Annotated in this window: 61 protein-coding genes, 1 pseudogene and 1 other annotated feature (2 of these 63 only partly in view); of the genes and pseudogenes, 54 read left to right on the top strand and 8 right to left on the bottom strand. The window is 43.7% G+C overall.

Annotation, left to right across the window (positions count from 1 at the left end; genetic code table 11):
- From coaD to trpA, 13 genes are all read left to right on the top strand, one after another.
- Window positions 1-223: the 3' portion of a pantetheine-phosphate adenylyltransferase gene (gene coaD, locus FOC72_RS07135; protein WP_002896217.1), read on the top strand. It extends 272 nt beyond the left edge of the window; 223 of the gene's 495 nt are visible here — the last part of the coding sequence; its start codon lies beyond the left edge, outside the window; the stop codon is at window positions 221-223.
- Complete coding sequence (locus tag FOC72_RS07130) at window positions 210-1253, top strand: SepM family pheromone-processing serine protease (protein WP_002896216.1); 1044 nt, start codon at window positions 210-212, stop codon at window positions 1251-1253. Before coaD ends, FOC72_RS07130 begins: the two co-directional genes overlap by 14 nt.
- Window positions 1254-1434: 181 nt before the next feature.
- The gene (locus FOC72_RS07125) at window positions 1435-2016 is read left to right on the top strand and encodes a YutD family protein (protein WP_002896213.1); all 582 of its coding nucleotides are present in this window, start codon (window positions 1435-1437) and stop codon (window positions 2014-2016) included.
- Window positions 2013-3101: a dual-specificity RNA methyltransferase RlmN gene (rlmN, locus tag FOC72_RS07120; RefSeq protein WP_002896212.1), complete on the top strand. Its 1089-nt coding sequence runs from the start codon at window positions 2013-2015 to the stop codon at window positions 3099-3101. Before FOC72_RS07125 ends, rlmN begins: the two co-directional genes overlap by 4 nt.
- Window positions 3088-3603 carry a VanZ family protein gene (locus tag FOC72_RS07115; RefSeq protein WP_002896211.1) on the top strand — a complete coding sequence of 172 codons (516 nt, stop codon included), beginning with the start codon at window positions 3088-3090 and terminating at the stop codon, window positions 3601-3603. The genes rlmN and FOC72_RS07115 overlap by 14 nt, the downstream gene beginning before the upstream one ends.
- 99 nt (window positions 3604-3702) lie before the next feature.
- Window positions 3703-3931: a binding site (T-box leader), on the top strand.
- A 62-nt stretch (window positions 3932-3993) separates the two neighbouring features.
- Entirely contained in the window at window positions 3994-5175 is a 1182-nt protein-coding gene (gene trpB, locus FOC72_RS07110; protein WP_002896210.1) for a tryptophan synthase subunit beta, read from the top strand.
- A gap of 402 nt (window positions 5176-5577) precedes the next feature.
- Entirely contained in the window at window positions 5578-6936 is a 1359-nt protein-coding gene (gene trpE, locus FOC72_RS07105) for an anthranilate synthase component I (RefSeq protein WP_002896208.1), read from the top strand.
- A complete protein-coding gene (locus FOC72_RS07100) occupies window positions 6933-7496 on the top strand; it encodes an aminodeoxychorismate/anthranilate synthase component II (protein WP_002896207.1) in 564 nt (187 codons plus the stop codon). Before trpE ends, FOC72_RS07100 begins: the two co-directional genes overlap by 4 nt.
- A gap of 10 nt (window positions 7497-7506) precedes the next feature.
- On the top strand, window positions 7507-8511 hold the full coding sequence (trpD, locus tag FOC72_RS07095) for an anthranilate phosphoribosyltransferase (protein ID WP_002896206.1): 1005 nt from the start codon (window positions 7507-7509) through the stop codon (window positions 8509-8511).
- Window positions 8508-9275: an indole-3-glycerol phosphate synthase TrpC gene (trpC, locus tag FOC72_RS07090; RefSeq protein WP_002896205.1), complete on the top strand. Its 768-nt coding sequence runs from the start codon at window positions 8508-8510 to the stop codon at window positions 9273-9275. The genes trpD and trpC overlap by 4 nt, the downstream gene beginning before the upstream one ends.
- Window positions 9262-9849: a phosphoribosylanthranilate isomerase gene (locus tag FOC72_RS07085; protein ID WP_002896203.1), complete on the top strand. Its 588-nt coding sequence runs from the start codon at window positions 9262-9264 to the stop codon at window positions 9847-9849. The genes trpC and FOC72_RS07085 overlap by 14 nt, the downstream gene beginning before the upstream one ends.
- Complete coding sequence (gene trpB / locus FOC72_RS07080) at window positions 9839-11062, top strand: tryptophan synthase subunit beta (RefSeq protein ID WP_002896202.1); 1224 nt, start codon at window positions 9839-9841, stop codon at window positions 11060-11062. The genes FOC72_RS07085 and trpB (FOC72_RS07080) overlap by 11 nt, the downstream gene beginning before the upstream one ends.
- Window positions 11055-11834, top strand: coding sequence for a tryptophan synthase subunit alpha (gene trpA, locus FOC72_RS07075; protein WP_002896199.1), 780 nt, complete (start codon window positions 11055-11057; stop codon window positions 11832-11834). Before trpB (FOC72_RS07080) ends, trpA begins: the two co-directional genes overlap by 8 nt.
- On the opposite strand, the pseudogene FOC72_RS11565 reads toward trpA, so the two are convergent.
- Both FOC72_RS11565 and FOC72_RS07070 read right to left on the bottom strand, forming a co-directional pair.
- Window positions 11803-11943 (bottom strand): annotated as a pseudogene (locus FOC72_RS11565) (prepilin peptidase); the annotation flags it as partial. The gene trpA and the pseudogene FOC72_RS11565 sit on opposite strands and share 32 nt — an antisense overlap.
- A 96-nt stretch (window positions 11944-12039) precedes the next feature.
- Window positions 12040-12939, bottom strand: coding sequence for a helix-turn-helix transcriptional regulator (locus tag FOC72_RS07070; protein WP_002896196.1), 900 nt, complete (start codon window positions 12937-12939; stop codon window positions 12040-12042).
- Window positions 12940-13017: 78 nt separating this feature from the next.
- Here FOC72_RS07070 and FOC72_RS07065 point away from each other — a divergent pair, with 78 nt between their 5' ends.
- The gene (locus tag FOC72_RS07065; protein ID WP_011836639.1) at window positions 13018-13467 is read left to right on the top strand and encodes an effector binding domain-containing protein; all 450 of its coding nucleotides are present in this window, start codon (window positions 13018-13020) and stop codon (window positions 13465-13467) included.
- Here the strand turns inward: FOC72_RS07065 and FOC72_RS07060 are convergent.
- Window positions 13461-14123: a prepilin peptidase gene (locus FOC72_RS07060; protein WP_002896192.1), complete on the bottom strand. Its 663-nt coding sequence runs from the start codon at window positions 14121-14123 to the stop codon at window positions 13461-13463. The genes FOC72_RS07065 and FOC72_RS07060 overlap by 7 nt on opposite strands.
- Before the next feature lie 166 nt (window positions 14124-14289).
- On the opposite strand from FOC72_RS07060, the gene FOC72_RS07055 reads away from it, so the two are divergent.
- The 4 genes from FOC72_RS07055 to FOC72_RS07040 all read left to right on the top strand — a co-directional run bounded on the left by FOC72_RS07055 (window position 14290) and on the right by FOC72_RS07040 (window position 15825).
- Window positions 14290-14805, top strand: a complete 516-nt coding sequence (locus FOC72_RS07055) for a Dps family protein (protein ID WP_002896187.1) — start codon at window positions 14290-14292, stop codon at window positions 14803-14805.
- Window positions 14806-14895: 90 nt separating this feature from the next.
- A complete protein-coding gene (locus FOC72_RS07050; RefSeq protein ID WP_002896185.1) occupies window positions 14896-15114 on the top strand; it encodes a YqgQ family protein in 219 nt (72 codons plus the stop codon).
- A 1-nt stretch (window position 15115) separates the two neighbouring features.
- Window positions 15116-15496 (top strand): rhodanese-like domain-containing protein, encoded by a 381-nt coding sequence (locus tag FOC72_RS07045; protein ID WP_002896183.1) that lies wholly within the window; start codon window positions 15116-15118, stop codon window positions 15494-15496.
- Window positions 15497-15585: 89 nt separating this feature from the next.
- Window positions 15586-15825 carry a DUF4190 domain-containing protein gene (locus tag FOC72_RS07040; RefSeq protein WP_002896181.1) on the top strand — a complete coding sequence of 80 codons (240 nt, stop codon included), beginning with the start codon at window positions 15586-15588 and terminating at the stop codon, window positions 15823-15825.
- A gap of 33 nt (window positions 15826-15858) precedes the next feature.
- Here the strand turns inward: FOC72_RS07040 and FOC72_RS07035 are convergent, their stop codons facing one another.
- Entirely contained in the window at window positions 15859-16584 is a 726-nt protein-coding gene (locus FOC72_RS07035) for a pseudouridine synthase (RefSeq protein WP_002896180.1), read from the bottom strand.
- Window positions 16585-16764: 180 nt separating this feature from the next.
- Between FOC72_RS07035 and typA the strand changes: the two genes are divergently transcribed.
- From typA to ileS, 13 genes are all read left to right on the top strand, one after another.
- Window positions 16765-18612, top strand: coding sequence for a translational GTPase TypA (gene typA / locus FOC72_RS07030; protein WP_002932699.1), 1848 nt, complete (start codon window positions 16765-16767; stop codon window positions 18610-18612).
- A 23-nt stretch (window positions 18613-18635) separates the two neighbouring features.
- Window positions 18636-18905 carry a DUF3165 family protein gene (locus tag FOC72_RS07025; protein ID WP_002898040.1) on the top strand — a complete coding sequence of 90 codons (270 nt, stop codon included), beginning with the start codon at window positions 18636-18638 and terminating at the stop codon, window positions 18903-18905.
- Between the two features lie 231 nt (window positions 18906-19136).
- Entirely contained in the window at window positions 19137-20489 is a 1353-nt protein-coding gene (murD, locus tag FOC72_RS07020) for a UDP-N-acetylmuramoyl-L-alanine--D-glutamate ligase (protein ID WP_032914230.1), read from the top strand.
- Between the two features lies 1 nt (window position 20490).
- Window positions 20491-21561 carry a UDP-N-acetylglucosamine--N-acetylmuramyl-(pentapeptide) pyrophosphoryl-undecaprenol N-acetylglucosamine transferase gene (locus FOC72_RS07015; RefSeq protein ID WP_002896173.1) on the top strand — a complete coding sequence of 357 codons (1071 nt, stop codon included), beginning with the start codon at window positions 20491-20493 and terminating at the stop codon, window positions 21559-21561.
- The gene (locus tag FOC72_RS07010) at window positions 21558-22763 is read left to right on the top strand and encodes a cell division protein FtsQ/DivIB (protein ID WP_002896171.1); all 1206 of its coding nucleotides are present in this window, start codon (window positions 21558-21560) and stop codon (window positions 22761-22763) included. The genes FOC72_RS07015 and FOC72_RS07010 overlap by 4 nt, the downstream gene beginning before the upstream one ends.
- Window positions 22764-22884: 121 nt before the next feature.
- The gene (gene ftsA / locus FOC72_RS07005; protein WP_002896169.1) at window positions 22885-24243 is read left to right on the top strand and encodes a cell division protein FtsA; all 1359 of its coding nucleotides are present in this window, start codon (window positions 22885-22887) and stop codon (window positions 24241-24243) included.
- A gap of 16 nt (window positions 24244-24259) precedes the next feature.
- Window positions 24260-25537 carry a cell division protein FtsZ gene (gene ftsZ, locus FOC72_RS07000; RefSeq protein WP_032908876.1) on the top strand — a complete coding sequence of 426 codons (1278 nt, stop codon included), beginning with the start codon at window positions 24260-24262 and terminating at the stop codon, window positions 25535-25537.
- 8 nt (window positions 25538-25545) lie between these two features.
- Window positions 25546-26217: a YggS family pyridoxal phosphate-dependent enzyme gene (locus tag FOC72_RS06995; protein ID WP_002896166.1), complete on the top strand. Its 672-nt coding sequence runs from the start codon at window positions 25546-25548 to the stop codon at window positions 26215-26217.
- Between the two features lie 9 nt (window positions 26218-26226).
- Window positions 26227-26814 (top strand): cell division protein SepF, encoded by a 588-nt coding sequence (locus tag FOC72_RS06990; protein ID WP_002896164.1) that lies wholly within the window; start codon window positions 26227-26229, stop codon window positions 26812-26814.
- Between the two features lie 5 nt (window positions 26815-26819).
- Window positions 26820-27095 (top strand): YggT family protein, encoded by a 276-nt coding sequence (locus FOC72_RS06985; protein ID WP_002896162.1) that lies wholly within the window; start codon window positions 26820-26822, stop codon window positions 27093-27095.
- Window positions 27092-27877: a YlmH family RNA-binding protein gene (locus tag FOC72_RS06980; protein ID WP_032914325.1), complete on the top strand. Its 786-nt coding sequence runs from the start codon at window positions 27092-27094 to the stop codon at window positions 27875-27877. The genes FOC72_RS06985 and FOC72_RS06980 overlap by 4 nt, the downstream gene beginning before the upstream one ends.
- Window positions 27878-27886: 9 nt before the next feature.
- Entirely contained in the window at window positions 27887-28681 is a 795-nt protein-coding gene (locus tag FOC72_RS06975) for a DivIVA domain-containing protein (RefSeq protein ID WP_002896159.1), read from the top strand.
- 281 nt (window positions 28682-28962) lie between these two features.
- Window positions 28963-31755, top strand: coding sequence for an isoleucine--tRNA ligase (gene ileS, locus FOC72_RS06970; RefSeq protein WP_002896156.1), 2793 nt, complete (start codon window positions 28963-28965; stop codon window positions 31753-31755).
- Window positions 31756-31892: 137 nt separating this feature from the next.
- Here the strand turns inward: ileS and FOC72_RS06965 are convergent, their stop codons facing one another.
- Entirely contained in the window at window positions 31893-32348 is a 456-nt protein-coding gene (locus FOC72_RS06965) for a MarR family winged helix-turn-helix transcriptional regulator (RefSeq protein WP_002896154.1), read from the bottom strand.
- 22 nt (window positions 32349-32370) lie between these two features.
- Between FOC72_RS06965 and FOC72_RS06960 the strand changes: the two genes are divergently transcribed.
- Window positions 32371-32805 (top strand): GNAT family N-acetyltransferase, encoded by a 435-nt coding sequence (locus FOC72_RS06960; protein WP_002896153.1) that lies wholly within the window; start codon window positions 32371-32373, stop codon window positions 32803-32805.
- A 25-nt stretch (window positions 32806-32830) separates the two neighbouring features.
- Here the strand turns inward: FOC72_RS06960 and FOC72_RS06955 are convergent, their stop codons facing one another.
- Both FOC72_RS06955 and FOC72_RS06950 read right to left on the bottom strand, forming a co-directional pair.
- A complete protein-coding gene (locus tag FOC72_RS06955) occupies window positions 32831-33133 on the bottom strand; it encodes a DUF1827 family protein (protein WP_002896152.1) in 303 nt (100 codons plus the stop codon).
- Window positions 33134-33200: 67 nt separating this feature from the next.
- Window positions 33201-33650 (bottom strand): NUDIX hydrolase, encoded by a 450-nt coding sequence (locus tag FOC72_RS06950; protein ID WP_002896150.1) that lies wholly within the window; start codon window positions 33648-33650, stop codon window positions 33201-33203.
- Between the two features lie 224 nt (window positions 33651-33874).
- Here FOC72_RS06950 and FOC72_RS06945 point away from each other — a divergent pair, with 224 nt between their 5' ends.
- Both FOC72_RS06945 and FOC72_RS06940 read left to right on the top strand, forming a co-directional pair.
- Complete coding sequence (locus tag FOC72_RS06945; protein ID WP_002896149.1) at window positions 33875-34774, top strand: helix-turn-helix transcriptional regulator; 900 nt, start codon at window positions 33875-33877, stop codon at window positions 34772-34774.
- A gap of 59 nt (window positions 34775-34833) precedes the next feature.
- On the top strand, window positions 34834-35448 hold the full coding sequence (locus FOC72_RS06940) for a GyrI-like domain-containing protein (protein WP_002896148.1): 615 nt from the start codon (window positions 34834-34836) through the stop codon (window positions 35446-35448).
- A 48-nt stretch (window positions 35449-35496) separates the two neighbouring features.
- Here the strand turns inward: FOC72_RS06940 and FOC72_RS06935 are convergent, their stop codons facing one another.
- The gene (locus FOC72_RS06935) at window positions 35497-37767 is read right to left on the bottom strand and encodes an ATP-dependent Clp protease ATP-binding subunit (protein ID WP_002896147.1); all 2271 of its coding nucleotides are present in this window, start codon (window positions 37765-37767) and stop codon (window positions 35497-35499) included.
- A 249-nt stretch (window positions 37768-38016) separates the two neighbouring features.
- Here FOC72_RS06935 and FOC72_RS06930 point away from each other — a divergent pair, with 249 nt between their 5' ends.
- The 20 genes from FOC72_RS06930 to pbp2b form a co-directional block, all read left to right on the top strand.
- A complete protein-coding gene (locus tag FOC72_RS06930; RefSeq protein ID WP_002896146.1) occupies window positions 38017-38247 on the top strand; it encodes a DUF1797 family protein in 231 nt (76 codons plus the stop codon).
- Between the two features lie 198 nt (window positions 38248-38445).
- Window positions 38446-39300 carry a bifunctional methylenetetrahydrofolate dehydrogenase/methenyltetrahydrofolate cyclohydrolase gene (locus FOC72_RS06925; protein WP_002896145.1) on the top strand — a complete coding sequence of 285 codons (855 nt, stop codon included), beginning with the start codon at window positions 38446-38448 and terminating at the stop codon, window positions 39298-39300.
- Window positions 39297-40070, top strand: coding sequence for an HAD hydrolase family protein (locus tag FOC72_RS06920; protein ID WP_002896144.1), 774 nt, complete (start codon window positions 39297-39299; stop codon window positions 40068-40070). Before FOC72_RS06925 ends, FOC72_RS06920 begins: the two co-directional genes overlap by 4 nt.
- A gap of 94 nt (window positions 40071-40164) precedes the next feature.
- Complete coding sequence (locus tag FOC72_RS06915; RefSeq protein ID WP_002896142.1) at window positions 40165-41007, top strand: NAD(P)H-hydrate dehydratase; 843 nt, start codon at window positions 40165-40167, stop codon at window positions 41005-41007.
- Window positions 40983-41219 carry a hypothetical protein gene (locus FOC72_RS11670; protein ID WP_002896141.1) on the top strand — a complete coding sequence of 79 codons (237 nt, stop codon included), beginning with the start codon at window positions 40983-40985 and terminating at the stop codon, window positions 41217-41219. The genes FOC72_RS06915 and FOC72_RS11670 overlap by 25 nt, the downstream gene beginning before the upstream one ends.
- Entirely contained in the window at window positions 41164-42504 is a 1341-nt protein-coding gene (xseA, locus tag FOC72_RS06910; RefSeq protein WP_002896139.1) for an exodeoxyribonuclease VII large subunit, read from the top strand. Before FOC72_RS11670 ends, xseA begins: the two co-directional genes overlap by 56 nt.
- On the top strand, window positions 42482-42694 hold the full coding sequence (locus FOC72_RS06905; protein WP_002896137.1) for an exodeoxyribonuclease VII small subunit: 213 nt from the start codon (window positions 42482-42484) through the stop codon (window positions 42692-42694). The genes xseA and FOC72_RS06905 overlap by 23 nt, the downstream gene beginning before the upstream one ends.
- Entirely contained in the window at window positions 42691-43566 is an 876-nt protein-coding gene (locus FOC72_RS06900; RefSeq protein WP_002896134.1) for a polyprenyl synthetase family protein, read from the top strand. Before FOC72_RS06905 ends, FOC72_RS06900 begins: the two co-directional genes overlap by 4 nt.
- On the top strand, window positions 43559-44374 hold the full coding sequence (locus FOC72_RS06895) for a TlyA family RNA methyltransferase (RefSeq protein WP_002896133.1): 816 nt from the start codon (window positions 43559-43561) through the stop codon (window positions 44372-44374). The genes FOC72_RS06900 and FOC72_RS06895 overlap by 8 nt, the downstream gene beginning before the upstream one ends.
- Complete coding sequence (locus tag FOC72_RS06890) at window positions 44367-44798, top strand: arginine repressor (protein WP_002896131.1); 432 nt, start codon at window positions 44367-44369, stop codon at window positions 44796-44798. The genes FOC72_RS06895 and FOC72_RS06890 overlap by 8 nt, the downstream gene beginning before the upstream one ends.
- Before the next feature lie 8 nt (window positions 44799-44806).
- Window positions 44807-46465, top strand: a complete 1659-nt coding sequence (gene recN / locus FOC72_RS06885; RefSeq protein ID WP_002896130.1) for a DNA repair protein RecN — start codon at window positions 44807-44809, stop codon at window positions 46463-46465.
- Between the two features lie 52 nt (window positions 46466-46517).
- Window positions 46518-47246 (top strand): metallophosphoesterase, encoded by a 729-nt coding sequence (locus FOC72_RS06880; protein WP_002896128.1) that lies wholly within the window; start codon window positions 46518-46520, stop codon window positions 47244-47246.
- A 282-nt stretch (window positions 47247-47528) separates the two neighbouring features.
- Window positions 47529-48362, top strand: a complete 834-nt coding sequence (locus FOC72_RS06875; protein WP_002896127.1) for a DegV family protein — start codon at window positions 47529-47531, stop codon at window positions 48360-48362.
- Window positions 48363-48474: 112 nt separating this feature from the next.
- Complete coding sequence (locus tag FOC72_RS06870; RefSeq protein WP_002896125.1) at window positions 48475-48750, top strand: HU family DNA-binding protein; 276 nt, start codon at window positions 48475-48477, stop codon at window positions 48748-48750.
- A 332-nt stretch (window positions 48751-49082) separates the two neighbouring features.
- On the top strand, window positions 49083-51884 hold the full coding sequence (locus tag FOC72_RS06865) for an LPXTG-anchored SHIRT domain periscope protein (RefSeq protein ID WP_002896123.1): 2802 nt from the start codon (window positions 49083-49085) through the stop codon (window positions 51882-51884).
- Window positions 51885-52102: 218 nt separating this feature from the next.
- On the top strand, window positions 52103-52423 hold the full coding sequence (locus tag FOC72_RS06860; RefSeq protein WP_002896121.1) for a hypothetical protein: 321 nt from the start codon (window positions 52103-52105) through the stop codon (window positions 52421-52423).
- A gap of 205 nt (window positions 52424-52628) precedes the next feature.
- Window positions 52629-53072 carry a Fur family transcriptional regulator gene (locus tag FOC72_RS06855; RefSeq protein ID WP_002896119.1) on the top strand — a complete coding sequence of 148 codons (444 nt, stop codon included), beginning with the start codon at window positions 52629-52631 and terminating at the stop codon, window positions 53070-53072.
- A gap of 467 nt (window positions 53073-53539) precedes the next feature.
- Window positions 53540-54280 (top strand): hypothetical protein, encoded by a 741-nt coding sequence (locus tag FOC72_RS06850; protein WP_002896116.1) that lies wholly within the window; start codon window positions 53540-53542, stop codon window positions 54278-54280.
- 149 nt (window positions 54281-54429) lie between these two features.
- A complete protein-coding gene (locus FOC72_RS06845) occupies window positions 54430-55122 on the top strand; it encodes a phosphoglycerate mutase (protein ID WP_002896114.1) in 693 nt (230 codons plus the stop codon).
- A 209-nt stretch (window positions 55123-55331) separates the two neighbouring features.
- A protein-coding gene (pbp2b, locus tag FOC72_RS06840) for a penicillin-binding protein PBP2B (RefSeq protein ID WP_002896113.1) crosses the window boundary here: on the top strand, window positions 55332-56218 show its start. Its footprint extends 1180 nt past the window's final position; 887 of the gene's 2067 nt are visible here — the first part of the coding sequence; it begins with the start codon at window positions 55332-55334; the stop codon falls past the right edge of the window.

Here is a 56218-nt window from a genome sequence, read left to right as displayed (position 1 = left end):
TCTCCGTAACAGTCAAGATCTAGACTATGAAGCCAATATGAACTTTTTCAATCAGGAATTGGCAGGAGAAATGGAGACGATTTTCTTGCTCAGCAAACCAGTCTATCAGCATATCAGTTCATCACGTATTCGTGAGCTGATTGCTTTTCAGCAGGATATCGCGGCCTATGTGCCCCAAAGTGTAATCAAAGAATTAGAAAGAATCAACAATGAAAAGAATTAAGAAGTTTATATTGCCGACGGTCATTGGCGTCACTATTGCCTTTTTTATAGCAGCTCTTTACGTTCGTCTGCCTTATTATATAGAAGTTCCTGGTGGTGCCGAGGATGTTCGTCAGGTCTTGCTGGTTGATAATAAGGCCGACAAGGAAGCGGGTTCCTACAACTTTGTGACGGTCGGAGTAGAGCAGGCAACCTTTGCTCATCTGGTCTATGCTTGGCTGACCCCTTTTACAGATATTTATTCTGCCAAGGATATGACGGGTGGCTCCACGGATGAAGAGTTCAATCGGATCAACCAATTTTACATGGAAACATCACAAAATATGGCTAAATATCAAGGGTTGACAACGGCTGGTAAAGAGATCAAAATGGACTATCTGGGAGTTTATGTCTTGCAGGTGGCTGATAACTCAACCTTCAAGGGAGTTCTCAATATTGCTGATACGGTAACTGGTGTCAATGATAAGACATTTGAAAGCTCTGAGGAGCTGGTTAAGTATGTCAACTCGCAGAAGCTTGGGGATAAAATCAAGGTGACTTTCCAAGAAGATGGTCAGGAGAAATCAGAAACTGGTAAGGTTATCAAGTTGGAGAACGGTAAGAACGGGATTGGGATTAGTCTGATAGACCGGACGGAAGTCAGCAGTAATATTCCGATTACATTTTCAACTGAGGGTATCGGCGGTCCTAGTGCTGGTCTCATGTTCAGTCTCGCTATTTATACCCAGTTGGCTGATCCGACCCTTCGTGACGGCCGCGATATTGCAGGGACCGGCAGCATCAGCCGAGAAGGCGAAGTTGGTGAAATCGGCGGAATCAATAAGAAAGTCGTTTCAGCGGCCCAAAGCGGAGCAGACATCTTCTTTGCACCGAACAATGAACTTACAGAGGAAGAGAAAAAGCTTTCTCCTAATGGGAAAAACAACTACCAAACGGCTCTGGAGACAGCCAAGAAGATTAAAACGGATATGAAAATTGTTCCAGTTAAAACGCTGCAGGACGCCATTGACTATCTGAAAAAGAACAAGTAAGATCTTAGCTTTTGCTAAGATTTTTCTTGTGAAACAGACAAAATCAGCTGGCCTTTTCTACTTTAAATCGTCTGACTTTTTTCAGAAAGATATTTTTGATGAAAAGTCCGCGAAATACTGGCTGATTTATGATAAAATAAAGTGTTGTAGATAAACTATCCAAGATTGTTAAAGGAAGAGTATGCGTAAAGATATTTCACCTGAATTGTATAATTATAATAAATTCCCAGGACCGGAGTTTAAACAGATTGATAGCAAAATTGTTGCAGAAAAATTCGAGTTTGAATTGATTGAGAACTATAAGGAAGGCTTTGACTTAACGGCCTTTCATCAGCGCTTTTCAGAAATTCTCACCAAGTTTGACTATATTGTCGGTGACTGGGGCAACGAGCAGCTGCGCCTGCGCGGTTTTTACAAGGACGAGCGGGCTAATGAAAGCGATGAGAAGATTAGCCGCTTAGAAGACTACTTGCTGGAGTACTGCAGCTACGGCTGTGCTTATTTTGTTTTGGAAAATCCAAATCCCCAGCGCGCTTCTTTTGATAAAAAATCGCATGGCAAGAAAGAGTCAGAAGGTCGGTCAAAACGTTCTCGCAGCAGCCGTTCGGGGAGTAACCGCAATCGCAGAAGCGAGCGAGACCGAGACAGCCGCTCTAAAAGAGACAATAAGCGCTCTCGCAACAATTCCCAGCAAGATAGGCAGAAAAATCCCAAAGACAGCAATCGCCATTTTGTGATTCGTCAGAATAAAGGAGAAAAATGAAACCATCTATTTATAGCTTAACGCGTCAGGAAATGATTGAATGGGCGGAAGCTCAGGGAGAAAAGAAATTTCGTGCCTCCCAGATTTGGGAGTGGCTCTACCGCAAACGGGTTCAGTCTTTTGAAGAGATGACCAATCTATCCAAGGACTTGATTGCCAGGCTAAATGATCAGTTTGTCGTCAATCCGCTTAAACAGCGCATTGTTCAGGAGTCGGCTGACGGTACGGTCAAGTACCTCTTTGAGCTGCCGGATGGTATGCTGATTGAGACGGTGCTCATGCGCCAGCACTATGGACTTTCAGTCTGTGTGACTACCCAAGTTGGCTGCAATATCGGCTGCACCTTCTGTGCCTCCGGCTTGATTAAAAAGCAACGCGACCTCAATAACGGTGAGATTGTAGCTCAGATTATGCTGGTTCAGAAGTATTTTGACGAGCGTGGTCAGGATGAGCGGGTCAGCCACATCGTAGTTATGGGAATTGGTGAGCCATTTGACAACTATGACAATGTGCTCAAGTTTGTCCGGACGGTCAATGATGACAAAGGTTTAGCTATCGGTGCCCGCCATATCACGGTTTCGACATCAGGTCTGGCTCATAAGATTCGTGACTTTGCCAATGAAGGTGTGCAGGTTAATCTCGCTGTATCCCTCCATGCCCCGAATAATGATTTACGGACCAGCATCATGCGGATTAACCGGTCCTTCCCTATCGAAAAGCTTTTTGCGGCTATCGAATACTATATTGAGACGACCAACCGTCGTGTGACCTTTGAGTACATCATGCTCAATGAAGTCAATGATGGGGTAGAGCAGGCCAAGGAACTGGCTGAGCTGCTCAAGAACATTAAGAAACTGTCTTATGTCAATCTCATTCCTTACAACCCCGTTAGCGAGCATGACCAATACAGCCGCAGTCCCAAAGAGCGCGTGATGGCCTTCTACGATACCCTCAAGAAAACCGGAGTCAACTGTGTGGTCCGTCAGGAACATGGTACGGATATTGATGCAGCCTGCGGCCAGCTGCGTTCTAATACCATGAAGCGTGATCGCGAGAAAGCATTGGTAGAAAATGTTCAGCCTTAAGAACTATCTGACTTCAGCCGGTGAGCTGACTGCTAAGGGACGGAGATTGCTGGCATGGGGGAGCTGGCTCTATTTCTTGATGCTTTGCATTCTGTGCTTTATTCCTCAAGTTCCAGAGCCGGGAATGGAAACGCCGGGGATCCAGTATTTTGGTCGAATAGTGGTTTTGTTAATCCCTTTTAATTCCTTTGTCAATATTGGAGAGATTACTTCTTGGATCCAGCTGGTCAAGGTCTTTATCCAAAATCTAGCCAATATCTTCTTGCTGTCGCCCTTAATTTTTCAGTTGCTTTGGCTCTTTCCGAAATTGCGGAAGACAAAGAAGATTGTATGGCTGAGCTTTGGGATGAGTCTGTCTATCGAAGTGACTCAGATTCTGCTGGACCTTCTTATCAATGCCAATCGAGTCTTTGAGATTGATGATCTCTGGACCAATACTTTGGGTGGGTATCTGGCTTGGCGGGCTTTTCAGCTTGGTCGAAAAATCTGGAAAAATCGTTAAGGCGACGCTTTCAAAAGAGATTAGCAAGAGAAAAGTTCGGGTTTAGAAGAAAAAATTAAATTTTTTCTTGACAAGAAAAAGGGAAAGGCCTATAATAAAATAAATCATCAGAAAAGTAATAATTTTTCTACTTTCAGGGAGCCTGTGGTTGGTGGAAACAGGCAGTGGAAGGTTATGAAGTGGGCTGATGCAAAAAATGAATTTGAAGCAATAAAAATTCGGTGAGCACACCTTACAGTGCAGCTTGTTGTTAGACAAGACAGAGATATGGAGGCAGTCTATACTTTGCTCCATAATTGAGGTGGCACCGCGATTATACGCCCTCACACAGATTTTTTTCTGTGTGTGGGCTTTTGTTTTGCTTGAAAATAAAGAAATGAGGCAATTAATATGACAGAAACTAAAGGATATTTTGGACAATTCGGCGGCTCCTTTGTACCGGAGCCTATCCAAGCCTTGCTGGATGAATTGGAAGCGACTTTTGAGAAGTATAAGGATGATCCAGAATTTTTAAATGAATACCGACATTATTTGGCGGATTATTCAGGTCGGGAAACCCCGCTCTACTATGCAGAAAGTCTGACCCAGCATCTGGGTGGAGCTAAGATTTATCTGAAGCGGGAAGATCTCAATCATCTGGGATCCCATAAGCTCAATAATGTTTTGGGGCAGATTCTTCTAGCTAAGCGCATGGGCAAGACCCGAGTCATCGCTGAAACTGGAGCTGGCCAACATGGTGTGGCAACTGCGGCAGCAGCAGCTAAGTTTGGTATGAAGTGCGATGTTTACATGGGTGCAGAGGATGTAGAGCGCCAGCGCCTCAATGTTTTCCGTATGGAAATGATGGGAGCGACTGTTCACGCTGTGGAAACAGGAACCAAAACCCTCAAGGATGCAGTGGATGCAGCCTTTGGAGCTTGGATGAACGATTTGGAAGCCTTTTATGTCTTGGGCTCAGCTGTCGGTCCTCACCCCTATCCGACGATTGTCCATGAGTTCCAAAAGGTGATTAGTGAAGAATCTCGCCGTCAGATTTTGGACAAGGAAGGTCGTTTGCCAGACTATGTCATTGCCTGTGTAGGTGGTGGATCTAATGCTATCGGCGCCTTCTCCCAGTATGTGGCGGATGAAGAAGTCAAGCTGGTTGGTGTTGAAGCAGCTGGACGGGGTCTTGATACAGACCAGCATGCGGCGACCATGACCAAGGGAAGCGTCGGAGTAGTGGATGGTATGAAGACCTACGCTGTCTTTGCTGAAGATGGTCAGGTGGCACCGGTTTACTCCATTTCAGCAGGCTTGGACTATCCTGGAGTTGGTCCCGAACATGCTTTCTTTAAAGATTCCGGTCGAGTAGAATACGTGGCCGCGACAGATGATGAAGCTGTGGATGCCTTGCTTCTATTGACACAAAAGGAAGGAATTTTGCCGGCGATCGAAAGCTCTCACGCCATTGCTGAAGCCATCAAGCGAGCTCCGCAACTGTCATCTGACCAAATCATCATTATCAATGTATCTGGTCGTGGAGACAAGGACGTGGCAGCCATTGCCGACTATCTAGAAAAACGAAAATAAAATACCCAGCAGAAGAGTAGTAACATCCCTCCTTTCAGAGAGTCTGTGGTTGCTGAGAACAGGCAGGAGAAGTTATGAAATGGGCTGTTGGAGTCAAAATTTTGTCCATTAGTTGAACTTTTATTACTTTGTTAGCATGCTTTGCTGTAAACCAGTATGCTGCCTTCTACTAAAAGGGATCTAAATGACTGTAAATAAGTAAATGAGATGTGGAGTCTGAAAACTCCATAACTGAGGTGGCACCGCGATGATACGCCCTCACAGGATGAACTGTGTGGGCGTTTTTCTGTAGTTCTGGGGCAAATTATGACCGTGGACAGGTGCTATCTGTTCTTGTGAATGCAGTCATGGCTAGCAGATTGCTCCTACCTAAACGCTTCTGATTAAATAGAAAGAAAAATTATGCAAAAGATTTTACCAGCTGATATTTTATCGCCGATTCTGGCTTATATGCGGATTCAGGGCGACCACAAGGTGATTTTGGAAAGTATTCCAAGAGATAGCGAGACAGCTCGCTTTTCTATCCTAGCTTATAACCCAGTCTTTGAAGTTCGCTATGAAAATGGCCAGCTAACAAAGAATGGGCAAGTAATCAAGGCAGATCCCTTGGACTATCTGCATGAGTTGGCAGTAAAGAAAGCTCATCATTCAGACTTGCCTTTTGGTGGTGGAGCCATCGGTTTTGTTGGCTATGATATGATTTCCCTCTATGAGGAGATTGGCCAGATTCCAGCTGATGTGATTGGGACGCCGGACATGCACTTTTTCGTCTATGAGAGTTACATGGTTTTTGACCATAAAAAAGACAAGGTCTATATCGTTGAGGAGGCGCTCTACAGTGATAGGAGCGAAGCTGATTTGGCTGCTAGGCTGGAGAGGATTATGGCTGAGCTGGCGCAGCCAGCAGCAGATGAATTTTCACCACTGGAACTGTCCAGTTTGAACTTCCAGAGTCATATCGAGCAGACGGCTTTTGAAAAAATGGTGGAAGAAGCGCGTAGCTTGATTCGGCAGGGCGACATGTTCCAATGTGTGCTCAGTCAGCGGTTTTCAGCAGAATATTCTGGTAAACCACTAGATTACTATCGCAATCTGCGCGTGACCAATCCTTCCAACTATCTCTACTTTTATGACTTCGGAGATTATCAGATTATCGGAGCTAGCCCAGAGAGTCTAGTCTCTGTCAAGCAGGGTCAGGTTACGACCAATCCTATTGCTGGAACCAGACCGCGTGGGAAGGATGAAAGAGAAGATAAAGCCTTGGCAGAGGAGTTGCTGGCTGACGAGAAGGAAGTGGCGGAACACCGCATGTTAGTTGATTTGGGGCGTAATGATATTGGTAAAATCGCCCAGAATAACAGCGTGGAAGTCACTAAGTACATGGAAGTGGAGTATTTCCGCTATGTCATGCACCTGACAAGTGTAGTTCGTGGTCAGCTTCTGCCTCAACTGACAGCCATGGATGCACTCAAGTCGACCCTGCCGGCCGGTACTGTCTCGGGCGCGCCTAAGATTCGAGCTATGAAGCGAATTTATGAGCTGGAGCAGGAAAAACGTGGCGTTTATGCGGGGGCTATCGGCTATCTGTCTGCGACAGGTGATATGGATTTTGCCATCGCTATTCGGACCATGATTTTGAAAAATGGCAGAGCTTACGTTCAAGCTGGAGCGGGTATTGTTTATGACTCGATCCCTACTAATGAATACCAAGAAACCATCAATAAGGCCAAATCAATGACCAAGATAGGAGAGATGCAATGATTTTATTGATTGATAATTATGATTCTTTTACTTATAATCTAGCCCAGTATATCGGCAATTTTGCAGAAGTTAAGGTCTTGCGTAATGATGATGCAGGACTTTATCAAGCGGCAGAAGAAGCAGATGCTTTGGTTCTGTCTCCAGGTCCAGGCTGGCCAGCAGATGCAGGACGGATGGAAGAGCTTATCCGCGATTTTACTGGTAAAAAGCCGATTTTGGGGATTTGCTTGGGGCACCAAGCCATTGCAGAAGTATTTGGCGGAAAGCTAGGTTTGGCTCCCAAAGTCATGCACGGCAAGCAAAGTATTCTGCGCTTTGAGGGGAAATCTCCAATTTATCAAGGAATAGAGGCTGGGCAGCCGGTCATGCGCTATCATTCGATTTTGATTGAGGAGATGCCAGAGGACTTTGAAGTGACGGCTCGGGCAGCTGATGATAACTCGATCATGGCTATCCAGCATAAGAGCCTGCCTATTTATGGTTTTCAGTATCATCCAGAAAGTATTGGCACGCCAGATGGCTTGTCGTCTATCAAGAATTTTATCGACTTAGTAAAGTAAAGGAGGATGTATGAAAGAGATTATTGCAAAACTAGCTGATTTTAAGGATTTAAGCAGCGCTGAGATGACAGATGTGATTGAGCGTATTGTCACCGGACGGGTGACAGAGTCCCAAATTGTAGCCTTCTTGCTGGGGCTCAAGATGAAGGGGGAGACGATTAAGGAACGAACTGCTTTGGCTCAGGTAATGCGAGGCCATGCTAAGCAGATTCCAACCACTATTCGCACTGCCATGGACAATTGCGGTACGGGTGGGGACAAGTCTTTCAGCTTCAATGTTTCGACTACAGCAGCTTTTGTACTGGCAGGTGGCGGGATTAAGATGGCTAAGCACGGCAATCGCTCCATTTCTTCTAAGTCGGGCTCAGCTGATGTGTTAGAAGCTCTGGGTATCAATCTAGACTTGGATGCTGCTAGCTTGGGCAAGATTTTTGAGCAGACAGGTATCGTCTTTCTTTTTGCAAAGAATATGCATCCAGCCATGAAATACATCATGCCAGCACGTCTTAGCTTAGGCATTCCCACAATCATGAATCTAACTGGCCCCCTTATCCATCCCATGAGTCTAGAAACTCAGCTTTTGGGGACCAGCCGGCCGGATATGTTAGAGAGCACAGCAGAGGTTTTAAAAAATATGGGGCGTAAGCGCGCAGTAGTCGTGTCGGGTCCAGATGGTTTGGACGAGGCGGGTCTTCATGGCCGTACCCAGTATGCTCTGCTGGAAAATGGGCAAATCAGCCTGCACAGCTTTCTGCCATCAGATATTGGCATGGAAGAAATACCTCTTGAAGCGATTCGTGGAGGCAATGCCAAGGAAAATGCAGAAATTCTGCTATCTGTCCTGCAAAATCAAGTCAGCCCCTATCTAGAAACGACAGTTCTGAATGCGGGATTGGGCTTCTACGCTAATGGGAAATCAGACAGCGTAGAAGAAGGAATAGCTTTAGCCCGCCAAGTGATTGCCAGTGGTGCAGCCTATGAAAAACTCAAGCAGCTACAGGAGTATCAAAAATGAGCAAAGAATTTCTTCCGACCATTCTAAAGCAAAAAGAGCAGGAAGTGGCGGCTATGTCCTATGAAGAGCTGCAGCCCCTGCGCTCGACCTATTCTCTCTATGATTATCTTAAAAGCCATCCTCAAGAGCTGCAGCTGATTGCTGAGGTTAAAAAAGCCAGCCCAAGTCTAGGAGATATTAATCTCGGTGTGGATATTGTTGAGCAGGCTCGCACCTATGAACGATGCGGTGCAGCTATGATTTCGGTCCTGACAGATGAGATTTTCTTCAAAGGACATCTGGATTACCTGAGAGAGATTTCCAGTCAAGTGACCATTCCAACCCTCAATAAGGACTTTATCATTGATGAAAAGCAGATTGTTCGCGCCCGTAATGCCGGAGCGACGGTTATTCTTCTGATTGTGGCTGCCTTGTCTGAAAAGCGGCTGCAAGAACTCTATGATTTTGCGACGGGGTTAGGCTTGGAAGTTCTGGTCGAAACCCATAATCTGGCGGAGCTGGAAATTGCCCATAGAATAGGAGCACAGATAATCGGTGTCAATAACCGCAATCTAGTTACTTTTGAAACAGATATCAATACAAGTCTCCAGCTGTCTGCCCATTTCAAAGATGACAGGGTTTACGTATCTGAGTCCGCTATTTTCAGCAAGGAAGATGCTGAGCTGGTAGCTCCTTATTTCCATGCGGTTTTAGTCGGAACAGCCCTGATGCAGGCTGAGGATGTGGCAGAAAAAATCAAGGAGCTGAAAATTGACAAAGGTTAAGATTTGCGGCTTATCAACGGCCAGCGCTGTGGAAACGGCATGCAAGGCTGGTGCGGATTACATTGGATTTGTCTTTGCTGAGAGCCGTCGGAGGGTCAGTTTGGAGCAAGCTCAGAAGCTAGCTGCCTTGGTGCCGCCTGCTGTCCGAAAGGTAGGAGTTTTCGTCTCTCCGAGCTTGGCAGAGCTGCAGGAAGCTATTTCGGTGGCAAATCTGGATTTGGTGCAGATTCATGGCGATTTTAATGAAGATCTTCTGTCTGAGATCGGCCGGCCGGTTATTCGAGCTTATCAGGTCAAGGGTGCGTTAAAAGGAGTCAGCCAACAAGCGGACTACCTGCTCTTTGATGCACCACTTGCTGGTAGTGGTCAGACCTTTGACTGGCAAGCTTTTGATAAAGGTCAAATCCATCAGCCCTTCTTTATCGCCGGTGGTTTGAATGCAGGAAATGTTCGAGAAGCTATTCAGCACTTCGCTCCTTACGCAGTTGATGTCTCAAGCGGGGTCGAAACTGACGGCCAGAAGGACTTAGAAAAGATAAAAGAATTTATAGAAAGAGTGAAAGATGGCATATAATCAACCCAATCAAGAAGGATTTTACGGTGAGTTTGGTGGGCGCTTTGTTCCTGAAACGCTGATGACAGCAGTTTTGGAGCTAGACAAAGCCTACCGTGAGAGTAAAAAAGACCCAGCCTTTCAGGCTGAGCTGGACGAGTTGCTAAAGCAGTATGTAGGGCGAGAAAATCCTCTCTATTTTGCTAAAAATCTGACAGCCTATGCTGGCGGTGCTAAGATTTATCTGAAGCGGGAAGACCTCAACCATACCGGGGCACATAAAATCAATAATGCCCTAGGTCAGGTCCTATTAGCCAAGCGAATGGGCAAGAAGAAAATTATTGCGGAGACTGGTGCGGGCCAGCACGGAGTAGCCACCGCCACAGCTGCAGCCCTTTTCAACATGGACTGCACTATCTATATGGGCGAAGAAGATGTCAAGCGCCAAGCACTCAATGTCTTTCGAATGGAACTTCTGGGAGCCAAGGTAGAGTCTGTGACCGATGGCTCTCGAGTCCTCAAGGATGCAGTCAATGCTGCCTTGCGAGCTTGGGTGGCTCAGGTCGATGATACTCACTATATTATGGGCTCAGCCTTGGGGCCCCATCCCTTCCCAGAGATTGTCCGCGACTATCAGAGTGTGATTGGACGTGAGGCCAAGCGTCAGTTTGCTGAGCAAAATGCAGGTGCCTTACCCGATGCTTTAGTCGCCTGCGTTGGCGGTGGTTCCAATGCTATTGGGCTCTTTTATCCCTTTGTAGACGATAGCTCAGTTGCTATGTATGGAACAGAAGCAGCTGGGCGGGGCGTGGATACAGATGAACATGCTGCGACCTTAACCAAGGGCCGCCCGGGGGTTTTACACGGTGCCTTGATGGATGTCTTGCAGGATGAGCAAGGGCAGATTCTGGAAGCTTTCTCTATCTCTGCCGGGTTGGACTATCCAGGCATCGGTCCCGAACATTCTCATTTTAACGCTATCCAGCGCGCCACTTATGTTCCAGTAACGGATGAAGAAGCCTTGGAAGCCTTTCAGCTCCTGTCTCGTATCGAAGGGATTATCCCTGCTCTAGAGTCTAGCCACGCTATTGCTTACGCAGTTAAGCTGGCTAAGGAGTTGGGACCAGATAAATCAATGATTGTCTGCCTATCCGGCCGTGGTGACAAGGATGTCGTTCAGGTAAAAGAACGCTTGGAAAAAGAAGCGGCTCAAAAAGGAGGTGCCCATGACTAAAACACTCACTCAGCATTTAGAAACCATCAAAAGAGAAGGCAAGGGAATTTTCCTTCCTTATATTATGGCTGGTGATCACGAGAAAGGTTTAGCCGGATTACCAGAAACTATCGCATTTTTGGAAAACTTGGGTGTGTCATCCATTGAAATCGGTCTGCCATTTTCAGATCCTGTTGCAGATGGGCCAGTTATTGAAGAAGCCGGTCTGAGAAGTCTGGGTCACCATACTTCGGCCAAGTCTTTAGTCGCAAGCTTGCAGAATTTGGACACTCAGCTGCCTCTCATCATCATGACCTACTTTAATCCTATTTTCCAGTACGGGCTCAAAGATTTTGTCAAGGATTTGGCTACGACACCGGTTAAAGGATTGATTATTCCGGATCTGCCCTATGAGCACAGGGGCTTTATCTTGCCTCTGCTGGAAGATTCAGATATTGCTCTAGTTCCTTTAGTGAGCTTGACGACTGGCCTAGAACGTCAGCAGGAGCTGATCAAGGAAGCTGAAGGTTTTATCTACGCTGTAGCTATCAACGGTGTGACAGGTAAGAGCGGAAGCTACCGCAATGATTTGGACCAGCATTTGAGCAAGCTCCATGATATTGCTGAGATTCCAGTGCTGACAGGTTTTGGCGTTTCAACTTTAGAGGATGTTGATCGCTTCAATCAAGTCTCAGACGGAGTCATTGTCGGATCTAAGATTGTCAAAGCTCTTCATGAAAAGGACGCCAGTATAGCGGCCTTTATCCAAGAAGCAGCAGCTTATAAGAAATAATCACCACCACACCAAACAAAAGACAAGGTACAAATGCTAGCCTGTCTTTTTTCTTTTTAAAGCAGAAGCAGGCGAGGCCAGAGAAACTAGCGATTTGGATAAGGATTAGAGCCTGACCCATATTTTTGAATTTTATCACCATAAAAAAGTAAGTTTCGTATAATTCATTTTTAAGAAATGTTTGATTTTTGATGTTGATTGAATATTAGTTTGGATATTGCTTATGAATGGTATCTATATAGCTGGTGAAATGTTTCAAGAAATGCTTAGGAGATATAACAGTGATGTATTTTCCAAAAGCAAGCAAGGTATTGTATCCCCAATCATTGTCGTTTAAAGGATAAGTAATCTCGTAAATATTGCTATTAATAGGTTTTATTGCATTATAGCCTAAGAGTTCCACAAATCGATCAAGAACAATTTTCTGGACATGCAGGATGACAGGTACTTTGTTTTCATTCATCCAAGCACCACCATCATAGGGAAGTGGTGTAAAATGTCTTTTTGAAAAAGTATCGGAGAGAGTAAGTTCACTAATTCTAGCAACTTTAAAAACAGAAAACCGCGCTTTATCAGTATCGTAGGCATCCATATACCAACTCCGGTCCTTATAGACAATACGGTAAGGCTCACAATTTTTTTGACTCACCAGTCCTTGCGAATTAATATAGGAAAATTTTATTTTTACTCTACCTCTGATAGCTTCCAATAACTTAAAAATCAAAGTTCGTATTTCCAAGTTCCCTTGAGATAGAGACAAATCAATTTCGAAATCAGAGTATGTATTGGTAGCATTTAATTTCAATATAGCATTGAAAGTAGAGGTATCTTCCAATACTTGATAGCGACTTTTTAAACCGGATTCGATTGAAAGTCGTTCGGATTGAGTCAAGGGAGGTTTATCAGTTTGAAAGTCTTCCATAAGAAAAATTCCTCCGTTTTTTCCTTTCATTACATAGAGAGGAATGCCTGCAAGAGATAAATCATCAATATCTCTCATAATAGTTCGGGTGCTGACTTTAAAAAGTTCTGATAGTTCTTTAGCTGTTGTTTTTCGTTGATTTACTAAATGAGAAATGATTCCCATTTGACGGTCAATTTTCATGATTTTCTCCTTAAATATGACAGATAGATGTCATATTACTTTTGTTATGATTATACCATAAAGAAAGGAGTTCATATAATGAAACATCAAACCAAACCATCGTTTACCCTGATTGGTAGGAGTATTTTGATAGAAGGAACTACGGTTCATGAACAGCACTATTCTAAAGAGAAGACAGCGTTCTACGCTCAGTTATTTAAAGAAGGAATGCTGGGGAAATTGATGCCCCATTCTCTAGACAAAAAAGGCTATGCTTTGATTGTTCCTCATAAAGATGGTATTCAATACTACGCAGGAGTTGCGGCAAAGAATGCTGTGGCAGACTACGAAAGCATTCTCGTCCCAGAGAAAGATTATTTAGTAAGTTCAGCCAGTGGTGATAAATCAAGACTCCTGTTTGACCAATTGGAGGATAACTTTTTTGAGGAAGAAAGCAGTTCCCTTTACCAAGATGGAATTATCTTAGAAATACTTTTAAACGGGAATCCTATGGATGCAGAAGTTGAGCTTTGGGTTCCAGTTCAGTAAAAGAGTAGGGATTTATAAGAAATAATCACCACCACACCAAACAAAAGACAGGGTACAAATGCCAGCCTGTCTTTTTTCTTTTTAAAGCAAAAACAGGCGAGACCAGCGAAGCTAGCGATTTGGATAAGAATGAGAATTTCCGTCAGACTGAAAATGGCTGAGCAGGACGCCAGAAAGAGAAAGTCACCAGCTCCAATACGAAGATTACAAAAGAAGGCTAGAAGTCCTAGGGCTAAAAAGAAGAGCATGAGAAAGTTGACGCCTGTTGTCACCATTAGCAAGAGCTGAAAAATCAGCCATACCATCAGGGGATATTGCTGCTCTCTTTGATCGTAGATAGCTAAGGTTAAGCCCATGGTGACTACCAATAATTGACTAATGGAAAGAATGCCCAGGGAGGTTGCCAGAAAAAGACTGCCCAAGATAGATTCAAAAAATAAATAGCGTAAGGGAATCTTGTCTCCACAGAAGCGGCAACGAAGAAGATTTAAAATTTGGGAAAAAATAGGGATCAAATCACGCGGTGCCAATCTTTTCCCGCAGGCATTGCAATGGCTAGCGGGAGTGATGATAGACCACTCTGGGAAGCGGTCGATGACCAAGCCTAGGAATGAGGCAAAGACAGTACCAACGATAAAAAAGTATAGGTGAATCATACTTATTTATTCGTAAATTTAAACAGAAAAATTCTGAAATTTTGCAACTTTTCTAATAAAGTCTTTTTTTGAATCTTTTGTCTTGACTTTCTTATTTAGAAGCATTATAATTAAACCATAATCTAAAAAGATTAGAATCATTATAAATAAAAACGAGGTAGATACAATGACACAAGTAAAAAATGGTGCAGCAACTGACGTAGCAACTTTCAGCAATCAAAAGGCTTTGCCAAAGACTAAGGCTATTCTTAACCAAGTAGTGGCAGATCTTTATACAGCTCATATCGCTCTACACCAAGTTCACTGGTATATGCGTGGCACAGGCTTCATGGTTTGGCATCCCAAAATGGATGAATACATGGAAACTTTGGATACAACTTTGGATGAAGTCAGCGAGCGCTTGATTACACTAGGAGGCAAGCCTTATTCTACGTTGACCGAGTTTATCCAACACAGCAAGATTGAAGAAAAAGCTGGTGAATTCAGCAAGGATGTAGAAGAAAGTCTGGCGCGTGTGATTGAGATTTTCCGTTATCTGACAGGTCTTTACCAAGAAGCTTTGGATGTAACAGACGAAGAAGGGGACGATGTAACCAATGATATCTTTGTCGGTGCCAAGGCTGACCTTGAAAAGACTATCTGGATGCTGACAGCTGAAATTGGTCAAGCACCGGGTTTATAAAAATGATCCATGCGAAGCAGAAAGGGAACAGGCTTTCCTTTCTGTTTTTTCATCTTGAAAAGCGCTGGAAAATCTGATAAAATATAGCTCATGAAACCCCTGTATGATGTTCAGCAATTTCTTAAAAGTTTCGGAATCATTATCTATATGGGCAAGCGCCTTTACGATATTGAGATGATGAAAATTGAGCTGAAGAGGATTTACGATGCCGGTCTAATGGATAAGCTAGCTTATTTTGAGGCGGAGGCAGTCTTGCGACGAGAACATCGCTTAGAGTTAGAATATTTAGAAAAGAAAAAGGAGACTTGAGATGACAATTTGGATTTTGTGGGCGGTACTTTTGGGAATACTTGGCTGGATGGGCTTTAATTATTTGCGCCTTCGTCAGGCAGCAAAAATCGTGGATAACGGGGAATTTGAAGACTTGATTCGCCAAGGGCAGTTGGTTGATCTGCGGGATCCATCTGATTTTCACCGGAAGCATATCTTAGGCGCTCGCAATATTCCATCTCAGCAGCTCAAGGATAGTGTCGGTGCACTTCGCAAGGACAAGGCTGTTCTCCTCTATGAAAATAGTCGTGGTCAGCGCGTAACCAATGCGGCTCTGTATCTGAAAAAACAAGGATTTAAAGAAATCTATATTCTTTCTTATGGGTTGGATTCTTGGAATGGCAAGGTGAAGGCTAGTTAACATAAATCAAAAATTTGTCGCATTATATATACAAAGCCAGTTTCTTATGTTATAATAAATTAATATTAATTTTAAGGAGTTTTTAGAACATGCAAGAAAAGAAAAAATCTTCACTTGTTTTAGGTATCCTATCTATCATCTTTGGTTTTTTCATTCCATTGGTAGGTCTTATTTTGGGTATTATCGGTTTGGTGTTGGCTAATTCACATCAAAAAGAGTCTAAATTAGACTATAAAACAGAAAAAATTCTGGGTATCGTAGGGATTGTAATTTCCGTAATTGTTTGGATTCTAAATGTTATGGTACTTATGAATGGAGCAGGCTACTAACAAAAAAGCTTTATTATTTAAAGCTTTTTTGTTTTACCGACTTTTCTCTAAATATTCTTTAATGATCTCTAATTCTTTTTGGTTCAAAGCACGGTAATCGCCTTTTGCTAGATCTGGGTCTAATGTAAAATCTCCGAATTGAATTCGCTTGAGATAGGTGACCTTGACACCAACTGCCAGAAACATCTTTTTGATTTGGTGGAATTTCCCCTCGGAAATCTTGACGGTAGCACGGCTCAGACTGGAGCTGGTAGAGAGGATAGAAAGCTGGGCAGGCTGACAGACGGTGCCGTCTAAAAAGCGAATGCCTTCTTGAAAGGTAATTTTATCCTGAGAGGTTAAAGGTCCATTGACTTCTACATAGTAAGTTTTTTCAACGTGGTATTGAGGGTGCAGCAGCTGAAATCCCAGAGGACCATTATCGGTAATCAGAAGAAGCCCTTCGGTATCTCTATCCAGCCGTCCGATAGAGTAAAGATTTTCTTTCTCTATCTCCTTATCCAGCAAATCCAGAACAGTCAATTTTTCAGCGTCGCGATTGGCAGTGACTGCACCTGCGGGTTTATTCAGCATGTAGTAACGGTGGGCAGGGCCGCTGACATGCTTTCCTTGAAAAGTAATCTGTTGTAAGCCGGTATCAACATTTTGGCTGAGTTTGCAGGCGGGATTACCATCCACTAAAATCTGTTTTTGTAAAAGGATTTGTTTCATCTTTTTTCGGCTGATATGATTGGCAGCCAACAGTTGGTCGAGGCGCATCTGTTTTCCTTGTTTTTTTCTAAATCATATCATAAATTTTCAGGATGGAAAATGCAAATCCTCACGGAGCTCTCATATTTTTAAATGAAAACATTTACACTTATCAAAGCCGTGTTTTTTGCCTGCGTCTGTGGTATAATTGTTCAGTTAGAAATAAAATTTAAAAATTCAGAGGAAATCATGACAAAATTAAGAGAAGATATCCGTAACATTGCGATTATCGCCCACGTTGACCACGGGAAAACAACCCTCGTTGACGAATTATTGAAACAGTCTGAAACTCTTGATGCTCGTACAGAGTTGGCAGAGCGTGCTATGGACTCAAACGATATCGAAAAAGAGCGCGGTATTACCATCCTTGCTAAAAATACAGCCGTTGCTTACAACGGAACTCGTATCAACATTATGGATACACCAGGACACGCGGACTTCGGTGGAGAAGTTGAGCGTATCATGAAAATGGTTGACGGTGTTGTTTTGGTGGTAGATGCCTACGAAGGAACCATGCCACAAACTCGTTTCGTATTGAAAAAGGCCCTTGAACAAGACCTTGTCCCAATCGTTGTTGTCAACAAAATTGACAAACCATCAGCTCGTCCAGCAGAAGTAGTGGACGAAGTATTGGAACTCTTCATTGAGCTTGGTGCAGACGATGACCAGCTTGATTTCCCAGTTGTTTATGCTTCAGCTATCAACGGAACTTCTTCATTGTCAGACGATCCAGCTGATCAAGAAAAAACAATGGCACCAATTTTTGATACCATTATCGACCATATCCCTGCTCCAGTGGACAACTCAGATGAGCCTTTGCAGTTCCAAGTCTCACTCTTGGACTACAATGACTTTGTAGGTCGTATTGGTATCGGACGTGTCTTCCGTGGTACTGTTAAGGTTGGGGACCAAGTTACCCTGTCTAAACTAGACGGTACAACGAAGAACTTCCGTGTCACAAAACTCTTTGGTTTCTTTGGCTTGGAGCGTCGTGAAATCAATGAAGCCAAAGCGGGTGACTTGATTGCCGTATCAGGTATGGAAGATATCTTTGTTGGTGAGACGATTACACCGACAGATGCCATTGAACCTCTTCCAATTCTTCACATCGATGAGCCAACGCTTCAAATGACCTTCTTGGTCAACAACTCACCATTTGCTGGTCGCGAAGGGAAATGGGTAACCTCTCGTAAGGTTGAAGAACGCTTGCAAGCAGAATTGCAGACAGACGTATCCCTTCGTGTTGACCCAACAGATTCACCAGATAAGTGGACAGTTTCAGGTCGTGGAGAATTGCACTTGTCAATCCTGATCGAAACCATGCGTCGTGAGGGATATGAGCTGCAAGTATCTCGTCCAGAAGTTATCGTGAAAGAAATTGACGGTGTCAAATGTGAGCCATTTGAGCGCGTCCAAATCGATACTCCAGAAGAGTACCAAGGATCTGTTATCCAAAGCCTTTCTGAACGTAAGGGTGAAATGTTGGATATGATTTCAACTGGTAATGGTCAAACTCGTTTGGTCTTCCTAGTTCCAGCACGTGGTTTGATTGGTTACTCTACAGAGTTCTTATCTATGACTCGTGGTTATGGGATTATGAATCATACATTTGACCAATACTTGCCATTGATTCCAGGTGAAATTGGTGGACGTCACCGTGGTGCCCTTGTTTCCATTGATGCTGGTAAGGCAACGACTTACTCTATCATGTCTATCGAAGAGCGCGGAACTATCTTTGTCAATCCAGGTACTGAGGTTTATGAAGGAATGATCATCGGTGAAAACTCTCGTGAAAATGACTTGACTGTTAACATCACCAAGGCTAAGCAAATGACCAATGTTCGTTCTGCAACCAAGGACCAGACAGCAGTTATCAAGACACCACGTATCTTGACCTTGGAAGAATCGCTGGAGTTCTTGAACGACGATGAGTACATGGAAGTAACGCCAGAATCTATTCGTCTGCGCAAGCAAATTTTGAACAAACAAGAACGCGAAAAAGCCAATAAAAAGAAAAAATCAGCTGCAGCTGAATAAGCAAAATGGAAAGGAGCAGCAAGATGGTTTATCTTATCATTGGGATTTTAATCCTCTTTTTCTACATTTTTGCTGTTCCATCCAGTATTAAAGGGACTGTTAATGCTGTGACCATGGTTTTACTGATTGTGGCCTTGATTATCTTATTTGGCTTAGGCATTTTTAAAATTTTCCAGTTGCCGGCTGAATATTTTGTAGGTTTCGGCCTATCCGTAGTGACCGTCTTGGCTTTGCGGGATATTAATCGTCTCAAGCCGCCTAAAAAATCAAAAAAGAATTTTGATGAAGAATAATAAATGAGCAAGAACTTAGAAGGTCGGATAGACGTTTTGAGATCTTGCTTTTTTTGTTAATCTATATTTTTACAAAAACAATAGGTTTATGTTACAAAATATTTCAAATAGATGAAAACATATCATTTTTTTCAAAACTTGCTTACAGTCGAAAATAAAAGACTCCTATGTCTTTTTTATTTTCACAAAAAAAGGTAAAATAGAATGAAGTATGAATGGAAGAGGTTGCTTATGAAAAATATAGCAAATTTTGCCAATAAGAAGGTCTTGGTTCTGGGTTTGGCCAAGTCGGGTGAGTCAGCAGCTCGCCTTTTAGATAAATTAGGAGCCATCGTGACAGTTAACGACGGGAAACCTTTCGAGGAAAATCCTGCTGCCCAATCTTTGCTAGAAGAAGGCATTAAAGTGGTGACAGGAGGTCATCCCTTGGAGTTGCTGGACGAAGACTTTGAATTGATGGTGAAAAATCCAGGTATTCCTTATGACAATGCCATGGTCGTTCGAGCTCTGGAGAAGAAGATTCCAGTCATTACTGAAGTCGAGTTGGCTTATCTCATTTCGGAAGCACCGATTATTGGTATTACGGGTTCAAATGGTAAGACGACGACCACAACCATGATTGCGCAAGTCTTGACGGCTGGCGGTCAAAACGGTTTATTGTCTGGTAATATCGGTTTTCCTGCTAGTCAAGTAGCCCAAACAGCCAGCAGCAAAGATATGCTGGTCATGGAATTGTCTTCCTTCCAATTGATGGGGATTGAAGATTTTCATCCGCAAATCGCTGTTATTACCAACCTCATGCCGACTCATTTGGATTATCACGGCTCTGTTGAGGAATATGCAGCTGCCAAGTGGAATATCCAGAAAAACATGACAGCTGATGATTATCTGGTTTTGAATTTCAATCAAGACTGGGCCAAGGAAATGGCTAGCCAGACTCAGGCTACTGTTGTGCCTTTTTCAACGACTGAAAAGGTGGATGGTGCCTATTTAGAGGGTGATGTCTTGACCTTCCGTGGAGAAGCGATTATGCAGGTGGCTGAAATCGGCGTTCCTGGCAGTCACAATGTTGAAAACGCTCTGGCTACGATTGCAGTAGCCAAGCTTCGTGGTATTGACAATCAGACGATCAAAGAAGTCTTGTCTGCTTTTGGTGGTGTTAAGCACCGTCTCCAGTATGTGGGACGTGTAAATGAGATTGCCTTTTACAATGATAGTAAGTCTACCAATATCTTGGCAACCCAGAAAGCCCTATCTGGTTTTGACAATAGCAAGGTGATTCTGATTGCAGGCGGTTTGGACCGTGGCAATGAGTTTGACGAGTTGGTGCCTGACCTCAAAGGGCTCAAGAAAATGGTTATCTTAGGACAATCAGCTGCACGTGTAAAAAGGGCTGCTGATCAGGCTGGAGTTTCTTATCTCGATGCGACTGATGTCCGGGATGCAGCTCATAAGGCCTTTGCTCAAGCGGATCCAGGAGACATTGTCTTGCTCAGTCCTGCCAATGCCAGCTGGGATATGTATAGTAATTTTGAAGTCCGTGGCGAAGAATTTCTCGCTGCATTTGAAGAATTAAAAGGTTAAGATGAAAAAGATTGTATTTACAGGTGGAGGAACGGTCGGCCATGTAACCCTCAACCTTCTCCTAATTCCGAAATTTATCAAAGAAGGCTGGCAGGTCCATTATATTGGCGATAAGCATGGTATTGAGTATCAGGAAATCCAAAAGTCAGGACTGGACGTGACCTTCCATTCGGTAGCTACGGGCAAGCTTCGTCGCTACTTTTCTTGGCAGAATCTGCTGGATGGCTTTAAGGTCGTCTGGGGGATTTTCCAGTCGCTGGGCATTATGCTCAAGGTACGGCCGCAGGCCCTCTTTTCTAAGGGTGGCTTTGTATCTGTTCCGCCCGTGATTGCAGCCCGGCTGTCAGGAGTTCCTGTCTATGTTCATGAGTCGGATCTATCCATTGGCCTAGCCAATAAAATCGCCTATAAGTGTGCGACCAAGATGTATGCGACCTTTGAGCAAAGTTCCAGTCTGACCAAGATTGAGCATGTAGGAGCTGTGACCAAGGTCGGTAACCAAGAGTCAGTCCTACCGCAGGAACTAGAAGAAATTCGTCAGTATTTTGATAAAGAGCTGCCAACCCTGCTTTTTGTCGGTGGTTCTGCTGGAGCTAAGGTCTTTAATGATTTTGTTAGCCAGAATCAAGCTGCGCTGACCGAGCGTTATAACATTATCAATCTGACAGGCGATGCAAGTTTGGATGTTCTGTCTGACCGTCTCTTTCGCAGAGCCTATGTGACCGACCTCTACCAGCCTTTGATGGACTTGGCAGATGTAGTGGTTACTCGTGGCGGTTCCAATACAATCTTTGAGCTCTTGGCCATGGCTAAGCTTCATATTATCGTTCCTCTGGGACGCGAAGCCAGCCGCGGCGATCAGATTGAAAATGCGGATTATTTTGTGAAAAAGGGATATGCTAAGCAATTGGCGGAGGAACAGCTGGATATGAGCAATTTACAGACAGCTCTTGATGACCTTTTGGCGAACCAAGCTTCTTATCATCAAGCTATGCAAAATTCTCAGGAAATCAAGTCTGTAGATGAATTTTATGCTTTATTGAAAGCGGATATTGACAAGGGAAAGAAATGAGCAAGAAAAACAATGATGAGCCAAAGGAAGAGGTAAGTGAGCACCTCTCTGAATGGCAGAAACGAAACAAAGAATATCTTGAAAAGAAGGCTCAGGAAGAGGCCGGCAAACAAAAGGAGCTAGAAGAAGAGGAAGCAAAGGAAGCTGAGGACTCAATCGAAGGCGGAGAAATAGCTGAAGAGACGGAAGAAGATGACTCATTTTATGAAGAGGAAGAAATAGAATATTTGGAAGATGACTCATCTAAACCTGAGCTAGAGACCGAATTGAGCGAGAAAGAGCGCAAAAAACTGGAGAAACTTCAGAAAAAGGCAGAAAAAGAAGCTGCTAAGGTGCATATCTCAAGGGTTCATATTTATCGAGCACTGCCAGTTTTGCTAGGCAGTGGCTTGATTTTTCTCCTGTCAGTTTATTTTTTGACACCACTAGCGACTATGAAGACAATCAAATTTTCAGGGAATCAAATGGTCAGTCAGGAAGATTTGCTCAAAAGCAGTAAGATTGATGAGAAGGACTATACTTTAACAACCTTTATCAATGGCGGCAATCATATCCGCAATATGAAAGCGTCTAGTCCTTGGATTAACAATCTGGAGATGGCTTATCAGTTTCCGATTACTTTTCAGGTAAAGGTCAAGGAGTACGGAGTTCTGGCCTATCTGCATGAGGGTGGCCAGTATTATCCTATTCTGACAAATGGGGAGATTATTTCGGACCCGACTGCTGCAGATTCTTTGCCAGAAACCCATATTTCGATAGAGTTTTCAGATAAAAAATTGATTAAGGAATTTGCCCTTCAAATTGAAAAGGTACCGGCTTCGGTTAAGAAAAATATTAAGACAGTTCAGCTGACCCCGAGCAAGGTGACACCGGACTTGGTTACGCTGACCATGCATGATGGCAATAAAATTTTGGTACCAATTTCACATATTGCCAAAAAACTGCCATATTACAAGGGAATCCAATCACAGTTGGAAGAGGAAGTACCTAGTGTTGTAGATATGGAAGCAGGGATTTTTAGTTATGTTGAAGGAGCTCAAAACGAGTCGTCTTCTTCTGATGAAGAAAAGCAGAAAGCAGAAGAGGAATCGACGGGACAGCCAACAGAACAAGCGGCTGAGCAGGTGACAGAAAGTCAAGAACAAGAATCTGCAGAGCCACAAAATTCAACAGAAAACCCGGGAAATACCGAAAATCGCTAAATTATATGTAGAAAAACTGCGCATTTTCATTTTCTTTATGTTATAATAAAGCTTGGGTAACTCTAATTTTTAGCGTTATTAGTATAGACCGGAAACATGGAAGATAGAGAGGACTGGTGTAATGGCTAGAGACGGCTTTTTTACTGGATTAGATATAGGAACTAGCTCAATTAAAGTGTTGGTGGCAGAGCACATCAACGATGAAATGAATGTTATTGGAGTCAGCAACGCCAAAAGTGCTGGCGTTAAAGATGGAATTATTGTTGATATTGAGGCTGCTGCTGCTGCCATTAAGACAGCTATTTCTCAAGCAGAAGAAAAGGCAGGCATTTCAATTGGTTTAGTTAACGTCGGACTTCCGGCTAATCTCTTACAGATTGAGCCTACTCAGGGTATGATTCCTGTGACTAGTGATTCTAAGGAAATCACAGATACAGATGTAGAGAATGTTGTTAGATCTGCTCTGACGAAGAGTATGACTCCTGATCGCGAAGTGATTACTTTCATCCCAGAAGAGTTTGTAGTGGATGGTTTCCAAGGGATTCGTGACCCACGTGGTATGATGGGGATTCGCTTAGAAATGCGTGGTCTTCTCTACACTGGACCACGGACTATTCTCCACAACCTCCGCAAGACAGTGGAGCGCGCGGGAGTTCAGCTTGAGAACGTAATTATCTCCCCATTGGCAATGACTAAGTCAATCTTGAACGAAGGGGAACGTGAGTTTGGTGCAACTGTTATTGATATGGGCGGTGGCCAAACTACAGTGGCTTCTGTTAAAGGTCAAGAGCTTCAGTATACGAATATATACCAAGAAGGCGGCGACTACGTAACCAAGGACATCTCCAAGGTTTTGAAGACTTCGCAAAAGTTAGCTGAAAGTCTCAAGTTTAACTATGGTTCTGCTTATGTTCCTGAAGCTGGGACAGAATCTTTCCAAGTAGAAGTGATTGGAGAGATTGAGCCGGTTGAAGTAACTGAAAAGTATCTGGCTGAAATTATTTCTGCTCGTATCCAACACATTTTTGAGCAAATCAAACGCGATTTGGATAGAAGGCATCTCCTTGAGTTGCCAGGTGGCATTGTGATTATTGGCGGAGCAGCAATTCTTCCAGGAGTGGTTGAGTTGGCTCAGGAAGTATTTGGCGTAAATGTCAAGCTTTATGTGCCAAATCAAATTGGCATTCGCAATCCTGCTTTCGCACATGTTATAAGCCTGTCAGAGTATGCTGGAAACTTAACAGATGTGGATATGCTGGCTCAGGTTGCTGTTCATGGTGATGAGCAACTGCGCCATCGACCTGTATCCTTTGAGCGTCCTGCTCAGTCAGTACCACGCTTTGAACCTCAACCAGCTGATGAGATTCCTGAGGAGCCGGTCCAAGAAGTTCCAGTTGCCAGTGCCGATGTGCCAAACCAAGAACCCAAAACAGGTATTACAGATCGGATGCGCAACCTAATTGGCAAAATGTTTGATTAAGGAGAATACAGAGAATATGACATTTTCATTTGACGCTGCTGCTGCACAAGGCGCAGTAATTAAAGTTATTGGTGTCGGTGGAGGTGGCGGTAACGCCATCAACCGAATGATTGATGAAGGTGTTGCTGGTGTTGAATTCATCGCAGCAAATACAGATGTTCAAGCTCTTAGCAGTGCTAAAGCTGAAACAGTTATTCAGCTCGGTCCTAAGCTGACTCGCGGACTTGGTGCCGGAGGTCAGCCTGAAGTTGGCCGCAAGGCTGCTGAAGAAAGCGAAGAAGTCCTGACTGAAGCTCTGCAAGGAGCAGATATGGTCTTCATCACTGCTGGTATGGGTGGTGGATCTGGGACAGGTGCTGCTCCAGTAATTGCTCGTATCGCAAAAAATGTTGGTGCTCTGACTGTTGCGGTAGTTACACGTCCTTTCGGTTTTGAAGGAAGCAAGCGTGGAACCTTTGCAGTAGAAGGAATCAACGAACTTCGCGAGCATGTAGACACACTCTTGATTATCTCAAATAACAACCTGCTTGAAATTGTAGACAAGAAGACTCCGCTCCTTGAAGCACTCAGTGAAGCAGATAATGTTCTTCGCCAAGGTGTTCAAGGGATTACTGACTTAATTACCAGCCCAGGACTGATTAACCTTGACTTTGCCGACGTGAAAACAGTTATGGCAGACAAGGGTAATGCTTTGATGGGAATTGGTGTTGGTAGCGGTGAAGAACGTGTCATCGAAGCTGCTCGTAAAGCTATCTACTCACCTCTTTTGGAAACAACCATTGATGGTGCAGAGGACGTAATTGTCAACGTTACTGGTGGCCTAGATATGACCTTGATTGAAGCAGAAGAAGCTTCAGAAATTGTCAACCAAGCAGCAGGTCATGGTGTGAACATCTGGCTCGGTACTGCTATTGACGAGTCTATGAAGGATGAAATCCGCGTGACTGTTGTAGCTACTGGTGTTCGTCAGGACAAGGTTGAAAAGGTCAGCGGTATTCGCCAGACACCACAACCTACTAGTCCAAGCCGTCCGCAGCAAGTTGAGCCAAATCGCGAAGTTCGCTCAGGACAGTTTGAACGAAACTTTGATATGACCGAAACGGTTGATATTCCTGCTCCAACGCGTCAAAGAACGGACGCGCCTAAAGGTTCAGCCTTTGGTGATTGGGATCTTCGTCGCGAAGCGATTGTTCGTCAGGCTGAACCAAGTTCGTCAGCCCGCGTGGAACGCTATGCAGAAACTAATGAAGATGATGATGAATTGGAAACACCTCCATTCTTCAGAAATCGTTAATCTAAATCATGAATTTGCAGAATAATAAAGAGTTGGTCTTTCAATCCGTCGCTCAAGCGGCGGAGCAAGCCCAGCGTTTGAAAGATTCAGTAAATATCATTGCAGTTACCAAATATATTGACTGCGAAACAACTCAGGAGCTTGTTCGTACAGGTATTCAGCATATCGGAGAAAATCGGGTAGATAAATTTCTAGATAAATACCATGCTCTGAAAGATGAGAATCTGACCTGGCACCTGATCGGCAGTTTGCAGAGGAGAAAAGTCAAGGATGTGATTAACTATGTTGATTACTTTCATGCTTTAGATTCTGTGAAATTGGCCAAGGAGATTGACAAACGGGCTGAACATGTGATTAAATGTTTTCTGCAGGTGAATATTTCTAAAGAAGAGAGCAAGCATGGCTTTTTGATTGAAGAACTTGAAGTTGTCCTGCCTGAACTTGAAAAATTAGACAATGTTCAAATTGTGGGATTGATGACTATGGCTCCGTTTGAAGCTAGTCATGAGGAGCTGAACCAAATGTTTGAAAAGGCTCATCAACTACAAAAAGAATTAAAAAAGAAACAGTTAAATAATATGCCCTTTTCTGAATTAAGCATGGGAATGAGCCGTGATTATCCAGAAGCAATTGCCCATGGCTCGACCTATGTCAGAATCGGTACAGCATTTTTTAAATAGGAAAGAAATATGTCATTAAAAGATAGATTTGATAAATTTATAGATTATTTTACAGAAGATGGAGATGAGACTGAGGTTCAGGAGCAGACTGTCAGCAGACCTGCAGCGCCTGTTAAGCAGAAGCCTGAATTGGTTCAGCCTAAGCCAGTCAGAGAGAGCAAGCCAGCTCCTCGTCCGGTTGCTGCGGCCAAGCCACAGCCTAAACCACAGCCACAACAGAAATCTTCGACAGAGAATATTACCAGACTGCATGCACGTCAGCAGGAATTGGCTCAGCACCGTGCAAATGCGGATGAGAAGATTACGATTGATGTTCGTTATCCGAGGAGATATGAGGAAGCGACTGAAATTGTTGACTTGCTTTTGGCCAATGAAAGCATCCTGATTGACTTCCAGTATATGACTGAGGTACAGGCTCGTCGCTGTTTAGACTACCTAGACGGTGCGCGTTATGTCTTGGCTGGAAATTTGAAAAAAGTTGCAAGCACTATGTATTTGCTGACTCCGATTAATGTAGTGGTAAATGTGGAAGATATCCGCCTGCCAAACGATGTTGAAATCAGCGAATTCGACTTTGATATGAAGCGCAGTAGATAAGAGATATGTTATATTTTGTAATTCGTGCCATCTCTAATCTTTTCGATCTTTATAGCATTGCCTTGATTGTCTATGCACTTCTATCTTGGTTTCCAGGAGCCTATCAAACCAAATTCGGAGAGTTTCTAACACGAATTGTAGAACCGTATTTAAAACTTTTCCGCCGTCTTCCCTTGCAGTTTGCAGGGCTGGACTTTACCGTTTGGGTTGCAATTCTGGCTTTAAACCTTTTAAATCGTGTGGTCTTTTATTTAATAAGCGTCTTACTAATGTTATTATAATGAAAGATTTATATCAACATTTTTCGCATGAGGATCGAGAGTTTATTGATAGGAGTCTGGAGCTGCTTCAGCGGGTTCAAGATACCTATGCCTTTGAAACAACGTCTTTTCTGAATCCCCATCAGGTCTCAATCCTGAAGAATATTGGCAAGCAATATGATGTGCAAGTCTTTGCTAGTACGGATTTTTTTCCAAGTGAACTGGCAAGAGTTCTTGTGGCGCCTTCTTATTACCAACTGAATATGGATGATTTTGAATTGAGCTTGCTGGAAATTTCCTATGCAAGCAAATTTTATAAAATCAGTCATTCACAGATTATGGGCACTCTTCTCAATCAATTAGGGATTGAAAGACGGACCTTTGGTGATATTCTTGTGGTTGGAGAGCGCGCTCAGCTCTTTGTAGATAAGAGACTGGCCCAGTATTTTATAGATCATGTGTCTAAAATTGCAAAGATGCCTGTCAAACTAAAGGAAGTTTCCTTTGCAGAGCAGCTGAAAGAGCAGAAGCAGTCTGCCACCAGAGAAATTTTAGCATCTAGTCTTCGCTTGGACAAGTTGGTAGCCAGCACCTTTAAGTTATCAAGGAGCCAGGCTGCTCAGCTAATTTCTGGCAAGCATGTGAAAATGAACTATGCTGTTAATGACAATCCCAGCCAGCAGGTCGGGCTTGAAGACTTGATTAGCGTTAGACGATTTGGAAGATTTAAGGTTTTAAGAGAAAATGGTCTTTCCAAGAATGGAAAACATAAGTTAACCGTTGAATTATTAGCTAGTAAATGAGGAGGAACTATGACACTTACAGCATTAGAAATTAAAGATAAATCCTTTGGAACCAAGTTTAGAGGCTATGATGTTGAAGAGGTAGATGAATTCCTTGACATCGTTGTCCGTGATTATGAAGACCTGGTTCGTGAAAACCACGAAAAAGAAGCAAAAATTCGTAATCTGGAAGAACGTCTGACTTATTTTGATGAGATGAAAGACTCTCTCAGCCAGTCTGTTTTGATTGCTCAGGATACGGCTGAGCGCGTTAAAGTTGCTGCCAATGAGCGATCTACAAATATTGTCCGTCAGGCAGAGCAGGATGCGCAGCATTTGTTGGATGGAGCTAAGTACAAGGCTGATGAAATTTTGCGTCAGGCAGCGGACAATGCTAAGAAAGTAGCCATTGAAACAGAAGAACTGAAAAACAAAACACGTGTCTTCCACCAACGCTTGAAATCAACCATTGAGAGCCAACTCAGCATTGTGGATTCGTCTGAATGGGAAGAAATCCTGCGTCCGACAGCTACTTACCTGCAAACCAGCGATGAGGCCTTCAAGGAGGTTGTATCGGAGGTTCTGGGAGAAGAGGCAGTTGTCCGCGAGGAAGAAGCGGATGTGACTCGTCAATTTTCTCCAGAGGAAATGGCTGAGCTGCAAGAGCGCATTGAAGCTGCCAATCGTGAATTAGCTGCGACCCAAGCTTTTTCTCCGATCAGCGATGAAGATATAGAAGCTCACGCAGCTGAGGAAAACTTAGAAGCTGACCATCATGATGATGATACAAATGGGGAACAAAAAGTTCCAGTAAATATTTTATAATTTTAAAGAAGATAAGATTGTAAAAACACAGACCAAGCAAAATACTTTCAGCGAGCAGATGATGGTGAGAGATCTGCAGTCCATCTTGCTTGGGCTATCATTTTACAAAACTTTCGTCTGAAATCAGTAGGATGAGACGGCAGTCCACGTTACGGACAAAGAGGGGCAAGAGGAGCATCATGCTATTGTCTTGCCTAAACAAAGGTGGTACCGCGAATTTTCGTCCTTTTTGGAGAAGTTTGCGGTTTTTAATTTGTAATTAAAAAATAAAGAGGAATAGAATGAAACTGAAAGAAACACTCAATCTTGGGAAAACTGCTTTTCCTATGCGGGCCGGTCTTCCAAATAAGGAGCCAATTTGGCAGAAGGAATGGGATGAAGCTAAGCTTTATCAGCGGCGTCAGGAACTGAATGAAGGCAAGCCGCACTTTATCCTGCATGATGGCCCTCCTTATGCTAACGGGAATATTCACGTCGGCCATGCTATGAACAAGATTTCCAAAGATATCATTGTTCGCTCAAAATCTATGGCTGGCTATTATGCGCCTTACATTCCAGGTTGGGATACGCATGGTCTTCCAATCGAGCAGGTATTGGCAAAGCAAGGCGTTAAGCGCAAAGAGTTGGACTTGGTAGAATACCTCAACATGTGTCGGGACTATGCGCTTAGCCAAGTCGAAAAGCAAAAAGAGGACTTCAAGCGTTTGGGTGTTTCTGGTGACTGGGAAAATCCTTATGTAACCTTGACACCAGATTATGAAGCGGCTCAAATCCGTGTCTTTGGCGAAATGGCTAAGAAAGGCTACATTTACCGTGGTGCTAAGCCCGTTTACTGGTCTTGGTCTTCTGAGTCAGCTTTGGCTGAAGCAGAAATTGAATACCATGATTTGGTTTCTACCTCTCTCTACTATGCCAACCGCGTTAAAGACGGAAAAGGGGTACTGGACACAGATACTTACATCGTCGTATGGACAACAACTCCGTTTACCATTACTGCCTCTCGCGGTTTGACAGTTGGAGCAGATATTGATTACGTAGTCGTACAACCAGCTGGTGAATCTCGTAAGTTTGTGGTTGCTTCAGAATTATTGAATAGTTTGTCTGATAAATTTGGCTGGGCTGATGTTCAAGTTTTGGCTACCTACCGTGGTCAAGAATTAAATCACATCGTGACAGTTCACCCATGGGATACTGCTGTAGATGAACTTGTTATCCTGGGTGACCACGTTACGACTGACTCTGGTACTGGTATTGTCCATACAGCGCCTGGTTTTGGTGAGGACGACTATAATGTCGGTGTAGCTAATGGCTTGGAAGTATTTGTCACTGTTAATGAGCGCGGTATCATGATGGAAAATGCTGGTCCTGATTTTGCAGGCCAGTTCTATGACAAAGTTGCACCAACAGTTATTGAAAAGCTTGGTGACTTGCTCCTTGCTCAAGAAGAAATCTCTCACTCCTACCCATTTGACTGGCGGACTAAGAAGCCAATTATCTGGCGGGCAGTTCCACAGTGGTTTGCATCTGTTTCTAAATTCCGCCAAGAAATCTTGGACGAAATTGAAAAGGTTAAATTCCATTCTGAATGGGGTAAAGTACGTCTCTATAATATGATTCGTGACCGTGGTGACTGGGTTATCTCTCGTCAGCGGGCTTGGGGTGTGCCATTGCCAATCTTCTATGCCGAAGACGGCACACCAATCATGACGGCTGAAACCATCGAACACGTAGCTCAGCTCTTTGAGGAGCACGGCTCTATCGTCTGGTGGAAGCGTGAAGCAAAAGACCTTTTACCAGAAGGATTTACTCATCCAGGTTCTCCAAACGGCGAATTTACCAAGGAAACGGACATCATGGACGTTTGGTTTGACTCAGGTTCATCATGGAATGGTGTAGTGGTCAATCGTCCTGAGTTGACTTACCCAGCTGATCTTTATCTAGAAGGTTCAGACCAATACCGTGGTTGGTTCAACTCATCTCTTATCACATCAGTTGCTAACCATGGCGTAGCTCCTTACAAACAAATCTTGTCACAAGGATTTGCCCTAGATGGTAAGGGCGAAAAGATGTCTAAATCCCTTGGAAATACGATTGCTCCAAGCGATGTAGAAAAACAATTTGGTGCGGAAATCTTGCGCCTTTGGGTAACCAGTGTTGACTCCAGCAACGACGTTCGTATCTCTATGGATATCTTGAGCCAAGTCTCTGAAACTTACCGTAAGATTCGGAATACCTTGCGTTTCTTGATTGCCAACACCTCTGACTTTAATCCAGTTGAGGATGCTGTAGCTTACGAAGAGCTTCGCTCCGTTGATAAGTACATGACTATCCGCTTCAATCAATTAGTAGAGACTATTCGCAATGCTTATGCGGACTTTGAGTTTCTGACTATTTACAAAGCGATTGTCAACTTTGTGACCGTTGACTTGTCTGCTTTCTATCTGGACTTTGCCAAAGATGTCGTCTATATCGAAGCAGCTAAATCATTGGAACGTCGTCAGATGCAGACTGTTTTCTATGATATTTTGGTCAAGATTACCAAGCTGTTGACACCAATTCTGCCACACACAGCAGAAGAGATTTGGTCTTACCTGGAGCATGAAGCGGAAGAATTTGTTCAGTTATCTGAATTGCCAGAAGCTCAGACTTTCCCAAATCAAGAAGAAATCTTGGATACTTGGTCTGCCTTTATGGACTTCCGCAGTCAAGCTCAGAAAGCCTTGGAAGAAGCCCGCAATGAGAAGGTTATCGGGAAATCGTTGGAAGCACATCTGACTGTCTATCCGAATGAAGTCATCAAGACCTTGCTGGAAGCAGTCAACAGCGATGTGGCACAGCTTCTCATCGTTTCTCAATTGACGATTGCTGAAGGAACTGCTCCAGAAGGCGCTCTAGTCTTTGAAGATGTAGCTTTTGTCGTAGAGCATGCGCAGGGACAAGTCTGTGATCGCTGCCGTCGCATTGATACAACAGTTAAAGAGCGCAGTTATCAAGCTCTTGTCTGTGACCACTGTGCAGAAATTTTAGAAGAAAACTTTGTTCAAGCTGTCGCAGAAGGCTTTGAGAGCAAGTAAGTTTTCCAAAATAAAAAATGGCTTTGCCCTTTAGTGGTAAGCCGTTTTTTAGATAGATTGATTTGAAAATTTGTTAATTTAAAACTAAATTAGAAAAACCGAACAGTTGCATTTACAACTGTTTTCTGTTATACTACTTATAACTTAGGAGTGCTTATTTTAGCCAAAATGTTTTGGAGCTGAAAGAGCTCAGAGGAAGTCAGTTGCTGCAGAGCCTGACTGGCGTAGGAGTTTTCAAAGCCAATCAGTTGGTCATAGAGTTTGAGAGCCTGACTGCTAGGATAGAGCTCTTTGAACTTCTTATTTTGAGCTTTGGTCCTTTTGATAATCAAGCCTCTATCTTCCAGCTTTCCTAGAGAACGGCTGAGAGTAGTCTTGTCAATCTGCACCAGCTCTGCCAGTTGTGATTGGCTGAGGCCTTCATTTTCGACGATACGAATGAGCAGTAGAAATAAATTATTGTCTAGGCCGTAGTTACTGGCTTTCTGATTCATTTTCATCATAGCTTGTCTGGAAATAAATCCCATTTGTCGGAAAAGTTGACGGTAATCCATAGGAACTCCTTGATAGTTGCATTTGCACTTATTATACATTAAAAAGTTAGAGGAAACAAGTATGTGGTCTAGGAAAAAATTAATAGAGCTGAACCCGATAGAATTTTATCAAATCTTAAAATTGCGCATTGACACCTTTGTGGTGGAGCAGGAGCGCATCTATCATGAACTGGATGAGAAAGACCTAGAAGCAGTGCATGTTTACCATGCTAATAAACAAGGGGAAATTGATGCTTATGCCCGTGTCTTTGAAGAGGGAGAGCATTTGGTCTTTGGTCGAGTAGTCACAGCTCAGTCTGCACGAGGACAGGGCTTAGGAGGGCAGCTTATCAGAGAAATCTTGCAATTATGTGTTGAGAAATGGCCAGGAAAGGAAATTGAAATAGAGGCTCAGGTTCAGGTGGCTGCTCTCTATGAAAAGTATGGCTTCAAATCAGTTGGCCAACCCTTTATTTTTGAATCGACACCTCACATTACCATGATCTATAAACAATAAAAAAACTAAGGACAGGCCTTAGTTTTTACTGTTTCACAGGAATGGAAATTTCGATTAGATTATTAGCGTAAATCGTGCGGATAGCAGCTCTATCAATAGCATTTGCATCAATTTTTCTCTTCAAGAAAAACTCTCTAATTTTTTCGATTTCCTGTTCGCGTACAGCACGGTGCATGTTTGAAATCAAAATTTCATAGTGAAGAGGAGCTTGTGTAAAAACAACATCGCTGTTTCCAGCAGAATAAACTTCGACTAATATCGCATCGGTGCTTTCCAATTGGCTTTTGACAAGGTCAGCATGACTGTTTGTTGTATTAATAAGCTTCATACGATTTCCTCCTGCTTTATACCTGCTATTATTATAACATGTTTGCTATGAATTGTGAATGATTTCTTTAAGCTTTAAGTGTATTTTTCCAGGCTTGGATACCCCATTTATGGCTGCCGCGTTTGAGTGTTTCAATAGCTTCTTCGACTGGGAACCAGGCAAGCTGGTTGAAATCTTCCAGCGGTTTTTGGACTTCTTGGAAAGAGGTGACCTCATACAGGTAGGCTGGGTTGTAGAAATGGGTGTCGCGGTGGCGAGAGTAAAAATATTCATCAGCCTGTCCAAGATAGCGTCCAAGCTGGGCTGTGAATCCAAGTTCTTCCATCAGCTCGCGTTCAAGCGCAGTCTGATGGTTTTCCCCCTCTTCAATCTCTCCACCGGGCAGAAACCAAGCTCCATTAGGCGCCTGGACCAAAATAATCTTTTCTTTCTTTTCATCTGGGATAACGGCATAGACTCCGTAGCGGGTCACATATTCTACATTTGCTTCCTTTTCACCAAAGGTTGGATTTGTCATTCTAATATCCTCAATCTCTAGTCAGTTTACTATCTATCATAATGGACTAAGGACCAGCTGTCAAGAATTTACTCGGTTTATTGGACAGAAAAAGAATGATAGTCCTTGAAAGAAATCCCCTTCAAATAATAAATTCCTTCCTCCGACCGTTTAGAAAACTCTTCTTTATAGGAATGGTAAAACATTTTTAGAAGAAATTGTTATAATAGGAGCGAGGTGGTTTTATGACAGAAAGCAGACTTTTTAAAATCCTATATCTTCTTTTAGAGCAGGGCCGCACAACAGCTCCCGAATTGGCCTCACTATTTGAAGTATCCATTCGGACCATCTATCGAGATGTGGACAAGCTGAGTTTGGCAGGAATCCCTATCTATTGTAGCCCAGGCAAGGGCGGGGGTATTTTTCTGATGAAGGATTTTGTCTTAGACAAGGCTTTGTTTTCAGAGTCTGAGAGGGATGAGCTATTAGCTGCTCTTCAAGACTTCCAGATTTTAACAGATGGCGAGCAAGTAGAGACCCTGTCTAAGCTACAGTCCTTGTTTCAAGTTCAGGCAACTTCCTGGCTGGAGGTGGATTTCACTGACTGGCGCAAAAAAGCAGATCAGAAAGAACTGTTTGATACTATTAAGCAGGCAATCTTGCAAAGAAGAGTCTTGTCTTTTTCTTATTTGAATGGGCGGGGAGAAAGAGAGCAGCGCAAGATAGAGACGCTGAAGTTAGTATTTAAAAGCCAAAACTGGTATGTTGCTGGCTTTTGTCGTTTAAGACAAGCTCCGCGCTTTTTTAAACTCAGCAGAATGAGAGACTGTCAGATGTTAGAGGAAAGATTTAAGCAGAGAGTCTTGGATGAGAAATTTAGCCCTGAGGAGCAGCTAAGAGATTCTGTAAAAGTCATTTTGAAATTTGACAAGAAACATGCCTTTCGGGTGTACGAGGAGTTTTCAGAAGCAGAGATAGAGGAGACTGATGGGGGCCTTTATGTCGAAACGCATTTGCCGAGTCACGATAGTCTTTATATCTACTTGCTATCCTTTTTGGATGGAGTTGAAATCCTAGAGCCGCCTCGGTTACGGGAAGAATTCAAAGAAAAGTTAAAAGCCATTGCCGATATTTATAAAAGCTGACAGAGGTTGTCAGCTTTTCTTTGCTATACTGTTTGTAGTAAAGAAAGGAGGGCTCTCTCATGAAATATGAATGGAGAAAAGCCAATCTTGAATTATATCAAATCAAGTCTAAACCCTGTCTTATAGATGTTCCTGCCCAGTCTTTTATCATGATTGACGGCAAGGGCAATCCTAATGCTGCTGACTTTTCGGAACGAGTTGGTGCTCTGTACAGTTTAGCCTATGCAATCAAGATGAACTACAAAAAGACAGCGGCCGAGCAAGAATTTACTGATTTTACAGTCTATCCCTTGGAAGGACTTTGGCAGCAAGAGCAAGCAGGAGAACTCATTAAAGAAGAATTGATTTATACCATTATGCTTGGGCAGCCGGACTTTATCACTGAAGAGATGGTGAAAAAGGCCCTGGAACAAGTCCGTGTCAAAAAGCCTAATCCTCTCTATGACGAGATTCGTTTTGAAGAAATGACGGAAGGAGAGTGTGTCGCCATGCTGCATCTGGGTCCTTTTGACGAAGAACCTCAATCCTTCACTAAAATGGATGCCTTTTGCCAGAATCACCAGCTGAAACGGATTTCACACACTCATAGAGAAATCTATCTCAATAATCTGAATCGGACAGACCCTAGCAAGCTGAAAACAATTCTGCGCTATAGGGTTCAGAAAAATCAATAAAGAAATAGAGCAGAAAACTAATTGTTTTCTGCTCTATTTTGTCGAAAATTATTTTTCTTCTTGTGATGAATTAACGGACTCTGTGCTTTCAGTTTTCTTGGCTGACTTGATGAGAATCTTGCCATTGCTGGTCATGATAGCTTTGAGCTCTTTTTCGCTTGGATTTTCCAGATAAAAGTCAGTAATAGCATCTTCAATATGGTCCTGAATGGTACGGCGCAGTGGGCGAGCACCCATTTTTGGATCGTAGCCCAGGTCAACTAATTTTTCTTTGACTTTCTCTGTAACATCCAGATGAATGTCGTTGGTTGCCAAACGTTGATTGACATCGTCCAGCATAAGGTTGACGATTTGCAGCAGATTGTCCTTGCTGAGCGCCTGGAATTCGATAATGCCGTCAAAGCGGTTCATAAACTCAGGACTGAAGAAGTTGCCCAATTCACCCAAAACGGAGTTAGTGCGGCCTTCACGCGCTGCTCCAAAGCCAACGCTGGCTTCAGCTTTGCCAGTTCCGGCATTGGATGTCATGATGATAATGGTGTCCTTGAAGCTGACAGTCCGGCCTTGACCATCGGTCAGGCGGCCATCATCTAGAACCTGCAGGAACATGTGCATAACATCGGGATGGGCTTTTTCCACCTCATCCAGCAGAATGAGTGAGTAGGGATTGCGGCGGACGCGCTCAGTCAATTGGCCAGCTTCATCATAGCCGACATAGCCCGGAGGGGCACCGACCAGTTTGGCCACGCTGTGTTTTTCCATATATTCACTCATATCAAAGCGAATCATGCTGTCAGCCGAGCCAAAGAGCTCAATGGCTAGTTGCTTAGACAGCTCAGTCTTACCGACACCAGTTGGTCCGACAAAGAGGAAGCTGCCGATTGGGCGATTAGGACTTCCTAGCCCGACCCGGTTGCGGCGGATAGCCTTGGCGATCTTATCCACAGCATCGTCTTGGCCGATGACATGAGCCTTTAAGTCACTGGCAAGATTGACTAGTTGAGACTGTTCTTTTTCTTTGAGGTCGCCAACTGGGATATTGGTCTTTTGCTCTACGATATGCTCAATCGTTTTCTCGCTGATAATCGGAGTATCCTTGTCTAGCACACTTGTCTGCTGGAGTTCCTTGTACTTGGCAATCTGGTCGCGGAAGTAAGCTGCTTTCTCGAAATCTTCGTCACGAGTCGCCTGAGCCTTGAGGTTTTCGGCCTCAATCAGACGTTGGTCAATGACCTTGGGGTCAACAAAGTTGAGGGTCAGATTCATCTTGGATCCAGCCTCATCCAAGAGGTCAATAGCCTTGTCTGGCAAGAAGCGATCTTGGATGTAGCGGTTGGAGAGAAGCGCAGCAGCTTCGATGGCCGCATCTGTGTACTTGACGTGATGGTAGTCTTCGTATTTTTTCTGAATCCCTTTGAGGATGGTAATGGTTTCTTCTACCGTCGGCTCGTCTACCTTAACGGGTTGCATACGGCGCTCCAGTGCAGCGTCCTTCTCAATGATACGGTATTCATTGAGAGTGGTTGCTCCGACCATCTGGAGTTCTCCGCGAGCCAGAGCTGGTTTGAGAATGTTCCCAGCGTCCATATTGCCATCGCCAGCTGAGCCTGCTCCGACAATTTCATGGATTTCATCAATGAAGAGAATGACATCCTGACGAGAACGAATCTCATCAATGAGCTTCTGCATTCTCTCCTCAAATTGGCCACGGATACCAGTTCCCTGTACTAAGCTGACAACGTCTAGGCGGATAACCTCCTTGCCTTGGAGTTTATGAGGCACATCACCATCGACAATTTTCTGGGCCAGACCTTCCACCACGGCTGTTTTTCCGACTCCTGGCTCTCCTATGAGAACAGGATTATTTTTGGTGCGGCGGTTAAGGATTTCAATGACACGGACGATTTCTTCATCACGGCCAATAACAGGATCAATCTCGCCTCGGCGAGCCAACTCAGTCACGTTGATACCAAACTCTTCCAGCAGGCCTTTTGGCTTTTGCGGACTTGGCTGAGGCTGACCACCCTTGCTAGGATTTGAACCGTAGCCGCCACCGCCTCCATAGGCTCCGCCAGATTGGGTGGGAGGAGTAGTTGGTTCCTGAGGATGTTGGAAATTGCTGAGGCTGTTGAAGAAGTCATCGATAGGATCTGTTCCGTGATTGTTGGCATTAGCAATTCCGCCGAACAAGGAATGTTCAGGGTCTGTTTTCATGATTTGGTAGCAGTTTTGACACAAATCCACCTGCTGTTTATGGCCATTTACGTTGGTATAAAGGTGAATCGTAGATTCATTGATTTTACAATTTTGGCAAAGCATGCAGATACCTCTTTTCTTTTAGTGTGCAAGCTATTTATAGAAATAATTAAAGGTCAAAAATAGTCAAAGTTTTATAGTTTCATTATATCAGTATTCTCGAACTTTGCAAGAATTTACTACAAAATCCTCCCTTAGACCGAGCAGAATGAAAACAAATTCTTGAAAAATTACAAAAAATAGGCTTTTAGTGGTATTTCAGTCGCTATTTATGGTAAAATAAGAGGGAACTAAGTAAATAGGAGAAACAAAATGGAATCACATTTAGTTAGAATTATTAACCGCTTAGAAGCTATGGCTAAGGATGGCGGAAATTTGAAACGTAATTTTGAGCGTGAAGGAGTTGTTGTAGCAGAAGTAGCTTACAGTTACGATGAAGAAAACGGCTCTGTCTTCACCTTGCGTGATGTCGCAGCGCGTGAAACCTATACTTTCGACAGCATCGATTTGATTGCAATGGAAATTTATGAATTACTCTACTAAAAAGCACTTAGCTGCTTTTTATTTTTACCCTTTTTATCTTATTTTAAAAGAGATAGAAATGATTCAGTAGGGCTGAAAATTTTACCACTAGCTGCCAATGAATCCCTACCTTATAACCTTATATAAGAAAAAGTTATAGGCTGGGCACAAATTTTTTTGGTATAATGAAAAAGATAATGAAAAAGAAATGAGAATGACATGGCCCAGATTATTGATGGTAGAGGTTTGGCAGAGAAGCTTCAGAAAAAATTAGCCGAAAAAACGGCTCGCCTCAAAGAAAAGACAGGTCAGGTACCGGGCTTGGTAGTGATTGTGGTGGGAAATAATCCAGCCAGTCAAATCTACGTACGTAATAAAGAGCGCTCAGCCTTGGCTGCTGGCTTTCGGAGTAAGGTAGAACGTCTGCCAGAAGCAACCAGCCAGGAAGAGCTCTTGAGCTTGATTGAAACCTATAATCAAAATCCTGACTGGCATGGGATTTTGGTCCAGCTGCCCTTGCCTGACCATATCGATGATGAAGCTGTGCTGCTGGCCATTGATCCAGACAAGGATGTTGATGGCTTTCATCCGCTTAATATGGGCAAGCTATGGAGCGGTCATCCGGTCATGATTCCGGCTACTCCTGCGGGCATTATGGCAATGTTCCATGAATATGGCGTTGAACTGGAAGGCAAGCGAGCGGTTGTCATCGGGCGGAGTAATATTGTTGGTAAGCCCATGGCTCAGCTCCTTTTAGCTAAGAATGCGACAGTGACTCTGACGCATTCACGGACCCACAATCTAGCTAAGACTGCTAAGCGGGCAGATATTTTGGTGGTGGCTATCGGACGTGGACATTTTGTGACCAAGGACTTTGTCAAGGAAGGAGCTGTTGTCATTGATGTCGGTATGAACCGAGATGAAAATGGCAAGCTGATTGGCGATGTTAAGTTTGATGAAGTGTCTGAAATTGCTAGTCTGATTACCCCTGTACCTGGAGGTGTTGGACCTATGACCATTACCATGCTGATGGAGCAGACCTACCAGGCCTTTAAACGGAGTCTTGAATCATGAAATTTGTTTTTGATTTGGATGGGACCTTGTCCTTTGATTATATGACGATTGATGAGGAGATTAAGCAGGTCCTGCTGACGGCTCCTCAGTTTGGGCATGAAGTTCTGTTTGCTTCGGCGCGCTCCTATCGAGATTGTCTGGGACTATTAGGTTCGGAATTGAGTCAGCAGATAGTGATTGGCCTGAATGGCGGAGTAGCTTATCAGAATGGACAGCTGATGTTTGAGCGTCAGCTGCATCAGTCAAGTTATCAAGCCATTTTAGATACTTGTTTGACCTATAATTTGCCTTTTTTCGTTGATAATACCTTTGACTACAGCGGCCAGATTTTAGAAAAAATCCCTTTTATTGCCAGTGTAGATCCTCTCAAGCGGGCAAGACGGCTGGAACTGGCTGAACTCCAGCATCCTATTAAGGTCGTTATTTACATGGGGAATCATGAGCAACTCTTAGATGATGTACAGGCTCGTTTTGCAAGCTTGCCTAATCTAAGTCTAGACTATCATGAACATGAGAAATGTTTTTATATCAATCCGGCTGAAACCAATAAAGCTTCAACTGTAAAGGAACTCTGCGGTTCGGATTATGTGGCTTTTGGTAATGATCAAAATGATATCCAGCTCTTTAAGAATTCTCTCTACGCTGTGCAGGTTGGGGATTTCCCAGGCTTGAGCGATTATGCGGATGAGCAGGTTGCCTTTCAGGAAAATTTACCCAAGGCAGTCGCAGCAAGAATCTTACAAAAATTTGCAGATTTTCGGGAAAAATAACTTTCTTATGATACGAGGCATCTGTTTAGGTGCCTTTTGGTGTATAATGAAGATAGGTTTGAAGTGCAGGATAAAGTTGGTTTAGGAGAATATCATGGTAAAAAATGCTGAAAATGTTTTAAAAAGGGTCATTAGGGAACGTCCCTTGGATAGTCACAAGGGCGACTACGGCCGTCTCTTATTGATTGGGGGGACCTATCCTTATGGGGGCGCAATTATCATGGCAGCTTTGGCAGCAGTCAATAGTGGGGCCGGTCTGGTGACTGTTGCTACAGACAGAGAAAATATCGCCCCTCTGCACAGTCATTTACCGGAGGCCATGGCCTTTGACATAGAGGAGCAAGACCGATTGACAGAGCAGTTGGCTAAATCAGATTTAGTCTTGATTGGTCCAGGCCTAGCAGAGAATCAACTAGGTCTAGATATCCTACAAAGTGTTGTCCAGACTGTGGCAGAACAGCAGATTCTCATTGTGGATGGCGGAGCCATCTCACTCTTTAGCAAAGCAGCTTTGCCATTTCCAAAAGCCCAAACAGTTTTTACCCCTCATCAAAAGGAGTGGGAGGGGTTATCGGGTTTGAACTTGTCAGATCAGACAGCGGCAGCCAATCAGGTGGCGGTCAATCAGCTACCTTTGGGCAGTATTGTCGTGCAGAAAAAGCATGGAACGACCATCTATCAAAGCGGACAAGAGCAAGTCTTTGAGTTGACAGTAGGCGGACCTTATCAGGCAACTGGTGGAATGGGGGATACGCTGGCCGGTATGATTGCCGCATTTGCGGGTCAGTTTAAGTCAAGCAGTCTCTTTGAGCGAGTGGCGGCTGCAACCCTTCTTCATTCCCTTATCGCAGATAAATTGGGTCAGGAAGCTTATGTCGTCCTACCAACGGCAATCAGCAGAGCTATTCCAAGGTGGATGAAGGAGATGAGTCAGTAGACTTTTTCTTAGGTTTTAAGTCAGCTGGGTTTCTTTTGTGGAAGCCCAGTTTTTTTCTAGCTTTTCAGGGGATTTTTAGACTTTGTAATCGGTTTTTTATGCAGTTTTTTGTTATAATAAAAGTTACGGAAAAACTAGAAATGAAAGGAAAAGGACATGCCAGAGTATTTGTCGGTTTCGACCTTGACCAAGTATCTGAAGATGAAGTTTGAGCGGGATCCTTATTTGGAGCGGGTCTATCTGACTGGCCAAGTGTCCAATTTCCGCCGGCGTCCTAATCATCAGTATTTTTCATTGAAAGATGAGAAGGCCGTCATTCAGGTCACGATTTGGTCTGGTGTCTACCAGAAGCTAGGCTTTGAGCTGGAAGAAGGCATGAAAATCAATGTCATCGGCCGGGTGCAGCTCTATGAGCCGAGCGGTTCCTATTCTATTATCATTGAAAAGGCAGAGCCGGATGGTATCGGTGCCTTGGCTATCCAGTTTGAACAGCTCAAGAAAAAACTGGGAGAAGAAGGGCTTTTTCAAGATAAATTCAAGCAAGCCTTGCCCCAGTTTCCTAAGAAAATCGGCGTCGTAACCAGTCCCAGCGGAGCGGTCATCCGAGACATTATCACTACGGTCAGCCGTCGCTTTCCGGGAGTGGAGATTGTCCTTTATCCGACAAAAGTGCAGGGAGATGGTGCTGCAGCTCAGGTTGCTGACCACATCAGACTGGCCAATGAGCGGTCGGATTTGGATGTACTGATTATTGGCCGAGGTGGCGGTTCTATCGAAGATCTCTGGGCTTTCAACGAAGAGAAAACGGTTCGGGCTATTTTTGAGTCCCGGATTCCTGTTATTTCTAGTGTTGGCCATGAGACAGATACGACTTTAGCCGACTTTGTGGCAGATCACAGGGCTGCGACTCCGACGGCTGCGGCTGAGCTAGCAACACTGGTCACCAAGCTAGACCTGCTGGGCCATTTGCAGCAGCAGGAAAACCACATGTCTCGAGCGATGTCCAATCGCCTGAGCTATTATCGAGAGAGGTTAAATAAGCTGACCCAGTCGGTTATCTTTCGACAGCCAGAACGGCTTTACGATGGCCATCTGCAGAAGTTAGATCAGCTTAACCTGCGACTGAAGCAAAAAATTCGCGAATATTATAGTGAAGAGCAACAGCGGGTCAAAATCTTGCAGCATCGTTTGGAAGCATTGAATCCTCTCAGTCGCGTTCAGCGTTTTCAGGAGCAGACTGCCCAGCTGGAGCGTTTGCTGCGCAGCAACATGGCGGTTATTTATGATAACAAGGTGGCTCAAGTCAGGAGATTATCCGAGGCCTTGCTTATGCTGGATACCAGTCGAATCGTGGCGCGTGGCTATGCTATTGTCCAAAAGAATCAAAAGGTTGTCGAGTCAAGTGCCGGCATTGAAGAAAAAGATGAGCTGACCCTGCTTATGCGGGATGGGCAGCTGGAAGTAGAGGTAAAACATGTCCAAAGAAAAGAAATTTGAAGAAAACTTAGCAGACTTGGAAGTCATTGTCCAAAAGCTGGAAAATGGTGATGTAGCGCTGGAAGAGGCGATTGCGGAATTTCAAAAGGGGATGAAACTTTCAAAGGAACTCCAGGCTAGTCTGGACAAGGCTGAAAAGACCTTGGTTAAGGTCATGCAGGCAGACGGCACAGAAACGGAAATGGAATGACAAGAAACGAGAAACTGGAAAAAATTGGTCTGACGATTGAAGATTTTTATAGGTCTCAGCAAGTGTCGTCGGATTTATCAGAAGTTATTTTGTACTCGGTCCAGGCTGGCGGCAAGCGGATTCGTCCCTTACTGCTATTGGAGTTGATTCAAGCTTTTGGCCTAGAGCTGGCTGAGGCCCACTATCAGGTCGCGGCGGCTCTTGAGATGATTCACACTGGCAGCCTTATCCATGATGATTTGCCGGCTATGGATGATGACGATTATCGTCGCGGCCGCTTGACTAGCCATAAGAAGTTTGGAGAGGATATGGCTATTTTAGCGGGTGATTCTCTCTTTTTGGACCCCTATGGACTATTAGCAAGGGCCGAGCTGCCTAGTCAGGTCAAGGTGGACTTGATTTCTGAGTTGTCTCTGGCATCGGGGAGCTTCGGTATGGTCGCAGGACAAGTGCTGGACATGCAAGGCGAAGGCCAAGCAATTAGTTTAGAAGATTTAAAAATCATCCATGCCAATAAGACGGGTAAGCTACTGACCTATCCTTTTGTCGCAGCTGGTTTGATTGTTCAGGCTCAGCAGTCTGTTCAAGACAAGCTTCGTAGGATTGGAGAACTCTTGGGCTTGGCCTTTCAAGTGCGGGATGATATTTTGGATGTGACGGCCAGCTTTGAAGAGCTGGGTAAAACCCCGCAGAAAGATTTAGCTGCGGCCAAGTCGACTTATCCAGCCTTTCTGGGACTGGATGGAGCTAAAAACTTTTTCAATCAGACCCTTGATGAAGCTGTAGACATTCTGAAAGACTTGGAAGAGAAGACAGAGTTTTCAGGCGAAGAAATTCAAAAGATAATAGAAAGTTTGAGATTGAATGGCTAAGGAAAGAGTAGATGTGCTGGCCTACAGGCAAGGGCTCTTTGAGACCAGAGAGCAGGCTAAGCGTGGTGTAATGGCTGGACTGGTTATTGCTGCAGCCAATGGCCAGCGCTTTGACAAGCCGGGTGAAAAGATTGACGCAGCCACAGAGCTGCGCTTAAAAGGCGAGAAACTCAGATATGTCAGCCGCGGCGGCCTCAAGCTAGAAAAGGCTTTGCAAGTGTTTGATATTTCGGTCACTGACCGAGTGACCTTAGATATCGGAGCTTCGACCGGCGGTTTTACAGATGTCATGTTGCAGCACGGAGCTAAGCTGATCTATGCAGTGGATGTCGGTACTAATCAGCTGGCTTGGAAGCTCAGACAGGATGAGCGGGTTGTCAGCATGGAGCAGTTTAATTTTCGCTATGCCCAAAGGACTGACTTTGAACAGGAGCCTAGCTTTGCCAGTATTGACGTCAGCTTTATATCGCTGAGTTTGATTTTGCCGGCTCTGCATGAGATTTTGGCTCGGGATGGCCAAGTGGTCGCCTTAATCAAGCCCCAGTTTGAAGCGGGACGCGAGCAGATTGGGAAAAAAGGGATTGTCAAGGATAAAAAGGTCCATCTGGCAGTTCTGGAAAAGGTCGCAGCATTTATGCTGGAGTCTGGCTTTTCTGTCAGGGGACTGGATTTTTCGCCTATTCAGGGCGGTCAGGGCAATGTAGAATTTCTGGCCTATTTAGAAAAGAGTACAGAGCCGCAGCCTCTTGATTCAGCTATGATGACAGCTGTCGTAGAGGCAGCACATAAGGAATTTAAGGATGAATAAGAAGGATAGATTAGAAAAGATTAGACGCTTTGTCAGTGACTATGACATTGGCACACAGGAGGAAATTGTAGAACATCTCAGGGAGTCTGGGATTACAGCGACCCAGGCTACGGTCTCTAGGGATATCAAAGAGCTGGGGATTGTCAAGATACCGCTCAAGGACAACACTTATATCTACGAGCTGCCTAAGACCATGACCAGCAGTCTGGGCTTGGCTGAAAACAACATCCTATCCTGTCAGGTCTTGGGAAATATGATCAATCTCAGTCTGGTTCCGGGGAGCACAGCACTGGTCAAGCGCCATCTTAGAAGTGAATTTGCTGAGGATATTTTCAGTATCTTGGCAGACAACGACAGTATTTTGATGGTTATGATGACAGAGGAAGCAGCCGCAAGGATTGCGACCATCATTCACCATTGGTAGGAAAGCCTATGTTATTAGAAATTTCGATTAAAAATTTTGCCATAATTGAGGAAATTTCCCTAAATTTTGAGCAAGGTATGACGGTTTTGACCGGGGAAACCGGAGCCGGCAAGTCTATTATTATTGACGCCATGAACATGATGCTGGGCAGCCGTGCTACGACGGATGTTATTCGTCATGGGGCATCCAAAGCTGAGATAGAGGGACTTTTTTCGCTGGAAAATAGCAGAGCTTTGCGAGAGATTTTTGAGGAGCAGGGCTGGGAGCTGACCGATGAGCTAATTATCCGTCGAGAAATTCTGCAAAATGGCCGCAGTGTCAGCCGTATCAATGGTCAGATGGTTAATCTGTCTGTTCTAAAGGCTGTTGGCCAGCACTTAGTGGATATCCATGGTCAGCATGATCAGGAAGAACTGATGAGACCCCAGCTTCATATTGCCATGCTAGATGAGTTTGGAACAGCAGACTTTTTGCATCTCAAGGGTCGCTATCAGGAAACCTTTGACCGCTATCGAAGTCTGCGCAAGCAAGTCCTGACTTTGCAGAAAAATCAGCAGGAGCATAAGGCCAGGATTGAGATGCTGGAGTTTCAGATGGCGGAGATTGAAAGTGCCGCCCTCAAAAGCGGTGAAGATACTGCCCTGCACCAGGAGCGAGACCGTTTGCTCAACCACAAGCTTATTGCCGATACGTTGATGAACGCCTATACTATGCTGGATAATGAAGATTTTTCCAGTCTGACTAATGTCCGCTCAGCTATGAATGACCTTGAGTCTATCGAGGATTACGATCCAGCCTACAAGGAGCTTTCCGGCAGCTTGTCAGAGACTTATTATGTCTTAGAAGATGTCAGCAAGCGCCTAGAGGATATTTTAGATGGACTGGACTTTGACGGAGATCGGCTGCTGCAGGTGGAGAGTCGCCTAGACTTGATTAACAGCATCACGCGTAAATACGGCGGACAAGTAGATGATGTGCTGGATTACTTTGCTCAGATTTCCAAAGAATACAGCCTTTTAACTGGAAGTAACTTGTCCTCGGAGGATATGGACCGAGAGCTGAAGGTATTGGAAAGAGAGCTTGTAGAGCTGGCCCAGGAGCTGAGTCAGGCTCGTCACGGCCTAGCAGCCCAGCTGGAAGCAGAAATCAAGCAAGAGCTGCAGGACCTCTACATGGAAAAGGCGCGTTTTAAAGTGCAGTTCAATAAGGGCAAGTTCAACCGTGAAGGCAATGAACAAGTAGAATTCTACATCTCAGCCAATCCAGGCGAGGATTTCAAACCTTTGGTAAAGGTTGCGTCTGGCGGGGAACTCTCCCGTCTCATGTTGGCTATCAAGTCTGCCTTTTCTCGTAAGGAAGGCAAGACCAGCATTGTCTTTGACGAAGTGGATACGGGCGTTTCTGGCCGAGTGGCCCAGGCTATTGCTCAGAAGATTCACAAGATTGGCTCCAATGGGCAAGTCTTGGCTATTTCCCATCTGCCGCAGGTCATTGCGATTGCCGATTATCAGTTCTTTATTGAGAAGATTTCGGATGAGAATTCGACCGTCTCAACGGTTCGCCTGCTGACGGCTGACGAGCGTGTTCAGGAAGTCGCTAAGATGCTGGCTGGTGAAGATGTGACGGAGGCTGCTTTGACTCAAGCCAGAGAATTATTAAAAAAATAAACAAGCGAGGCTGAGACACTAGTGTTTCGGTCTCCTTTAGGAGGTGGCGCATATGACAGAATATTTTACAATCGGTGATGTCCATGGTAAGGCTAGTATGCTAGATGAGCTGCTCCAGCACTGGGACGGTCGCAGCCAACTAGTCTTTCTAGGCGACTTGATCGATCGAGGCGAGGACAGCCGAGCAGTTTTGGAGCGGGTCAAGGACCTAGTGGACCAAGAAGGAGCTATCTGCCTTTCTGGCAATCACGAGTATATGTTTCTGACTTGGCTGGACAATCCTGAAAAGTCTTATGACCACTACCGACGCAATGGCGGAGATACGACGATTAATTCGCTTTTAGGCCGACCTCTTAATGCTCCTGTAGATGGAGTAGCAGACGCGGAACGTGTCAAGACGGAGACGGCCAATTTAGTAGATTTTATTCGCCAGATGCCTTTCCTATTGGAGACGGAACAGTACATTTTTGTCCATGCTGGCCTAGATTTGGAACTGAAAGACTGGCGAGAGACCAGTGATTATCAAAAAGTTTGGATTCGCGCTCCTTTTCACGAAGGCAGCAATCAGACTGGCAAAAGGATTGTCTTTGGCCATACACCGACATTTTATCTCTTGCATGAGGCGCCAGGTACTAAGCAACTATGGATGACTGAGGATGGCAAGATTGGAATGGATGGCGGAGCTGTCTATGGAGGAGTCCTCCATGGAGTTCTCTTTGGTCATAATGGCATCATAGAGCGGTATGCCATAAAAAATGATGGTTTGGTAGCCGAAGACTGAAAAAGATTGGATTTCCCCAATCTTTTTTTGCTGAGATTCTCTTTGAAAACCAGCTTTTTCCTAAAATTTTCCCCAATAAAGCTAAAAAAGCAGCATGTAAACACTTTTTCATCTAATTTTAAAGAAGCGCAAAAAGATTAAAAAACTAAAACAAGCAGATTAAATTTAGGAAACGCTTGGCCTGAGCTGTGATTTTAGCGAATATTCCCCCACAAAACCATAAAAATTTGGTATAATGTAGTGTAATAACAAGTTAAAATTTAGATACAGAGTAGGAAATCTATGACAAAAATAAAAATCGTAACAGACTCATCTGTAACCATTGAACCAGAGGTTGCTAAGGAATTAGACATTACCATTGTGCCTCTCTCTGTTATGGTGGACGGGGTGGTCTATTCGGATGCGGACCTAGCGGAAGGTGAATTTCTTCGTCTTATGCAGTCTAGTCGCAATCTTCCTAAAACCAGCCAGCCGCCTGTCGGAGTCTTTGCTGATGTTTTTGAGCAATTGGCAGAGGATGGAGCACAGATTATCTCTATTCACATGTCTCACGCCTTGTCAGGGACTGTCGAAGCCGCCCGTCAAGGAGCGACTTTGGCTAATGCTGATGTGACGGTTGTTGATAGTTCTTTCACTGATCAGGCTATGAAGTTTCAGGTCACTGAAGCAGCTAAACTGGCCAAAGAAGGAGCTAGCCTAGAGGAGATTCTGGCTAAAATCGAGGAAGTAAAGGAAAAGACAGAACTCTATATCGGTCTCTCTACCTTAGAAAATCTGGTTAAAGGAGGCCGCATAGGCCGAGTTTCTGGTCTGATTAGCTCCTTGCTTAATATCCGGGTTATCATGCAAATGAAAGATCATCAGCTGGAGCCCATTGTCAAGGGGAGGGGCGCTAAGACCTTTAAGAAATGGCTGGATGATTTGTCAGCAAACCTGCAAAACAAGCAAGTGGCTGAGCTTGGAATTTCCTATGCTGGAAGTCCTGAATTGGCCCAGGAAATGAAGGAAAGTTTACAGCCATATGTCAAGAAACCTATTTCAGTGCTGGAAACAGGGTCTATTATTCAGACACATACAGGGGAAAATGCTTGGGCTGTGCTGATTCGTTACGAATAAAACCATAATAATTTAGAAAATAGCGGCTTAGTACTTGACCTGAAAGCTATTTTTAGATATGATAATATTTGTTAGGGTTATCAACCCAGAAAAAATTTGGAGGATTTGTTAAATGGCTAACAAACAAGATTTGATCGCAAAAGTAGCAGAAGCTACAGAATTGACTAAAAAAGATTCAGCAGCAGCAGTTGATGCTGTATTCGCAGCTGTAACTGAGTACCTTTCAAAAGGTGAAAAAGTTCAACTTATCGGTTTTGGTAACTTTGAAGTTCGTGAGCGTGCAGCACGTAAAGGTCGCAACCCACAAACTGGTAAAGAAATCAAAATCGCAGCTTCTAAAGTACCAGCTTTCAAAGCAGGTAAAGCTCTTAAAGACGCTGTAAAATAATTTTGGTTAATAAAGCCTGATACACTTGCCTCTGGCGAGTATGTCAGGTTTTTCTTTTTGCTTTCAGTTCTTGAGCTCAATAAAAGATTTAGGTGCTTCGAGAAAGTTGATTGATGAACTTTCTTGGAGTTTTTATTTTGCAGTAAAGTGAAGAAATTTGTCTCTAAACAAAAGAAAATGATAAGAGACAAACATTTTTAAAGACTTAAAATAAAAAGTTTAAAATTTTAGTAAAAGTACTTTTAAATCATAGGTGTTTATGATAAAATGAAGGGAACATTTCTTTTTGTGTAATGATTGCGAGATCATTGAAAAAGTTTAGGAGGTAAGAAATGAAATGGAAACCACTTCAGGGCTCACTGCGTCCTGTTAATCCTTTTGGCAGCAAATTTCGCCTGCTGATGGGATTATTTGTTGTGCTTTTTTCAATCTTTCTGCTCCCCATTCAGACCTTGTCTGCCTTGGAGGAGCTGAAGGATGGCACGGATTTGTCCAAGTTGAATATTCATAAGTTTGACTTGAATGTTAACAATGTCAGTGTTCTCTCTAAGTCGGAGGCAATTGAACAGGTTCATCTGACTAATCCAAACTATGAGTATCTGGGAGCAGTTTATCCTGGAGAAATGGAAAATTTCACCATCAAGGTAGACAAGTCTCAAAAAGCAGATCAGGTCTTTAATAAGCCGCTTTCTCTTAAGTTTTCTAATGTGGGAACGGCTTATGGAAAACAAGTAGATGCCTATCTGACTTTTAATAAGGTAACACTCCACTATCTGAGCTCATCTACAGCAGAAGCTCAGATGAATGATGCTCAAAAAAATGCAGTTGAATTTTTCTCTATTTCAGAGTTGTGGGAGAGAAGCGCTTTTGAGATTGGGAATATCCCATATGTGGATGCGGCCCATAATAACATTATGAACAAAGCTTTCTGGGTGGAGGCTGATGTTACAGCAGAGCTACGCTATGCGGATGGTTCGGATACAGATTTGAAGTTGGTTATGAAACCGACTGACATTGATGTAGTTGACGGCTTTGGTCTAAAAGAGTCTTTCTATATTAATGATTATAAAAATGCTGTTGATAAGCGCTTGATGAACAATGCCAATGCTTTGAATCAAACAGATCAGAGCGGTCGAACAATTTGGGAAGCAACGACTTCAACTAGCGGTGCTGCTAATGAAAACAACATCTCTGGTTTGGCCGTTCGTTCTGCAGATAACACGTTGAATTTCGGTTATTTATCAACAGAAGCTTGCTCGGCAGTCTTTGGTCTTTATATTGAAAAAGTTGATCCCAAGCCTGTCTTAGAAGTGGATCCAGTTAAGATTCCAGCTAAGGAAGGTCAAGAGGTGACTTATAAGGGAACCTTCAAGATTCCAGTTCCTGGTAAGGATATTTTGGCTACCCCGACTACTATTGAGATGACTGAAACCTTTAACGAGCGTCTGGATTACAAGGAGCTCAAGGTTGAGGCTGGCGGTAATGCCTTGCAGGAAGGTCGTGATTACACGATTGAAAAGAAAGGCCAGACCGTTACGGTCAAGATGACACCTGAGTATGTTAAAGCAAATTCTTCTCAGGATATTGTCATTACCTACAAGACTGCAACTAATCAAAAGGTAGCAGAAAAGGGTGCTGCAACGATTGAAAATACAGTGACTTTAAAAGTAGACAATCTTTCAGCACCATCTAATCAAGTTACTACTGACTTGCTCTATGAAAAGAAACATGAATTTGTCAGTGGCACTGCTGGTAAGGAACTCCCGCAGGAAATCAAAGACCTAACACCAGAAACAGAAAAGAATCTGGAGAATGGTACTAAGACCACCCCGACACAACCGGCTAAGACGGAAGTGCAGACCGCCGATGGAACTTGGATCTTTAAGTCTTACGACAAGGCAGAAGAGACGATTAACGGAGCAGATGCGCACTTTGTTGGTACATGGGACTTTACACCAGCGCCAACCTATAAGGCGACTCACGAGTTCGTTAGTGGTACATCAGATAAGGAATTGCCACAAGCAGTGAAGGATTTGCTTCCAGCCGACAAGCCTGATTTGGCAGATAGCACCAAGGCTACTCCAACACAACCAGTCAAGACGGAAGTGAAAACAACCGACGGTACATGGATCTTCAAGTCTTACGATAAGAACGAAGAGACGATCAATGGAGCAGACGCTCACTTTGTTGGTACCTGGGACTTTACACCGGCGCCAACTTACAAGGCAACTCACGAGTTCGTTAGTGGTACAGCAGGTAAGGAACTTCCACAAGAAGTGAAAGCTTTGCTTCCAAGCGATAAATCTGATTTGGCAGACGGCACTAAGACCACTCCAACGCAACCAGTCAAGACAGAAGTTGAAACATCTGATGGCAGCTGGAGCTTCCAGTCATATAACAAGAACGAAGCAACCATTAATGGTGCAGATGCTAAATTTGTTGGAACTTGGACGTTTGTGGCGAAGCCTAGCCCGGCACCAACTTACAAGTCAACCCATGAATTTGTCAGCGGTACAGCAGGTAAGGAATTGCCACAAGAAGTGAAATCCTTACTTCCGACTGATAAATCTGATTTAGCCGACGGTAGCAAGACCACTCCAACACAGCCGGTGAAGACAGAAGTTGAAACATTTGATGGCAGCTGGAGCTTCCAGTCATATGACAAGAACGAAGCAACCATTAATGGTGCAAATGTTCACTTTGTCGGTACTTGGACTTTCGCAGCTGACTCAACTACGCTTACTGGCACTGTGAACTGGATTGACAATGATAACGGTGCAGGTCGCCGACCACAGAGTGTCCTTGTTCACTTAATTGCAGATGGACAGGATACAGGCATCAGCGTAACTGTTGATGAGGCGATGGGCTGGAAATACAGCTTTGAAAACCTACCTCGCTTCAAGGATGGAAAAGAAATCGTCTATAGTGTCCGCGAGGACGAAGTGGAAGGCTACAGCAATCAAGCTGAAGGTATGAATGTAACCAATCGCTTGCTTGTAGATGCTCAAGTTAAAGAGATTGGCAAGAAACGAATTCTGCCTAAGACCGGCCAAGATACATCTATCTGGATGCTGATTCTTGGATTCTTGACTCTTGGAGGAGCAGTTGGCTTGACCAAACGTCAGCGTGACTAAGAGTAAGCTTCAGTAAAATACCTTGAAAATATAGAATATATGAAAAGTCTGTTGTCTCAACTTTTGTTGGGAATAGCAGGCTTTTTATTTTTCAAGGAAAGATAAGCATTATAAGCAGTCAAATGCTTGAATTTTTCATAAAATTAAAAATAAGTTTGTATTTTTCTAGTAAATATGGTAAACTATTTTAGTAAAAAATTATACAAAGGAGACTGTTGATGAAGACAAAAACATTAGCACTCGTAAATGGACTTGTTGGACTTATTGGTGGTATTATTCTACTTTTGTGGCCTTTCTTCATTTGGGTTATTTATTTTATGCTAGGTGTATTTGACATCCTGAAAATTGCAATCCTAGCTTTGGGGATTGCTGGTATTGTCTACTATAAGGATGACAATCGTGTAGGACCAGCAGGCTCTATCTTGATGATTGTAGGTGGAATTTTTACCTTTAATGACTTCTTGGGTTGGATTGGTGCTATTCTTTCTATCATAGGTGGTTCCCTTTATTTAGCAAGCTTGAAGAGATTCCAAGCATAGAGCGAGGTTTGGAAAAAGATATTAGTTTAAAGCTTGCATTGCCTTAAATGGATAAGCAATCATGCAGAAGCAGGAGGCTGAACTTTGGTTAGTTCTGCCCTGCTTTTTTCTTTTTAGCTTATTTACAATCATTCTTAATAGCCAAGTAAGCCTAGTCATGGTATAATGGTAATGACTTAGATGAGAGGCTATAACGGAGTAAATAATGAAACAAGAACATCAGCATGATTTTGACCAAGTAATTGGCCATTTGCGCGCCAAGGGCGTGCGTATTACAGAAACGCGGAAGGCGGTAATTGACTATATTATCCAAAGTCACGACCATCCGAGCGCTGAAATGATATATCAGGACTTGAAGCCCAATTTCCCTAATATGAGTCTGGCAACAGTCTATAATAATCTCAAGGTTCTGATTGATGAGGGTTTTGTCGCTGAGCTCAAGGTTCGCAATGATACGACAACCTACTTTGACTTTATGGGCCATCAGCACCTCAATGTCATCTGTGAAAAGTGCGGCCGTATTGCTGATATGGAGCTGGAACTTCCGGATGTGAAGCATGAGGCTGAAGTACAGACTGGCTACCACATCACCCAAAGCCAAACGACTGTCTATGGCCTATGCCCCCAATGCCAGCAGGAGGCGGTGTGACTGCGAGGATGATTAGGAGCTTTTTGGAGCCTCAAAGACGAACAAAGTTGTGACTCGCTTCGCAAATTCTATCTGCAACTTCAAAGCAGCAATTTGACAATCGGCTATTGCGTCAAGATTCTATTTCTAATAAAAAGCAAGGCTAGAACTTATGTCTCTTAGCCTTTTTCTATGTGTTTTAGCAAGGCATGTTCGCAGGATATCATCTGAGCTTAGAGACGTTGGTACCTAGTCAAGTACAGCACTTAGCAAGATCAGATATTTTAAGGACAACCCCTTATATACTTATGCTATTATTTTACAGGCCAATTCTCTTTTGATATAATGAAAGCAGAATAAAGCCTTGTACAAAGAGATTCAAAGAGTTCTGAAGGATTTACAATATAAGTAAATTCATCATAAGTCTGTAGTATCGAAATCTTTAAGGGGTATTACTTTGTGGGTAGGTTAGATTTTTAGGAGGTCTTATGTTCTGGAGAAGAGATTGGGAGGAAGAGATATCAGGAAGCAGAGAATCACCTTTTTTGGAATGCCGTCATCTTCTTTTTGAAGGGGAATCGGACTATCCTATTTGTCCTTCCTGTGGCAAGCTAATAAAGGAAAATCTTCCTCAAAACAGTGTGGATCGCTCACGTCTTTTTCTTATTTATCAAAAAGTGAAGCGAGTATGGAGTGTCAAAATTGGGATTACTTCAACACTGCTCATTATCATTCTATCTTATTGGTTGCCACAGGTTATAGGTGGCTGGTTTCTATGGACAGGCGACTATGGATTTAGTAGATTTATTCCTTCTAGTTCTCATAATCCCACCTTATTTAGTGTGACACTTTTTGGCTACATTCCCTTATTTATCCTTTTTGTAGCAAGAGAGCGTGTTAAGCGATTTTTTACCTTCTCTTTGAGGATTGAGCATTTTCATAAAATTCTTTATTCTTGGCCAGTTCAGCTTACTCTCTTTATCTTTGTTATCATCTTATTAAGTGCTTATATGCCTAAGTTTTACGAAATGGAAGGAGAATCGTTGATTGTCAAGCAAATTCAGCTAACTCCCGCCCAGCAGACTAAGGGAGTAGAGCTCTTTGTCTTTGTCAATATGCTTTGTAACTGGATAGTAGCAGGCTTGTTGGCCATTCATCAACTGATAGACAGGCGGCGGACTTGGTGGCTTAAGGAAGCCAACGAGGTTTATCTATCTGGTGGGTGTTAGGGCAAAGGTTTCTGCTCGGAAATACAAAAGCGCTTTCTTGTTGAAAAAGGTCTGATTTGACGAAATAGGCTAGCTTTTTAGGCGAAAATTTTGTAAAATAGAATAGATAAACGGGGGTTTCCTCGGAAAATAAAAGGAGAATCCATCTAATGGTAAAATTAGTTTTTGCTCGCCACGGTGAGTCTGAATGGAACAAAGCTAACCTTTTCACTGGTTGGGCTGATGTTGACTTGTCTGAAAAAGGTACTCAGCAAGCAATCGACGCTGGTAAACTGATTAAAGAAGCTGGTATCGAGTTTGACCAAGCTTACACTTCAGTTTTGAAGCGTGCGATTAAGACAACTAACCTTGCTTTGGAAGCGGCTGATCAGCTTTGGGTACCAGTTGAAAAATCATGGCGCTTGAATGAGCGTCACTATGGCGGTCTGACTGGTAAAAACAAGGCAGAAGCAGCTGAGCAATTTGGTGATGAACAAGTGCATATCTGGCGTCGTTCATACGATGTATTGCCTCCAGCAATGCCACGTGATGATGAGTACTCAGCACACACTGACCGTCGTTATGCTTCACTTGACGACTCAGTAATTCCAGATGCTGAAAACTTGAAAGTGACACTTGAGCGTGCCCTTCCATTCTGGGAAGACAAGATTGCTCCAGCTTTGAAAGATGGCAAAAATGTCTTTGTAGGTGCACACGGTAACTCTATCCGTGCTCTTGTGAAGCACATCAAACAATTGTCTGACGATGAAATCATGGATGTGGAAATTCCAAACTTCCCACCATTGGTATTCGAATTTGACGAAAAATTGAACGTAGTAAAAGAATACTACCTTGGAAAATAAGCTTAAAGGAATCTGAGATTATTCTCAGGTTCTTTGCTTTTCCAGAGAGGAAGAACAAGGATTGCTGGAAGTCTAGCCGGCAAGTCTTTTCTGTTCCGAGGTTTAGCGGATTTCCTCTAAACTCGTCCACATTTTCAGATTTTCTATCAGTTTTGAAACATTCATTGAGCTGGATTTATGGTAAAATAAAGTTCAGAACTTTTACTAGAATGAGAGAGAAGATGGCAAGGAAGAAGAGAAAATTTGACAGTCATTCCATCACCAGAAGGCTTTATCTGCTGTTTGGGATTGTGATGTTTTTGTTTTTAGCCTTGATTGCCCGTCTGGGCTATATGCAGGTGGTCAATCAGGACTTTTATACGGATAAGTTGGCCAAGGCCAGCAAGACCAAGATTACCACTAGCTCAGTTCGTGGGCAGATTTATGATGCTACCGGCAAGCCCTTGGTGGAAAATACGACCAAGCAGGTGGTGACCTATACACGGGATAATCGGCTGACGGCTGGAGAGATTCGAGCGACAGCTCAAAAGCTCCTGACCTATGTCAATGTCAGCGATACTGAGGTGACAGAACGCCAAGAGGTGGATTATTATTTGGCGGACAGCGCAGTCTATCAGGAAGTGGTGGAAAAGCTGCCCAAGGACAAGAAATTTGATACTGACGGCAATCGCCTGCCTGAGTCCAAAATCTATAAGGCGGCAGCTGAGAGCATTGACCCTAAGCAGCTGGGCTATACGGATGAGGAAAAGAAGGCCATCGTTCTCTTTAGTCAGATGAATGCAATTTCCAACTTTGCGACGGGGACCATCCAGACAGATCCGCTGACAACAGAGCAGGTGGCTGTACTGGCTTCTAGCAGCAAAGAGCTGCCGGGTATCAGTGTCTCAACGGGCTGGGACCGCAAGGTCTTGGATACCTCACTGGCTTCCATCGTGGGTAATATCTCGACAGAAAAGACTGGACTTCCGGCTGAGGAAGTGGATGATTACCTGAAAAAAGGCTACTCCCTCAATGACCGGGTGGGGACCTCCTATTTGGAAAAGCAGTATGAGTCAGTCCTGCAAGGCAAGCGAGCTGAGAAGGAGATTCATCTGGA

It is taken from the genome of Streptococcus sanguinis, assembly GCF_013343115.1.
GTDB classification, from domain to species: domain Bacteria; phylum Bacillota; class Bacilli; order Lactobacillales; family Streptococcaceae; genus Streptococcus; species Streptococcus sanguinis_H.
Note: the sequence above shows the minus strand (reverse complement) of the source record. Positions and strands in the feature narration are given on the sequence as shown.

Excerpts from the sequence above, each read along its gene's own strand:
- trpC (WP_002896205.1), top strand. The coding sequence starts at position 8,508 with ATGAGCAAAGAATTTCTTCCGACCATTCTAAAGCAAAAAGAGCAGGAA.
- rlmN (WP_002896212.1), top strand. The coding sequence starts at position 2,013 with ATGAAACCATCTATTTATAGCTTAACGCGTCAGGAAATGATTGAATGG.
- FOC72_RS07065 (WP_011836639.1), top strand. The coding sequence starts at position 13,018 with ATGAAACATCAAACCAAACCATCGTTTACCCTGATTGGTAGGAGTATT.
- FOC72_RS06845 (WP_002896114.1), top strand. The coding sequence starts at position 54,430 with ATGGTAAAATTAGTTTTTGCTCGCCACGGTGAGTCTGAATGGAACAAA.
- ftsZ (WP_032908876.1), top strand. The coding sequence starts at position 24,260 with ATGACATTTTCATTTGACGCTGCTGCTGCACAAGGCGCAGTAATTAAA.
- FOC72_RS07035 (WP_002896180.1), bottom strand. The coding sequence starts at position 16,584 with ATGCGCCTCGACCAACTGTTGGCTGCCAATCATATCAGCCGAAAAAAG.
- FOC72_RS07100 (WP_002896207.1), top strand. The coding sequence starts at position 6,933 with ATGATTTTATTGATTGATAATTATGATTCTTTTACTTATAATCTAGCC.
- FOC72_RS07050 (WP_002896185.1), top strand. The coding sequence starts at position 14,896 with ATGAAACCCCTGTATGATGTTCAGCAATTTCTTAAAAGTTTCGGAATC.
- FOC72_RS07070 (WP_002896196.1), bottom strand. The coding sequence starts at position 12,939 with ATGAAAATTGACCGTCAAATGGGAATCATTTCTCATTTAGTAAATCAA.
- recN (WP_002896130.1), top strand. The coding sequence starts at position 44,807 with ATGTTATTAGAAATTTCGATTAAAAATTTTGCCATAATTGAGGAAATT.
- FOC72_RS06900 (WP_002896134.1), top strand. The coding sequence starts at position 42,691 with ATGACAAGAAACGAGAAACTGGAAAAAATTGGTCTGACGATTGAAGAT.
- FOC72_RS06995 (WP_002896166.1), top strand. The coding sequence starts at position 25,546 with ATGAATTTGCAGAATAATAAAGAGTTGGTCTTTCAATCCGTCGCTCAA.
- FOC72_RS07130 (WP_002896216.1), top strand. The coding sequence starts at position 210 with ATGAAAAGAATTAAGAAGTTTATATTGCCGACGGTCATTGGCGTCACT.
- FOC72_RS06870 (WP_002896125.1), top strand. The coding sequence starts at position 48,475 with ATGGCTAACAAACAAGATTTGATCGCAAAAGTAGCAGAAGCTACAGAA.
- trpD (WP_002896206.1), top strand. The coding sequence starts at position 7,507 with ATGAAAGAGATTATTGCAAAACTAGCTGATTTTAAGGATTTAAGCAGC.
- FOC72_RS07015 (WP_002896173.1), top strand. The coding sequence starts at position 20,491 with ATGAAAAAGATTGTATTTACAGGTGGAGGAACGGTCGGCCATGTAACC.
- FOC72_RS06865 (WP_002896123.1), top strand. The coding sequence starts at position 49,083 with ATGAAATGGAAACCACTTCAGGGCTCACTGCGTCCTGTTAATCCTTTT.
- FOC72_RS06880 (WP_002896128.1), top strand. The coding sequence starts at position 46,518 with ATGACAGAATATTTTACAATCGGTGATGTCCATGGTAAGGCTAGTATG.
- xseA (WP_002896139.1), top strand. The coding sequence starts at position 41,164 with ATGCCAGAGTATTTGTCGGTTTCGACCTTGACCAAGTATCTGAAGATG.
- trpB (WP_002896202.1), top strand. The coding sequence starts at position 9,839 with ATGGCATATAATCAACCCAATCAAGAAGGATTTTACGGTGAGTTTGGT.
- FOC72_RS07125 (WP_002896213.1), top strand. The coding sequence starts at position 1,435 with ATGCGTAAAGATATTTCACCTGAATTGTATAATTATAATAAATTCCCA.
- FOC72_RS06850 (WP_002896116.1), top strand. The coding sequence starts at position 53,540 with ATGTTCTGGAGAAGAGATTGGGAGGAAGAGATATCAGGAAGCAGAGAA.
- FOC72_RS06920 (WP_002896144.1), top strand. The coding sequence starts at position 39,297 with ATGAAATTTGTTTTTGATTTGGATGGGACCTTGTCCTTTGATTATATG.
- FOC72_RS06975 (WP_002896159.1), top strand. The coding sequence starts at position 27,887 with ATGACACTTACAGCATTAGAAATTAAAGATAAATCCTTTGGAACCAAG.
- FOC72_RS07055 (WP_002896187.1), top strand. The coding sequence starts at position 14,290 with ATGACACAAGTAAAAAATGGTGCAGCAACTGACGTAGCAACTTTCAGC.
- FOC72_RS07040 (WP_002896181.1), top strand. The coding sequence starts at position 15,586 with ATGCAAGAAAAGAAAAAATCTTCACTTGTTTTAGGTATCCTATCTATC.
- FOC72_RS07045 (WP_002896183.1), top strand. The coding sequence starts at position 15,116 with ATGACAATTTGGATTTTGTGGGCGGTACTTTTGGGAATACTTGGCTGG.
- FOC72_RS07010 (WP_002896171.1), top strand. The coding sequence starts at position 21,558 with ATGAGCAAGAAAAACAATGATGAGCCAAAGGAAGAGGTAAGTGAGCAC.
- FOC72_RS06985 (WP_002896162.1), top strand. The coding sequence starts at position 26,820 with ATGTTATATTTTGTAATTCGTGCCATCTCTAATCTTTTCGATCTTTAT.
- FOC72_RS06945 (WP_002896149.1), top strand. The coding sequence starts at position 33,875 with ATGACAGAAAGCAGACTTTTTAAAATCCTATATCTTCTTTTAGAGCAG.
- FOC72_RS06990 (WP_002896164.1), top strand. The coding sequence starts at position 26,227 with ATGTCATTAAAAGATAGATTTGATAAATTTATAGATTATTTTACAGAA.
- FOC72_RS06965 (WP_002896154.1), bottom strand. The coding sequence starts at position 32,348 with ATGTATAATAAGTGCAAATGCAACTATCAAGGAGTTCCTATGGATTAC.
- FOC72_RS06960 (WP_002896153.1), top strand. The coding sequence starts at position 32,371 with ATGTGGTCTAGGAAAAAATTAATAGAGCTGAACCCGATAGAATTTTAT.
- FOC72_RS06955 (WP_002896152.1), bottom strand. The coding sequence starts at position 33,133 with ATGAAGCTTATTAATACAACAAACAGTCATGCTGACCTTGTCAAAAGC.
- FOC72_RS06855 (WP_002896119.1), top strand. The coding sequence starts at position 52,629 with ATGAAACAAGAACATCAGCATGATTTTGACCAAGTAATTGGCCATTTG.
- FOC72_RS06860 (WP_002896121.1), top strand. The coding sequence starts at position 52,103 with ATGAAGACAAAAACATTAGCACTCGTAAATGGACTTGTTGGACTTATT.
- typA (WP_002932699.1), top strand. The coding sequence starts at position 16,765 with ATGACAAAATTAAGAGAAGATATCCGTAACATTGCGATTATCGCCCAC.
- FOC72_RS06930 (WP_002896146.1), top strand. The coding sequence starts at position 38,017 with ATGGAATCACATTTAGTTAGAATTATTAACCGCTTAGAAGCTATGGCT.
- FOC72_RS06895 (WP_002896133.1), top strand. The coding sequence starts at position 43,559 with ATGGCTAAGGAAAGAGTAGATGTGCTGGCCTACAGGCAAGGGCTCTTT.
- murD (WP_032914230.1), top strand. The coding sequence starts at position 19,137 with ATGAAAAATATAGCAAATTTTGCCAATAAGAAGGTCTTGGTTCTGGGT.
- FOC72_RS07025 (WP_002898040.1), top strand. The coding sequence starts at position 18,636 with ATGGTTTATCTTATCATTGGGATTTTAATCCTCTTTTTCTACATTTTT.
- ileS (WP_002896156.1), top strand. The coding sequence starts at position 28,963 with ATGAAACTGAAAGAAACACTCAATCTTGGGAAAACTGCTTTTCCTATG.
- FOC72_RS06950 (WP_002896150.1), bottom strand. The coding sequence starts at position 33,650 with ATGACAAATCCAACCTTTGGTGAAAAGGAAGCAAATGTAGAATATGTG.
- FOC72_RS07115 (WP_002896211.1), top strand. The coding sequence starts at position 3,088 with ATGTTCAGCCTTAAGAACTATCTGACTTCAGCCGGTGAGCTGACTGCT.
- FOC72_RS06935 (WP_002896147.1), bottom strand. The coding sequence starts at position 37,767 with ATGCTTTGCCAAAATTGTAAAATCAATGAATCTACGATTCACCTTTAT.
- trpA (WP_002896199.1), top strand. The coding sequence starts at position 11,055 with ATGACTAAAACACTCACTCAGCATTTAGAAACCATCAAAAGAGAAGGC.
- FOC72_RS06890 (WP_002896131.1), top strand. The coding sequence starts at position 44,367 with ATGAATAAGAAGGATAGATTAGAAAAGATTAGACGCTTTGTCAGTGAC.
- FOC72_RS06925 (WP_002896145.1), top strand. The coding sequence starts at position 38,446 with ATGGCCCAGATTATTGATGGTAGAGGTTTGGCAGAGAAGCTTCAGAAA.
- FOC72_RS06875 (WP_002896127.1), top strand. The coding sequence starts at position 47,529 with ATGACAAAAATAAAAATCGTAACAGACTCATCTGTAACCATTGAACCA.
- ftsA (WP_002896169.1), top strand. The coding sequence starts at position 22,885 with ATGGCTAGAGACGGCTTTTTTACTGGATTAGATATAGGAACTAGCTCA.
- trpB (WP_002896210.1), top strand. The coding sequence starts at position 3,994 with ATGACAGAAACTAAAGGATATTTTGGACAATTCGGCGGCTCCTTTGTA.
- FOC72_RS07060 (WP_002896192.1), bottom strand. The coding sequence starts at position 14,123 with ATGATTCACCTATACTTTTTTATCGTTGGTACTGTCTTTGCCTCATTC.
- FOC72_RS06940 (WP_002896148.1), top strand. The coding sequence starts at position 34,834 with ATGAAATATGAATGGAGAAAAGCCAATCTTGAATTATATCAAATCAAG.
- FOC72_RS06915 (WP_002896142.1), top strand. The coding sequence starts at position 40,165 with ATGGTAAAAAATGCTGAAAATGTTTTAAAAAGGGTCATTAGGGAACGT.
- FOC72_RS06905 (WP_002896137.1), top strand. The coding sequence starts at position 42,482 with ATGTCCAAAGAAAAGAAATTTGAAGAAAACTTAGCAGACTTGGAAGTC.
- trpE (WP_002896208.1), top strand. The coding sequence starts at position 5,578 with ATGCAAAAGATTTTACCAGCTGATATTTTATCGCCGATTCTGGCTTAT.